This is a genomic window from Photobacterium sp. ABD4_091 (genome assembly GCF_056160145.1).
In genome coordinates this window covers 1-57671 of record NZ_JBSWWQ010000003.1, presented here as the reverse complement: position 1 = coordinate 57671, position 57671 = coordinate 1, and the positions used below count along the sequence as shown (strand labels likewise).

The window sequence follows — 57671 nt, the reverse complement described above, 5'->3', positions numbered from 1 at the left end:
CAGATGCTGACCAAGTAATCGGTGCCAGCGTACTGGTAGGTGCCCGGCGTACCCGCCAGAATCACCGGGGAGCCCATTTCAGAAGCGGTTTCTACGATAACCTGAACCGTTTCTAGGTTATGGATATTGAATGCAGGAACAGCATAGCCACCGACTTGTGCGCGCTTGAGCATTTCACGAGAAGAAATTAGATACATACAGCCTCCTGGCTACAAACATGGTCAGCGTCAAATACAAGGTTGCCGTTAACCCAGGTTTTAGAAATATTGTGGTTAGGGTGCAGCGCGACCATAGAGGCCTGCTTGCCGATCTCCAGACTGCCGTAGCGGCTATCGAGACCAAGAGATTTTGCGGGGGTGAGAGAAGCCCGCAGCCAAGCCTGCTCCAGTGGCAGGTTTAGCCATTGCATAAGTTTGAACACCGCGTTGGGCAGGGTCAGGGTGCTGCCTGCCAAGCCACCGCTGTCTGTGGTAGCAATACCGTCTTTGACATTGACCAGATACTCGCCCAATTGGTACTGGCCGTCTGGCATGTTGGTGGCGCGCATCGCATCGGTAATGAGTGTTAGGCGCTCGCCACAGCAGCGGTGGGCGATATCAATCGCGGTTGGGTGAACATGGTGACCGTCGGCGATCATCTCGACATAGCTGTGCGGATGACAAAGCCCCGCGCCGACCACTCCGGGATCACGATGGTGCAAGCCACGCATACCGTTGTAGCAATGAACTATGCCGTTGGCACCAGCATCCAAGGCTTGCTGTACCTGATCAAAGCTGGCATCGGAATGGCCCAGCATCACCTTAATCCCTTGGGAGTGCAGGTATTTAATGGCCTTGATAGCTCCGGCTTTTTCCGGTGCTAGAGCCACGGTCAGCAGTTGGTTGTCGGCATAGGAAATCCAGCTGTCTAGCTCGTCGATATCCAGCTCGCGGAACCACTCGGTAGGGTGGGCACCGCGATTTTTCTCGGTAAAGTACGGGCCTTCAAGGTAAGCACCGAGTAGCTCTGCGCCAGCGACACCTTGCTGGCGGCTTTTGCCTACTTGGGCCAGTGCTGCCTGAATCGCTTTGACCGGGCCGGTGACTGTGGTGGCGACAAAACCGGTTACGCCAAGGCTGGCGAAAAAGACCGACATGGCATTGAGGCTTTCATGGCTGGCGTCCATTACATCGCAGCCCACTGCGCCATGGACATGGCTGTCGATAAGGCCGGGTAGCAGGTAGTGCTCACCTAAATCGGTCACGTCGCGCTGAAATTCAGAGGCCAAAGAGGAGAAGGGCGCAATGGCGACGATAACCCCTTGGCTGTCGACACTGACCACCCCGCCTTCCAGCCACTGTGTACCAGCGAGGACTCGGGCGGCGCGGTAATGGCGGAGATCAGATCCCATCTTCAACGGCTTCCTGTTGCTGTTGTTCCTTGCTTGTCATTTCAGCAGCAAGGCTGGTGATCCCGCGGTGGCCACAAGCCAAGGCTTGATCACGAAATTCGATAAGGTTTAATTCGTCACGCTCTAGCAGCATTTCCGCTGCCATCTGCAAGTTGGTGCCAGTCACCACTTGGATATCGTCTCGCTCTTGGCTGATCAGCGAGGCGGTACGGAACGGTGTGCCACCCAGAAGGTCGGTCAGAAAGACAATGCCTTCGCCAGAATCGAGCTCTTGCACGGCTTCGCGCATGGCTTTGTCGAGTTGGGCGGTGGTGCATTCCACCGGGAAATCAATGGCCCGAAATTGGGTTTGTTGGCCAATGATTTGTTCAATGGCTTGCTCGATGCCAGAGGCAAAACCACCGTGGCCTGAAAGAATGACTGCGATCATGTTGTTGTTCCTGCGTTAGGGCCGGCCAGTCCCGGCCCTTAGGTTTGTTTCAGTTTTGTCTTGCTGTTGTTGTTTCTGTTCTGTACTTCAGCTTTATTGCTGATGACCCTATAGGATGCCCAGCATGCGGCCTGCGACACCGACGATAACGGTGATGCCGATAAGGCGTAGCGGGCTCCAGCCACGTTTCACCAAGGTGTACATCGCCAAGGTGTAAAGTAGTGGCAGGAAGGCGGGCATCAGCTTGTCGATCACATCAGCCTGCAACTTGACCACGGCATCACCAGCGGTGATTTCAGCGGTGGTTGAGAGGCGGACATAGGTTGCGACCAAGGCACCGATCACCGTCATACCCACCATGGAGGCAGCGTGGCCGACCTTCTTGGTGTTGGCCTTGATCATCGGGATAGCCGCGACACCCATCTTGTAGGCGTAGTGAGCCAAGCCGAAACGCAAGCCAAAGTGGACAGCGTTGAACATCACCATGAAGAAGATCGCACCCATGATGGAGCCTTGCAGCGCAAGGTCGGCACCGATACCGCCACAGATAGGCAGCAGGGTGAGCCAGAACATGGCATCGCCAATCCCGCCCATCGGCGCACCGACCGCGATCTTGGTACTCTGGATACTGCTGATGTTCTGCTTGGAGCGCTCCATCGCCAGAATGATCCCCATTACGAAGGTCACCAGGAACGGGTGGGTGTTGAAGAAGCCCATATGCCCCTGCATCGCCTTGGACAGGTCAGCCTTGTTGGTGTGGATCTTTTTCAGCGCGGGCAATAGGCCATACAGCCAGCCAGATGCCTGCATACGCTCGAAGTTGAACGAGGCTTGCAGTAACAGCGAGCGCCATGCCATGCGGTTGATGTCCGCTTTGGTCAGCTCTGCACCCACTTCCTTGTTTTCATACTCATCCGGGGCGACTCCCGGAGCCGGTTGCACGTCGGTGTTGGTAGGACGTACGTTCATTTCGTCGCTTACATTAGATGCCATCTTCGTAGTCCTCTGTCGGTGCTGGGGTCACAGGTGTTGGTTCTGACTTGCGCATGTAGTCGATGATTGCCATCGCGGTTGCGGCACTGGCGATTGCCAGAATGGGCAGCTCAATCCATGCGGCAGCAACAAAGCCAAGGATGAAGTAAGGGATGTAGGCGTTCTTCATCATGATTTTCATCAGCACGGCGAAACCAATCGCAGGCATGATGCCCCCGGCGACGCCCAACCCGTCAATCAGGGTTTTAGGCAAGGCTTCGACGATGTTCCCGGCGTGTTCTGCGCCAAGGAAAACCGGTAGGAAGGCGCAGAGGAAGTAGAAGGTGCCCAGTACCGCAAGGGCAAAGTAGTTAACGCGCTCGATACCGTCGGTGTCTGCATTCTGGGCATACTCATCACACTTGGACATCACGGCTGACATTGCCGAGAACAGCAAGGTGATACCCATCTGAACCGCGACCGCGAAAGGTACTGCGACCCCTACCGCGACGTTTGGCTCGACCCGGGTAGTAATGGCAAACGCCGTACCGACAATGGTGCCGATGATGACGTTAGGTGGCTGTGCGCCAGCAAGAGGGGCAAGGCCCATCCAAATCAATTCCAGCGTACCACCGACCAGAATACCGGTTTGCAGATCCCCGAGGATCAGGCCGACCAGCGGCCCGAGTACCACCGGGCGGTGGAAGTGGGTAAGACCATTGAACAAGTCTAACCCGGCTAGAAAGGCAAGGATGCCAAGCATCAATGCTTGTAAAAATCCTATTTCCATAACGGTTGTCCTTATGAATTAGAGTAGGGTAAAGAGGTCTGTTGCACTTTCGGTGGGCACTCCCTGTACGGTGCAGGTCACGCCCAGTGCTTTTAGTTTGTTGAATTCCTCGATGTCGTCGGCATCAACCGAGACAGTCTTGGCAATGTGGTTCTTTCCTTCCACGTAATGCATGTTGCCGACGTTGATGTTTTTCACGGGTACACCGCCTTCAACCAGCATGCGGAATTCTTTGGGGGTCTTGCAGACCAGCAGGATGCGCTGGCGGTCTGCGGCTTTGTGGATGGTGTCGATGGTCTTTTGCACGGTCCAGAAGCGGATGGCGATACCATCGGCCAGCACCATTTCCATCAGGTTCTGCTGGATGGTGTCGCTGGCGACTTCATCGTTGACCACCACAATGATATTGGCATCAGCAAATCCTACCCATTGCACTCCAACCTGGCCATGGACAAGACGCTCATCAATTCGGCTTAGTACGATATTCGGCATAATTCTTTCCTTTTTATAGTTGCTTATCGCTATTGGATTACAGTGAGTACGGGTGAATGGTGACGCCCTGTACGACTCGGTTTACCTCTCCGGTCGGGCATGGGTTATCTGGCCCAAGACCGAGTTGGAGAGACTTTTCAAAGGCCAACATCTGGCTGAACAGGATGTAGGGGAAGCAAAGCCAGCTGTCAGGAAGTTCAGGTTGCTCAAGTTCAAATACAAGCTCGCCATCTAAGCGACTGCCACTCAGGGCAATGTGGATCCCAACTTGGTTGTCGTTGTGGATTTCGTTGTAGAGATCCAGATCGTATTGGCGGGTGTACAGGTTATTCGACAGGTACTGGATCACCACTGCCTGATCGCTAATGGTGAATTTCGGCCCATGGCGGAAGCCCAGCGACGAGTCGAAGGCGGTCATCACTTTGCCTGCGCTTAGCTCCAAAGATTTGAGCGAGGCTTCACGGGCTACGCCTGCCAAGCCACCGCTGCCAAGGGTGATCAGGCGTTGATAAGGCTGGGCAGCCAGTGTTTTGACGGTGTCTTGCCACTCGGTGATTTTGCCTTCGCACAGGGTGGATACTTGGGCGATATGGCCATTGCGCTGCTCTGGGCTTTCGCTGCCGAAGATGGAGATGGCCGCCATCAGCATACAGCTGAAGCTGGAAGTCATGGCAAAGCTCTGGTCATTTGAGCCGTCTGGCATGTGCAGGCAGAAGGCATTGTCATGGCTGTTGGCGTGGCGCGACAGCTGGCCTTCTGGGTTGCAGGTCAGAAATAGGTGGTAGCTGTTTTCAACCAGTTGATCGACCAGCTCGACAGCAGCCACACTCTCTGGGCTGTTACCGGAGCGGGCAAATGACACCAGCAGGGTAGGGCTGATTGGATCGAGGTATTCCGCTGGGTTCGAGACCAGATCCGTGGTTGGAATTGAGGCAACGTTAAATCGGTTGTTGGCCTGGATAAATGGGGCTGCTGCATCACCAACAAAGGCTGATGTGCCTGCGCCGGTTAGGATAATACGCAGCTTGGGATCTGCCAGCAGCGGTTTGAGAAATGCCTGCCATTGACCGGCCTGAGTCTCTAGGATTTCGCTAAGATTGCGCCACAATGCAGGCTGGTGGCTGATTTCCTTGGCTGTGTGAATGCCGTTGTGCTCGGTCAGCCATTGGCTGTTGTAGCCCAAGAACGTAGTCATTAGATGTGCTCCTTAATTAAAGCGGAATTGGGGAAACAGGCACGCGCATAGATATCGGTGACTTCCATCACCTTGTGAATCGCTATATCCCTTGGCGAATTGCTCAGGAGCTGTTGTGAAATAGCTTTTGCTTGGTTCGGCAAGTACTGGCTGAGAATCGTCAGGGGGATAGGGTTTTGGGTCAGATTCTCAAACAGTTTCTGCTGTGCCTGTTGTACGTCGGCGTGGCTCCAGTAGTAGCGGATGCGGTCACTCAGGCTGTAGGTACAGTCGAGATACTGCTGGTGGCCGCGGCTGTGGTAATGCTGGCGCCAGTAATCGGGTTCTTCGTGCATCACTTGCTCGATGGTGCTGCGCAAGTGGGCGGCTTGTTGTGGGCCCAGCCACTCCTGCTCGGCTCGGTCGAGGGCAAACAAGGCTTCACGCAGGGCAAAGGTCAGGGCCGGGCCGACTTTGAGAATGGCAAAATGGTCTTCAACCAACTGTGCGAAGGTCTCCGGCGTCTGGTAGTCAGTCGAGTGGGCCTCGAAAACCAAATGTGGCTGGCTTTCGATCATCTTGCTCAGCGGCTTGGCTAGCCCACGCTGGTAGTGGTGCACCGAATGGTGGTCAAACTCGACACCCGGTTGTACCACCAAGCCGATCACCCGTGGCCAAACATAGCCCATGCCGATATCTGAAAAAGCCTGGTGGTGGGCGTTAAGGGTTTCCAGCGCTTGCTCAGGCTGGGTCACGGCTAAACCTTCAAGGGATTCCAGCGCGCCGCCCGGGGTCGGTACTTCGGTACCAATGACATAAACAGGGGCTTCGCCACCGCACTCATTCCAGCTTTTCTCCGCAATTTCGCACAGTTTGGCTGCACGTTTGGCCATAGTCAGTTCGCTTAGCGGCAGGCTGTCATCGGCACATGGCATCGAGCAATCAAGGTGGATTTTCTTGAAGCCGGCTTTGACATACTCGGCGATCAGCACTTCTGAACGTGCCATCGCCTCATCAGCGGCTAATGATTGCCAGCAGTTTGGGCCAAGGTGGTCACCGCCAAGCACGATGTTGTGGCGGGGGAAATCGATGCTGTCGGCTAGGGCAAACACCCGCTCGGCAAAATCACTCGGGGTCATTCCGGTATAGCCACCGTATTGGTTGACCTGGTTGGACGTTGCCTCAATCAGCACCAACTGGTTGTCTTGCTTGGCTTGGCACAGGGCTGCCTCAAGCACCAGTGGATGGGCTGAGCACACGGAGTAAACCCCGATGGTCTGTCCTTTTTTGTGTGCTGAGATAATGTCGAGTAGTGGTTTCATCTTGAGTCCTAGCAATCTGTTTTATCAGCAATAATGACGTCAACACCGAGTGCCTTGAGGGCGGATAGCGTCTCTTCGGGGATCTCGCTGTCGGTGATCAGGGTGTCTATCTGCGAGGCGGCGCGGATCATGCAAAAGCTCTTGCGGCCAAATTTGCTGGAATCGGTAACCGCAATGATTTGGCGCGATACATCGCACATCGCCCGGTTGATTTGCGCTTCGTGTTGGTCTGGGGTGGTGATCCCGGCTTCCAAATCGAAACCGTCCACGCCGAGAAAGAGTTTGTCGAACAGGTAGGCACGTACCTGGGTTTCACCTTGGTGGCCGGTCAGCGAGCAGGAAGAGCGGCGCAGGTTGCCGCCCACCACATGCAGGTCAATGTTGTCGTAACCGCTCAGCTGGTAGGCGGTGTTGAGTGCATTGGTCATCACCACCAGTTGTTGCTGCTGGGTCAAGTACTGCGGCATTTTGGCGATGGTGGTGCCAGAGTCGAGGATAATGGCCTCGCCATCTTTGACTAATGCGGCGGCCACTTTGGCGATGCAGTCTTTTTGATCGCGGTTGATCTGGCCTTTGCGGTGCAGGGGTTGGTCGAACGCAAAGTTGGGGTTCAACGTTGCGCCGCCGTAACAGCGGAACACGCAGCCTTCTTTCTCCAACAGGTTGAGATCGTGACGGATTGTGACAGCAGAGACGTTGAATTTTTCAACGAAATCATCCACTTTGCCCGCGCCGTTTTGGCGGATTTGCATCATGATTTTTTGTCTGCGTTCGGCACTTGTCATAACACCCTCAACAACCTTTCATTCTTTTTCGTTTTTCAGCAGAAAGTGTTTCACTTCCTTTTGGTTCTTATTCAAGCACTGGTTTGAAAGAAAAAAGCGAAGGGAGATCACAGTGGCAAAGTGAAGGGTTTTACGGCTAAAACCCTTTCGTTTTGACTGAAACGAAAGGTTGAGTTTTTCGGTATGGTGGGAATGTAATCAATACATCCCTTAATTCTTGCGGGTTATTCAGTGATGGAATGAAAGCAGGAAGAATATGCAGGTAGGTGATGGTATTTCGGAGTGAAGCCTGCTTGAGATCACAAAATTGATATTCCTATCAAAAACATGCGCCCGGGGAAGATGCGCTTTAGGCATTGCAATGGCAGGAAGAATACCGGCCAGATTAGTCGACAATAATGATCTCTACCCCAAGTTGGGTGAGCTGCTCGACATAGTCATCCGGGATGCCGCTGTCGGTCACCAGCACATCAATCTCATCCGCCTTGGCAATCAGGCAATAGCTTTGCCTGTCGAATTTGGAAGAGTCGGTCACGGCGATAACTTGCTGGGCGACTTTGATCATGTTGCGGTTGATGGCGGCTTCGCCAGAGTGTGGCGTGGTGATCCCCGCATGCTTGTCGAACCCGTCAACGCCAAGGAACAGTTTGCTGAAGCGGTAGTGGTTCAGCAGGCTTTCGCCACAGCCACCATGCAGGGAGTAAGAGTTCTCCCGCATCTGGCCGCCGGTGACCATTACCTCAATATCGGGTTGGTTAGCTAGTTGATAAGCGACGTTGATGCCATTTGTCATCACGATCAGGTTCTTTTTGCCCTGTAAATTGAGGGCTACCTGTTCTGTGGTCGAGCCGGAATCAATGATGATGGTATCGCCGTCTTCGATAAGCTGCGCAGCCCTTTTTCCTAATAGCGATTTGATTTCGCGGTTAAGCTGCTTCTTGTCATTGAGCGGCCGGTCGAAGGTGAACTGGTTGTTTAGGGGCGCACCACCGTAGCAGCGGGTCACACAACCTTTCTTCTCGAGGTAATTGAGATCATTGCGGATGGTAACGGCAGACACTTCGTAGCGCTCGGTGAAATAGGCTACTTCTCCCTTGCCATGCTGCTGGATAAATTCAAGGATTTCTGTTCGGCGCTGGGAAGTTGAAGGCATAGGCTGCTCGTTACCAAGGGGCAAGTCGAAGAAAGCGAAAGCAGTCCTTCGGACAGTTAAGTGCTTGTATGCCTGCTACTGTATACCAAAAATTAAGTGATTCAAAATCATAGTGTTAGTAGGTTAGGGCAAGGTCTTAAAATCAACAAAGCCGGCATAGTGCCGGCTTGGGTTACAGTCAGTTATCTATTGCTTCGTTCTGCCTAGGTAACTAGCTACGCACGTAGGCTTGGATAATCATGGTGTCTTCACCAGTTTCGTTACGGGTGACACGTACCTTGTAGCGTTTACAGCTTGCCGGGACGATGAAGGTCTCAGCAAAGTTGATAGTGAGTGGTTCAAAGTTGTTATCTAGGCTTTCAACGACGACTTCCTGACCCTGGATGAGGTTAAGCATATTCACACTGCCTTTGTTGTCCAGAATCACTTCGCCGTTGAAGGTGAAACGACGTGTTTCGATGGGTTCACGCTGGTGGAGACCGGTTTTCTCTTCTTTGTATTCAGGTTTTTCCTCAATAAGGGTGATGTCGTTGACTAGGTTTTCTTCGACCCACTTAGTATCACGATCGAACTGGACCACCTGTCGGCCATGCTCAAGGTGAACAGGGCGAGGAATACCATCCATACCAACACGGCCCCAGTCCCATAGTTTGAAGGTGAATATGTATGGTGTCGCACTGACCTCTAGTACCATGCTGTTGCGTCCAGAGCAGTGGATTGTACCGGCAGGGATCAGGAAGTGATCATGCTTTTTCGCCGGGAACTTATTGATGTATTTTTCATCTGGGAAGGTGATCTCCCCGGCTTGGGCACGCTCTAAATCATGGAACATCTCGTCGGGGTTAATTCCTTCCTTTGTGCCTAAGTACACACAGGCATCATCCCCAGCGTCTAGGATGTAATAGCTTTCGTCCTGAGTGTAGGCCATTCCGAATTTATCTTGGATGTACTCTGTTAGGGGGTGAACCTGTAAGCTCAGGTGACCACCTTCCATGGTATCGAGAAAGTCGAAGCGGATAGGGAATTCGGTGCCGAAGCGGGCATGGACGGTGTCGCCCAGCAGGTTGACTGGCTCGCGGAACACCACGTTAATCGACGGGATTTCAATGTGGTTATCACCAAATTGTAGGTAGATACTGTTCTCTTCCGGTACGCCGTCAAAACTCCACGCGTAGTTTTCTTTTTCTGGATCGAGGTTACAGACCTCTTTCATCCACTGGCCGCCCCACACACCTGGGTCGAAGTAAGGCACCAAGCGAAATGGCTTGTTGGCCGCTTGTGAGATACCAGCAAGGTAGGCGTCTGCTGGCACCATTTTCGGAGTATCCACCATGTTGGTGTCTAGTACGAAGTCCATTTGGTTGTATAGCTTGCGCTTCAAACGGTCGCACATACGCCATTCGATGAAGTAGCTCTTTTTGTACTTGCGCAGCATGTCCTCATCGTGATTGTCATCTTGCCAGTTTGCCATACCAGCACGGAAGCGTTGTTGGATTTCCCAACGCGCCATATCGCCGTATACCAGCATATCGCCACTGTGGATCAAGCTGGCACCGGTACCGAAAACAATCACTCGGCCCTCTGTTGCTTCAATCTGGGCACGAAGAGCTTGGATCTTTTCTTCGATGAAGAACTCTTCCAGCATGTGGTGAGACATCACGCCGAACACACGGTCGTCGGTAACATTGCGCTGCAGGCGCTGGCGGATCTCTTTGGCCTCAAGAAGTGCGCTGTCGGCATGGATGATCAGCGATGCGTCTAGGTGCGGGAAAAGCTCGGTTTTGAGTTTGTCTAGATCAACACCGTAATAGGTTTCGAGAGTGATGACTTTTTTGTCTTGCGCTGCACTCAATAGTTGGTCTGCAATGTTGCGGTAGCCCTCGGTAATGGCGGTGTCGAAACCGGCTACTGGGATCTTTGGAAAACGGTTGTATTTTGATTCGAAGTTTAGGTATTTCATAACAAGGCCATATGAAAGAATTCTGGAAATATGGCACTGTTGCCAGTGCCATATTGTGGTCGCTCAGCAGATAAACGCTGTGTTATAGCTTGATGCGCAGAGAGCGGATTTCACCGGCACGTAGCGGCGCGATCTCTTGGCTGGCGTCTTGGGTGAAGCGGTGGCGTAGGTCGACTTCAGATACTGATTTGATTTCTTGCTGAGACCTCAAGCGGCCACCTGCAACTTCGTGGTTTGCATTATTGAATAGGCGCAGGACGTATCCCTCGTCGTCGCTGACCACAGTGCTGTAACAACCTTCAAAGCCAACCACTTCAAACAGTGCGGCATTGCGTGCTGGTACGGTTAGCATCTTGTTGGTCTCGAAGTACTTCATTGGTGTGAAGATGCGGTTGAACTCCTGATCCTGGAAGTACACTTCTTCTGCGGCGTAGCGGGTGTATTCCTGACGAACGGTATTACCTTCAAAACCATCACTGAATACCAAGCCGAATTCGAAGTTGATTTCTTTTTCAACCATCTGGCTTAGCGGACATTCCATGATTTGTTCCGGAAGACCACTTGCGCGACCTGGTCGGCGATTAAGATCCGGTAGACCGAAATGACCCACAGAGCGGTATACTGTCAGTGCTAAATCAGAGAAGCTGTCGCCAACCACTTCATACTCTTTGATTGAGCGGGTGTGAACCGTGGTGGTGAACTCATCACCCTTCAAGCTGACGTGGTTGAGTAGCGGCTCGATTGGGTTAGGGCGCTCTAGCCAAGCATCGCGCTTCCAGATAGTTAATAGTTCAGGGTTGGTTTCGCGCTTAAGGTAACCGAACTGAGTACCCGCAATAGACACTTTGTGTTGTTCTTCAGTACGGAAGACGATGCGCATACGGTGGTTTAGTGCCTTGTTCTTGAAGTGACCTTTGAACTCAATGACTGGGCTGTCTGACTTAATGCGGATCTGCATGCTGAATGGCACTTGGGTATCGATATTGCCAAGCTCACGTGCTTCCAAATCGTAAGGCACGGTTACATAACCTTCAATGGTCATGGCTGAATAGTTGTCGGTGTTGACCGACTTGACGATCTTGGCATTCTTAAAGTCAGCCTTGATGGTCATGTCGTGATCAGGGTTGTCGTAATCGAATGTATCACCTTGATCACCCATGTTTTCGAAGTACAGGGCATCCATGTGAACTTTACCGGTGTGCTTCTCAACAATGTTCAACTTGTTCTGATACATTTCTACACGGTAGCGATCGTTCTCGATATAGGTGTCATTGCTAAAAGCAATGTCTAGCTTTGTTGGGCGCTCGCCATCTTGGATGAATAGGGTTTGGTAGCTAAGGCCGGCCATCTCTTCCATACGAACGGCAATTGTCGATAGGTAGTAATCACGACCTTCATCGAAATCCTTGCGGTGCTTACGGCGCCAGCCACCGTAGACTTTCTCTTGCTCAATCAGTGAGTACGGCATTTCGTTGCCATTTTGGTCCAGCTTGAACTGCTTGTTTTTGCTGTACACTTTCAATTTTGCCGTGAAGGTACGGGTAGTTGGCAGGGTATTGAATACCATGACCGGTGTTGTCCCATCAGGGCGATCAACCGAGATCACCAGCTTGCGACTCAAGTACACCTTGATGGCACGGGCATAGAGGTAGGCGCGTTCTGCACGAGCATAGATTTGTTCATTAGTGATATCTGAGTTGGTGGCTTCCGAGTGGGTCTGGGATCGGATCAGTAATTTCCATACTTCTTCAACCATCTGCGCTTCGTACTTGATGCCTTGTGAGTTGGCAATCGCCATCAGCGGCTGCACTTCAAGGATCAACAGGCGCTCGATGCGATCTTGTAGTGATTTGATATCAGGGCGAGCCGAGAAGATAGACTTGTGAACGCGGTGGTATTGGGTTGAGTAAAGCTCGCCTTCGAAGTCTTGGAAGTCAGCGTCTGATGCGCGTAGCTTGTCCATATAGTCTTCGAGTGTGGTTTCAACAAAGTTGAAGTCTTCACTTTCCTCCGAGTATTGAGCAAGCAGATCTTTGAAGTTACGCATCACAGGTGCGTTGTCTTTACCTGCTGGTAGGAGGAAGCCTTCTTCTTGGGTTGAGCGGTTACCCAAGTATTCTGTTAACTGCCACAGGATGTCTTTTTTATCCAGATCCAGACCTGCATTTTTGATCAAGCGCCCTTCCATGAAGGCAAGGCCAGCAAAGCTGTAGCCCGCCTGCATACAGTTGGTGAGTACTTCCGAACCATCATTAGATTTCCAGTTGAAGTCGTTTTTCAGGTTGTGGTGATCGCCTAAGCCGCGACGGAAAACAAAGTCTTTGATGCCAACGCCATTAAAGATTTTCGGATAGTCCTGAGGCTGCCCAAAGCTGTCTGGCATGTAGGCAACTTTACAGCAGTGGCCTAGCTCTTCACCCTGCTGGATACCGATTTGCAAGTTTTTAATCACTGACTCACCCGGGGCAATGAAGCCCGAAAGGTGGGAGTAGAATGGGCCAACGAACGCGCGCTTTTCGGCTACGTATTTTGCTAAGTGTTCTTTGTCTTGTGGTTTGAAACGAAGGTGATCTTCGATTTGGTCTGTTTTACCGTCTATTAGGTAGGTATTGATACGGTCGCTATCTAGGCTCTCTAAAAGCTCTTCCATGTGGTAGGCAAACTGGATCTGAGATTCTTGCTCAGTGTAGTACCATTCTGCGTCCCAGTGACAATGGTGGAAAGTATAAGCCGTCTTTTTCATGATATTTCCTAGATTTCAGATAGAGTTCACCCGTTCCCCTGCTGCTGCAGCAGGGGAAGAGAATATGTTGTGTTTGATTAAAAAGGGTTGTTTTGAGGCTGTGCCGGTTATGCGTTTTTCACCGTTTGCTCTTGATTATCTCTGTCTTGCTTTCCCGGCTTATGGGCCAGGCTTTTTAGGGCGATAGTGCCGAAGATGGCGATAGTACAACCGATGCTAAAGTAGGTTAGCCATAGGAATGGTTGGTCAATAAGCGGTAGCATGAAGACCGCGCCACCTGCTCCAGTGGAGATTTTGATGCCGCTGCTGAGGATAAGGCCACTTGCCACGCCACCTGCAATCATCTGCATTGGGATAATACGCATAGGGTCTTTTAGTGCGTAAGGAATGCAGCCTTCACCGATACCGCAGAAACCAAGGATAAATACTGATACTGCCGAGGTTTGGTCGTCTTTGTCGAAGAATTTAGGGAAGCATTTCGCCATGATGCCAAGGGTAATACCCGGAATACATTTCGCAGCAGTGAAGGCGGCATAGAATTCCCAGTGTCCTTCGGTCCACATTGCGATACAAAAGAGGTAAGCAATTTTGTTAATTGGGCCACCAAAGTCGAAGTTGGACATCATGCCAAGGATAAGACCTAAGATCAGCAAGTTAGCACCACTCATCGACAGAAGGCCTTCTGTCAGAACGGTGTTGAGGTAACTAAAGATGATGCCAGGGCCAATCAGCATGGCTAGGCCAGTGATTAAACCGCTGAATAATGGAGTAAGGATCAGGGTTTTCACACCATCAAGCTGTGCCGGTACTTTCAGTTTACGGATAGCCATGATAGACAATGCTGCGATTGCACCAGCTACCAGACCGCCCATGAAACCTGAGCCAACTATGGTTAAGGTACCGAAATTACCACCGTGGGCAACTAAGCCACCGACAAAGCCAGGAGCAAGGCCAGGCTTGCCAACCATTCCATACGCTGTATAAGCCGCAATAATTGGTACCATCAGCCCAAGGGTGTTAATACCTAGGTAGTAAAGGTGGTAAACTCCAGTATTGGCAGGATCATGGGTATAGTCATACCCGAATACTAGGTTAAGGATACCGATCGTCAGGCCGCCAAAAATGATGATTGGGATAATGTGGGATACACCAGCCATGGCGCCTGCATACCAAAGCTTCAGGAAAGCTTTGACCGGGTGCTGCTTCTCTTCTTCTAAAAACGCATTCGGTGTTGAAGGTGTTTCACCGGCCGTTTTTTCTTCTTGATGCGCTTTTTCACCGCCATTAGCTTTTACTTTTTGTTCGAGTGCATCAATCATCTGTGCAGCATTTCTGACACCGTCTGCGACTTTACCTTTGACGGAGACTAACCCATCGAATCGCTCTGGCTCGGCGATACCTACGTCTGAAGCGATAATAATGCCGTCAGCTTCATTGACATCCTGTTCGGTAATGCGGTCTTCAATACCATTAGCGCCCTGCTTTTCTACCTTGATGGTATAGCCACGCTTCTTGGCAATAATCTCGAGTTTTTTTGCTGCCATATAGGTATGCGCCACACCTGCAGTACAGGCGGTTATCGCGAGTATTTTCATGAGGGGTTCCTTCGGTTACGTTTCACGCTTTTTTATCGGTGTTATCTAACAGTGTGTTTCTATATCGATAACATACATATTCCATATGTACTTTGGGTCTGTTGCCACACTTGATGAATATATAATCCAACAAATACCATACATGTTCTGTGATCGATCTCACTCATCTATAAATTTGTTTGTTATTGGTATGTTCTTGTTGGTTGTTTTAATCAGACCAATTTCTCAATTTGTTGTGTGAGTTCTTGATTGAAAGGGGGCGGTTGGGTATTCTTTGGCTCAATATCACCTATCAAGGAACTAACTGTGGCGAGAAAAACAAGATATCAACAAATTGCCGACACTATTATGGAGAAAATCAGTAATGGTGAACTACAGCCAGGTGATGCGCTACCCAGTGAATTAGATTTGAAAGATCAATACGGTGTCTCCCGCGATACTATCCGACAAGCCATTAAGTCATTGGTTGAAGAGGATATTCTAGAAAGGATTCAAGGAAGTGGGACCTATGTCAAAAAGCCAAAGGTCGATTATCAGGTATACCAGCTGTTGAGTTTCAGTGAATCGGTTGCAGACAAATCCCTACCTTTACAAACCGATGTGTTGACGTTTGAACTCATAACGGCAGATGAAGTATTGGCGGAGATCTTCAAATTGGAAGAGGGTGCACGTCTATATCACATTGAGCGCCTGCGACATATTGAAGGTCGGCCTGCTGTATTTGAGGAGTCGTGGATGCCGGTTGACCTGTTTCCTGAGATGAATATGGAAATTCTGTCCCGTTCAAAGTACGAGTATGTCGAACATACGAAAGGGTGGCCAATTGATTTTGCTGATGAAGAGATTAGTGCCAAAAAGCCAACGGCCAAAATCGCTAAATTACTGAATGTAAACGAAAATAACCCCGTTATCTGCAAAGTAACGTCTACTATGCTCAAAGATGGAGTGACTTTTGACTACGGTGTGTGTTATTTCCACCCAAACGAGTATAAGTTTGTTTCCCGAGCATACCGATAGTAATAATCTCACTTTTCTCCCAAAGCGAGCCCCTGCCATTGCTGGGGCTTTTTGTTTGTCTTTTGGATATGAAACCCAACCACTTTTCAAACAATTTTGAGGTGGGTTTTAATTTGTTGAGGTCAGTCACAGATCTTCTGTCTGCAATTGGTATGCTTTATCTAAAGCTGATCTACAACGAAATGAGAATTACATCATGCAATTGACCGCTCTTACCCATCCATCATTAATCAATGTCCATACAACTTTCGAAAATAGCCATGATGCTATCCATGCGATGGCTGACCAGCTTGACCAGCATGGCAAATTGCATGACAAAGAAGCTTTCTTGGCGGCAGTGTTCGAACGTGAAGCCCATGGCCCGACGGCACTTGGGGAAGGTCTAGCCGTACCACATGGTAAAACGGACGCAGTAAAATCGGCATCTTTTGCAATGGCTACTCTAAAGCAAGATGTGATGTGGCAGGGTATTGATGAAGAAGAAGCAGTAAACATTATCTTTCTGCTAGCTATTCCAGACGGCGAGGCAGGTTCTACTCACATGCAATTGCTGACTGAGCTGACATCTTTGCTCGTCGATGACGATATCCGTGAGGCGATGGTCGCTGCAACCACGCTTGATGAGGTGATGACACTACTTGATAGTGAGTGTGTTTAAGGGGCGGGTCTGCCTTTTTGAAGCGATAAACAAAAAGCCCGGTAACCATCCGTACCGGGCTTTGTTTTATTGGTGAGTCGCTTTTTGTGGGAATAGTTACTTATGGGTGATAGTTACTTATGGGTGATAGTTATTTCGCCTTAGCCTCTATCGCATTGCGGTTCAGTGCCGCGAAGCGGTAGATAATATGGACAAACTTGCTAAATGGCATTGCGACAAACAAGGTGAACACCGTGCCGAGGTGGATAGCCAGGGTCATCCCCATCAAGGATGTATCTCTGACTGCCAATAATAACAAACCAGTGATACTGACCAGCATTAGCAACACCAAGAAGGCGACATCCATACCGAACATGCTTCTTACCGACGGTTGCTCAGCAAAGTTGATTTTGGTCCACAGCAATCCGGCAGGGCCAATGATCAAGCCGATCCCCCCTACTGTACCTAGTACAACCGGCAGGCTGAAGTAAGGGTAGGGGGCAGGCCAGCCAAACCCGTAGTCATAGACGGTGGCGACCGATGTAGCGGCAAAGCACAGCAGGAAACCGTACATCATGAAGTGGTGGAACACCCGTCGGGTATTGGAGAAGGACTCATTGCGGGTGTTACAGCCTTCGCCGTTACCGCCAAGGTGGCGCAAGGTCAGGGCATCTTTCAAAGCTGGGATCAGGTTCTCCCGCGAGAAAAATTGCTTAAAGCTATAGCCTGTTGTTCGCCAGAAACCGGTAAACGACATCACCAGTGCGGCAATGACAAATAGCATGGCGCTTCCCATCAGGGCGACCATCGCGTTGTGCGGCATGATGGCGTAGAAATCGCCTTGGTGTTCACCAAATAAGATCTCAGGTGACTGGATAGCAATAGCGATCAAAATAGCTAAAGACACACTGACCAGTGTCAGCATCGAAACAAACAAGCCGTTATGGGCAATGAGGCCCGATAGTTTACCCGGCCAAGCATATTTCTTGTAAGTCTCGTTCCTCAAGTCTCCCAATGCCTTGGGCACATTGAGGTTGAACGGGTGCGGTGCGGTGTACTGGCAGGCGTGGTAACAACCTGTACAGTTGTGGCAGAGGTTGGAGAGGTAATCCAAGTCCTCGTCGCTAAACTCACGGCGTTGCTGCATCGCTGGAAAAACCGCGCAGAAGCCTTCGCAATAGCGGCAGGCATTACACACTTCCATCACCCTGCGGGCTTCTTGGACCTTGTCCTTGTACTGGGTATTCCCCTTGTCGATGAAGATGATGTCTTCCTCAAGAATTTGCGCCATGGCTTGCCTCCTTGCCTGCAATGCGTCCAAATACGGTTCCGATAGTCATGCCTAGTCCGGCAAGGTAGCCTTTGCCCAATACGTTACCGGCCATCACCTCACCGGCTGCAAAGACATTTTTCGATGGTTGGCCGTCGGCCATCAGGGCCCTCGCATGTTCGTCAACTTTGACACCCAGGTAGGTGAAGGTAATGCCAGGGCGAAGCGGGTAGCCATAAAATGGCGGCTCGACGATTTTGCGTGCCCAGTGGGTTTTAGGAGGGGTTAGCCCCTCGGTACAGCAATCATCTAAGACCGTATTGTCGAATGTCCCTGGGGTGACGTGGGCGTTGAACTCGTCCACTGCCTGCTGCAGCTTGGCCGGGGCGAGCTTGAGCTTGGCTGCGAGTTCCTCGATGGAGTTGGCTTTGACCGGCGGGAATACCGAGGGCATGAAGTTGTTGATAGATTGGCTGTCGATGATGACATAGCCGATTTGATCCGGCTGGGCAGCAACAAGGCGACCCCAAATCGCGTAGCGCTTGGGCCAGAAGTCTTCCCCTTCATCATAAAAGCGTTCGCACTGGTTATTGACCACAATGCCGAAAGAGACACAGTCGAGCCGGGTGACAATGCCGCCATCAAACTTTGGCGAACGGGCATCGATAGCGACGGCATGGCATTGGTCGGGCTCGCCGACAGGCTGGAAGCCGTTATTGATAAGCTCTTTGAGCAATCGGCCTTTGTTGTAGGGGGTACCGCGGATAATGAAGTTCTCTGCCGCAGGTCCCCAGGCCTCTTTCAGCCAGTCGATGTTGGCCTGGAAACCACCTGCTGCCACCACTAAGCTGTTGGCGCGGATTTCATAGGGAAAGCCTTTGGCATTGACCACGGCTTTTTTGAACACACCGTCTTCTATAACCAGCTCTTCAACTTCGGTGTCGTATTCGATCTCCACCCCCATTTTTTCTGCCGACAGGTAGTAGGCGTTCACCAAGGCTTTGCCGCCGCCAAGGAAAAACGCGTTGGTACGCGATAGGCTTAGGGTACCGCTCAGCGATGGCTGGAAGCGGACGCCGTGGGATTTCATCCATTCGCGGACGCTTTCAGATTCACGGATAGCCATGCGGGCAAGCTTTTCATCGGTATTGCCACCGGTGACCCGCATGAGGTCTTCCCAGTATTCGCTTTCGGAATAGCTCTCGCTCAATACGTCCTGCGGCTCGCTGTGCATGCAGCGCAGGTTTCGGGTATGGCGGCTGTTGCCGCCGCGAAAGACTTTGGGGGCATGCTCGATCACCAGAACCGATGCTCCTTGCTCCCTGGCACTAATGGCAGCGCAGAGTGCAGCATTGCCTCCTCCCACAACCAATACATCCCAGTGTTTTGATAAATCAGCCATTGATTTGCTCCGTTACCAGCCCATAGAGTGCTGGACTAGTGTTAATAATTGTTCGCCTACCACGCCGCTCGGGTATTCCAGCACCATGACGTAAGACATGGTTTCCAATACCCCGAGCGTCAGCCCTGTCAGCACGGCAGTTCGTGTCCAGCTGGCGTTGGCTTCTTTGCGAAGGAAAGTGATATAGAAAAGGGTCACAGCGGGCAGGAAGCCGGCCAAGATCACCGTGCCGGCGAAACCACCAAACCACCACAGGTAGTAGTAGAACGAGCGTTGGTAGTGGTTGTCATTTTCCAGGTCTTGCAGTTCGACAGCCGCGGTTTGGGAACGCCCAAGCCGCCATAGGTGCCAGGCCATGGCAATGATCATGGCGAGGCTCACGATTCCGCCAAACACACCACCTAACAAGCTCAACTGAAGCGCTTCGTAGCCAGCCCAGATGAAGAAAGCCAAAATCACCGTGGTAAAGAGCTTTTGCTCGGTAGATATCTTTACCGGGGCTTGTGAAATTTCCGGCTTAGGTTGTTTTTTGAAACTAAACCAAAGCGATGCTGCCGTTAGCAGGGCAATAATGATAGTGCCGGGACGGAGTAACATTTCGGCGCCGTAAAACTGCATGGCTTGGTAAAGGTAGGTCTCGATGTTACCTGCCAAGACAAAGCCGATCAGGAATGCCGGGCGGGGCCATTCGAAACGCTTCATCGCCAAACCAAGGATACCGATGGCAAACAAGGTCAACAGATCGCTGATATCCCGCGTCGCCTGGAAGGCGGCAAAACTGATCACGACCAGCATAAACGGCGCCATCAGAGCATAGGGAATCGTGGTGAGCTTGGCGACCTGGCGTGAGAACAACAAGCATAGCCCGGCACCGAAAATGTTGGCGATGGCCAGTGACCAGACGATGGTGTAGGTTAGCCCGAGGTTGTCACTGACCATGGAAGGGCCGGGTTCGATGCCAATTAGCACCATGCCGCCGAGGAACACCGCCATGCTGCCAGATCCGGGGATACCGAATAGTAATGTCGGGATCAGGCCGCCGCCTTCTTTGGCATTGTTGGCCGACTCAGGAGCCAGTACGCCACGGACATCGCCTTTACCAAATTCGCTATTGTCTTTGGCGCTTTGTTTGACGTGGCCGTAGGCGATCCAGTCAACTACGTTGCCACCCAACCCCGGAATGGCGCCGATCATGGCACCGATAGAGGCACACCTGACACATAGCCAGCGATAGAGCCACATATCGCGGATCCCCTGTACCCAACCCGAGCGAAGTTCGCCTTGGGATATAGCACCGCCTTGGCGCAGCAGGTAAATGATTTCGGGAAAGGCAAAGATGCCCAGTGCCACGACGACCAACGGCAAGCCGTCATAGAGGTAGAACATGCCAAGTGTCATGCGCTCTTCACCGGTGGCGGGCGCACTCCCCACACTACCTAGCAGCAAGCCAAGGCCACAAGCCATGAGGCCCTTGCTAATACTGTTGCCAGCTAATACGCCAACCATACTGAGCCCTAAGATAGCTAGCATGAACAGTTCTGCCGAACCGAGGCTGAGGATCAGTGGCCTTGCGACCAAGACAAATACGGTTAAGATCAGAGCGCCGAATACCCCGCCGAATAGCGATGCGGAAAAGGCAGCGCCAAGCGCCCGTGCAGCCTGGCCTTTCTTGGCCATCGGAAAGCCATCGAGCACGGTGGCCTGGGAAGCACTGGAGCCCGGGATTCCCATCAAAACCGAGGTGAAGGTATCGGAGGTTGGGATCACCGCAACCAACCCGATCAGCATTGCCAATGCGGGCACGGTGTCCATACCGTAGAGAAACGGTAGCAATAGCGAAAGTCCCACGATGCCGCCCAGGCCGGGGAAAACCCCGACCGCAAGCCCCATCAGCACCCCAGCCAGCATATACAGCATGCTTTGGGGCTGGAACACTTCAGCTAGTGCCAAAAAGAGAGTATCGAACATGCATCACCTCTAGAATCGGGCGTTGAATCGTTCTTTTAACCAAGCTTGTACCCAAGCCTGATCGTCTTTGCTGATCGCTGTCGCCTGTTTGTAGAGCGTACCAATGTTGTCACCGGTCGCTGGAGTATAAGCGCCGAGGGCTAGCTTTGATGCTTGGATAAACTCTGGGTTGTTGGCGACTTTCTCAAAGGCCGCCTTATAGGTGGCAATCACGTCGGGATCGGCATTTTTCGGCAGCAAGACCAGCTTTTGCGCGGGGAAGCCGGGGATGAAAAAGGCTTTCCAGGCTTCAAAGGCTGGGCCTGCTGGTGCCTTGCCATGGATAGATTCGTAAACCTCGGCAAAGTGCGGCAGTTCTGGGAACGAAGGATCACGAATAAGGTTGCCTTGTGAGTCAAGTGCACCCCAACTCATCAAAGGAACGGCTTTGCCTTCTTTGACAAGAGGAGTGACTTTCGACAAGTAGGCTGACGATGTTTGGTAATCAAGGTTCACTTCACCGCGCTCAAAGGCCAGCCGCGCTGCACCTTTGCCTGTCATGCCAAACACTGGCTTAACGTCCATGCCGAGTAGCTCGAAAGCTAGAAGGGGGATGAGGTCGAGAGAAGTTGGGCCCTGGCTACCGTAGGTGAGTGCCGATTGGGTATTTACTAACTTTTCTGCAGTATCAATATTCAATTCTGGGTTTACGTAAACCACCCCGCCTGATGGCGAGGCAAAAACGGCTTCCCAGTCGAGGTAGTCATAACGAACACGCTTGTCATCCAATAGCCACGGCAGTTGGGTAGTCCCTGAGGTTCCTAATAGCATCAACCCGTCTTTACGGGCTCTTTTCTGAAAGAAATTAGCCCCCTTTATCGAGCTTCCTCCCGGCATATTTTTAATCACGATGGCAGGTTGGCCGGGAAGGGCTTCTGTCAGGTAAGGAGCGATAAAGCGCGCCCAGCGGTCAGTACCGCCACCTTCTTTAAATGGGATCACCCATTCGATACGTTTACCGCTGAAGTCTGTCTCAGCCACCGCAGGGGTAGAGATACTGATGGTGGAGATGGCGGCAATAAACACACCGGAAATAAGCCGTTTGAATTTGTTCATGTTCGCTTCCTGTATATCCGTTCGGGTAGGAGGTGTTGTTGTTTTTATTTTGTATTTAATTGTATACAATGAAATACAATAATTAACAATATATCAACATTGGTCAATAAGTGAGCGCCAAAGTATGAGCTGAATCGACTTTTTTATTTGGTATCTGTGGTGTCATCAGGTGTTGTAAATGATGTGTTAGTACATTTAAGTTTATTTAAAACAACACTTTAATCGTTGTTGTGAATAGAAGGGAGCAAGGGGAGACTGATGGAGCAGTTTTACGAGTGGTTCAAACCTTCAGTGTTAACAGAATTGCAATTCGCCATTCTGATCGCATTGAGTTTTGTAACATCGGCGATAACGGCAATTATGGGTGTCGGGGGCGGTGCTGCCCTGATTGCGGTGATGGCGAGTTTCATGCCGGCAGCGGCGATTATCCCCGTTCATGCTGTGGTACAGCTTGGCAGTAATGGCGGCCGGCTATTGCTGATGCGCAGGCACGTTGTCCGCCATTTCGTGTTGTGGTTTGTGGTCGGAACAACTAAAGGAGCCATGATTGGCGGCAATATCGCCGTGTCTTTGGAGCCAGCCTATATCCAATTGATACTGGGCGGCTTTATCTTATTCAGTTGCTGGGTACCCATTGCTTCTGCGCTAAATGGCAAGAAGAGCCTGACCATACTCGGATCGCTGACTTCTTTTTTGACCATGTTTGTTGGGGCAACAGGGCCGTTTGTCATGGCCTCGATGCGACATATTATTGGTGACAAGCAAAAACTGGTTGGCACCATGGCAGCGCTAATGACCGCGCAGCATTTGATCAAGGCGGTGGTCTTCGGTTTGCTAGGCTTTGCGTTTGCCGAATGGCTAGGCGTTATTTTGCTTATGATTTGTAGTGGTTTTTTTGGCACAATGGCTGGAAAGGCATTACTTGAGCGGGTTTCAAACGAAAGATTCCAGCTAGCGCTGCGTATTATGCTGACCTTGCTGGCACTGAGAATGCTTTGGCCTGCGTTCGGGCAGCTGTAGTTGTCAGGGCGTTGAGCGGCTCGCTTATTTGAAAAGGAAGATAGATGAATACGATGGCTGCGTTAACTGCTGAGGATTTTAGCTTCGAGCTTGAAGCAGAGGAGCAAAGTGCTATTGAAGGTACTTCGCGGTCGGAATTTGCTTATCACATGCTGCGAATGGCGCTGCAGCGAGGGGTGTTCAAGCCGGGACAGCGATTAAGGGAAGTTGAATTATCAACGGCACTGAATGTGAGCCGTACACCTATCCGCGAAGCGCTGCACCGCCTTGCCAATGATGGCCTGCTGACTATCAGTGCGAATAAAGGGGTAGCCGTGGCGCAGCTGGATATCCAGCAGGTGATGGAGCTTTATACCATGCGCGAAATCCTGGAAGGGGCTGCTGCAGGGCTGGCCGCGACGCGGGCGTCTGATATGGAAGTGATGTTGATGCAGCAGTTACTGGATGAAGATAGGCAGTCGGCGGCAGATGACTATGCCCGCCATGCGCTAATGAACCGCCGCTTCCACCGTACCATTTACCAAGCGGCCCATAACCCGTATTTGCTCCGTTCGCTTGATGGCCTGCGTGATGCAATGGCCCTGCTTGGCAAAACAACCTTGAGCGACCCAACCCGTTGGCACACCGCCCTTGAAGAGCATCAGGCGATGGTTGATGCAATTAAAAACCGCGATGCGGCTTTGGCAGAAAAGCTCGCTCGCTCCCATGTCCAAAATGCGCTTAAAGAACGTATGAAGCAGTTTATGCAGTAACTGTTTGCTGACAAGTAGAATAAAAACAGCGCCGCCTTCGATAAGAAAGCGGCGCTGTTGATTTTCAGGAACTGTTTATTTTCAGTCGTTGTTTACCGGCTCAACAAGATAGTTATGGATAGTGACATCCCCGGCATCATCTAGGCTCACTGACCATGTTTCATTGACCAGTAGGTTGACATTTTGGCCCTTGAGCACTGAATTTTCAAAACTTTCGGCTTGTAGGCGGACACGTAACTCGACATGGTACTTGTTACCTTCAGCGCCACCTTGCGATTTGATTTCCACCTGTTCTATTTGATGGTCGCAGCCCGGCTTGAAGGTGGTACGGGCAATAGCATACCAGTCGCGGAAACCTTCGTGGCCGATAAAGGTGCCTTCTGGCATTTCAATGTTCACATCCTCTGCCAGGAATTCGGTGAAGAAGGCATTTTCTTCAGGCAGTTTGTCGAACTCAGCAAACCAGTTTGCCACGAACTTCTGGATTTTGTTGTCGGCAGAGCCTGTGATGCTCTCAACCTGTGCTATTAACTGGTTGGCATGGGCGCGGGCACGGCCTTCCACTTCTTCTTGGGTGTTGTAGACACCTGGGATATAGACCATGCGGTGGCTATACACTGGTTTGTGGTACACCATGCCAGCAAGGTACGCAGTCTGCTGCAGCGGGTACATAAATTGCTCAACCGTAAAGTGGTTGTAGCCCAGAGGGTCATAAGACTCTTCAGGCCCGCCAATGGTGAAAGACAGGGTGAGGTCTTTGCCTTTGAGCTTGTCGCCTTTTGAGCCGTAGGCAAAGTTGTAAGAGAAAACATCGTCGAGATATTTCTTCAACAGTGCCGGCATCGAGTACCAGTAGAACGGGAATTGCAGCACCACCACATCAGCTTTTAGCAGTGCTTGTTGCTCTGCCTCTACATCAATTTGGTAGTCCGGGTATAGGCTGTCAAGGCGGCGCACTTCAACGCTGTCCAACCCTTGCTGTAGTGATTCTAGGATCACTGTGTTGGTGTATGACTCGTCTAGGTTTGGGTGGCCTGAAATTACCAGTACGTTGCTCATTGTCTTGCTCCCGCTCGTCTCGCTCTTGATTTGATGGGGTAAGTGTATCTAGCTAGATTGATAATTTTTAGATGATGTTTTCCTAATTCATTATTAGGATTAAGCTAATAATGTTAATTGAATCGATAAACCCGTGAGGTTAGTTTGAACGGTGCAACCTATAACCAGTTGATGATGTTCCACACCATTGTTAACGAGGGCAGTATTTCTAGTGCGGCGCGCAAGCTCGAGATCGCTCCGCCGTCGGTCAGCCAGGCGCTGAAAACCCTCGAGCAGCAAATGGGGCTGCCGCTATTTACCCGGACTACCCGGCGGATAGAGTTGACCGAGGCCGGGCAGCTTCTGTTTGAGCGTACCCAAGGGGCGATGTCGGATCTCAGCTTTGCGGTCGAGAGCGTCAAGGATTTAAGTGAAGATCCTTCCGGTAAGGTGCGGATCACCACTCCTCGTTTTGCCTACCAGTACCTGCTCAAGCCGATTTATGTCGAGTTCTGCCAGCGCTATCCCAATATCCAGCTGGAAATCTCTATCAATGACGCGGCGGTCAATATCATTAGCGAAGGCTTTGATATGGGGATACGTTTTGGTGACCGGGTTGAAGAAGGCATGGTCGCTCGCCAGTTGACTCCCCCTACCAAGGAAGCGCTGTTTGCCTCGCAGGAGTATATCGACAAGCATGGCATGCCTACATCACCGGACGATCTCAAACAGCACAAGCTGATCCAATACCGTTTTATCGCGTCCAATCAATTGGCGCCGCTTAGATTGGATAACAAAGGGCAGGACATAACGGTGGACATGCCGTTGGGGCTCATCGTCAACGATACTGATGTCATGGTAGACGCGGCGGTCAATGGCTTGGGTATTGGCCGGGTAATTGAGCCGATGATTGAGGACTTGCTGGCGGAGAATCAGCTTGTGCCCGTGTTGGAGCCTTACTGGTACCCCTATTCTGGCCTTTATGTGTATTTCCACCAGAACACACAGAAGGCCAAGCGGGTACGGGTGTTTATTGACTTCTTGGTCGAAAAGTTAGAGGCGGCTAAATAACAGCTCTTGATTATCGGTTATCGGCAGTCGTAGGCGGTGCCGAGCAAGGAAACCGAGGTCGTAAAGTTATGCGGGCTCATGATCACTACGGTATCGGCACCCATGCGGAGGGCATTGTTTTTCAGCTCGTTGACTGCGCCTTGGATCAGCGCGTCATTGCTGTAAAACAGGTAAGAATACCAGTGGCCTTCATTACCGGTAACTTCACCGACCCAGCTGCATTTTTCTAGGTTGAGTAAGCTGGTGGTTAGCACACGGACTTGGTCGGCTTGAGGAATTAGCTCTTCGCTTGGTGTGACACAGCCCAAAAGAAACAAGCTGATCAAACCTGCCGATAGTGTCTTTTTCATTTGTTTAAAATCGCCTACTGGTAATACCTGAAATCGGCGCTAGATTACCACCATAATCACTGTGTGCTAAGTGATTTTTATGTAAAGGTTTTTCTCAGTTTAATTTTTAGCAACCCAGTGCTAACAAGGGGATGTAGCAGCGAATGGCACCTAAAAAAGCCTAGTACTGTCCCTCATAATCAAAGAGGGACAGTGAACTCAAAACGCGTAGATACTAGTTGTTCATGGCTGGTTTTTTTTTCGATTTGAGCCAATTCATAACAACACCTTGTTTCCACATCAGCAGTCCCGTCAAGGTTACCATGGGTACCGCTACCCACATCACGATGCCTGCAAACAAAGGGTCAGAGCTCCAAGGTGAGTAAATAAAAGCACCTAAAAATGCCGCCATAACGAGGTGAATAATTCGCGTTGCTTTCCTGAATGTTGAGCCGTTCATTAATATCATTCCTTATGTTGACGCTGTCCACATTAAAGATGGTAGCGACTAAAGTTGACAGCGTCAACATGGGTTGGCACTATTGCTGTGTATTCATGTAACAAGGTGTAAACAAACGGTGAAAACCAGTAAATATCATCACGGTGACTTGAGAACTGAGTTAGTCAGAGTTGCGACGGAAAAGTTGAAAAGTGAAGGTCCTGATGCGCTAACGCTTCGCGGGTTATCATCTGATCTCAATGTGTCTCGAACTGCGCCATATCGGCACTTTAAAGACAAAAATGAGTTAATGTCCGCAATTGCGAAGGAAGGGTTTGCCCTTTTTAGTAACTATCTAGAGCAAGCTTGGGTACAGAATGCCGACTTACCTGCGGCTGAGCGCTTCATGGCTGTAGGGCAAGCCTACATTCGCTTCTCACTCGATCACCCTGAGTATTATCAGTTGATGTTTGGAATGTCTGAGCTGCTTCAAAACCCAAGTGCCTTATTGAAGGAAGAAGCTGACAGCGCATTTATTCAATTGCGGAATATACTTGGATATTGTCAAAGTGAAGGTGTTTTTGCTGTGGAAGATACGCTGTTGCAAGCGAGATTTGTTTGGTCTGTGATGCATGGCTATTGCAGTATTGTCACGGCTCAGGAAGAAAAAAAGTCGGCGTCGATGCTAAAAGAAACTGCCTATTTCTTAAATAAGGTCGTTGATGCAATTAGGGTTAAGCCCTCTTAACCCTATTCCGGGGATTTATTGCAAACTGATTCAATGCCTTGCCAACGGTTGTTCTATCTAGCCTTAGAAACCGGTCAATCCCTGATAAATTGCGGTCAAGCCACTGGTTAGGCATAGCAGCAAGGCAAATTTCCTCACTACACCTTGCGATAGGTTGCCTACCACCTTGTTTGCCAACCAGTAGCCCAAGATAGCCGCTGGCAGCAGTGGCAGGGTGATCTGAATGTGCTCTATGTTGAAGTGGCCGTAAAACGACAGTACAACCAGAGACATTATCGAAGTGATCACAAAGAATGCCGACAGGTTGCCACGAAGCTTGGCGGCTTCTTCGTGTTGCATCAAAAGGGCCATAGGCGGTCCGCCGATTGAAGAACTAGTACCCATCACGCCAGACATAAAGCCAGCGACCAGCATCCTGTTCGGTGTTGGCTTTAAGCGGTATGGCAAAGCACTGATCCCCACGGCGATGAGTACCATGGCACCCAGCCACAATGAAAGGGTTGCACCGGAGACCACGGTCAACAGGTAACCACCGATCAATGAACCCGGCACTCGGCCAATAATGGCTGATTTCAAGCCACCAATGGACACACTGCTTCGTAGCTTGAATGCATTGATCAATGAAATAACCAGTGCAACCAAACAGATAGGGGCAGGTACATATTGCGGTGAAAGCTGAAACAGTAATGGGGCCGCGACTATCGCTAACCCAAAGCCGATAGCGGTTTGAACAAAAGAGCCAAGAAAGATAAGGGTGGCGGCAAAAATGACTGTCGACTCATACATCAAGGGATACCTAAAAAGTCAATAATAACAGCGTCTTATTGCTATTATCCTAAAGAGGCGATAAGCATATCATGAGGAGCTTCATAGCTTGAAGAACTATTGTCAGGCGGTGAGAATTTCGCGGCTTTTTCAATTTGGTTAAAGGGCACCTATTGAGACTGTAAGCGAATCGCTGCAATTTCTTCGGCGTCGATATTGAGTGATTCCAAGAACTCCTGATGGGCGTCGGGCTCCATTTTTTCAAACTGCTTATGCCAGTTCATCATCTCCTCTTCATTGAATCCGGCGCTGCGCATGATCTCGACCCAACGCGCTTTGGTGAGTTGGTCTTTTTCAAATAATTCAGGCTCTTCCAATAGCAATAAGATGGCTTTTTGCTGCTGGCGCAGGGTCTGGATTTCTTGCTCCAATGCGTTGAATTGATTGCGTAGGGTTTGTTCTTGCTTGACGGTTTCATTGCGCTCAAGCATAGGGCCGATTTCTTGTACCGACAGGCCAAATGAGCGGTAGGACAGAATACTCTTGAGCCTGGCTATTTCTTTTTCGCCATACCAGCGGTAGCCGTTGTCCGAGCGGCTTGCTGGTTGCAGCAGACCTACACGCTCGTAGTAGAGCACGGTGGTACGAGAAATATTGCAGGCTTTGGCTAGTTGCGTCACGGTCAGCATGCGATACATTCCTTCTTAGCGCTGTTAAACAAGTGGTTGGTTTATTTTCTTTTTATAAAGCATAGGGAGGATTGCGCTAAAAATGATCACCAAGGTTCCTGCTATTGCCAGTCCGTTTGGTGCCTCGGCAAACAACCAATATCCAAAGATCAGCGAATAAATGATTTTGACATATTCCACATTGGCAATCACGTTGGCCTCGCCATATTTGTAGGCAGTAACGCCAACCCATTGGGCGATGGAGGAGAGCATACCTACGCAGATCAGCAGCAATAGTTGTTCACCTGTTGGCCATGTCCAATTCAGCAGGCTTGGCAGCAACGCCATTAGACCGACGAATATAGCTTGGTAGGCCAGCAAGGTAATTTTGGACTCAACCTGGGCGACCTTGCGAACACAAATCACCGCTACTGCCGCACCAAAAGCGGCCAATAAACCGAGCAAGGTATAGGTCATAGAGATTTGCTCAAAGCTTGGTTGTACCACCATCATCACGCCAATGAAGCCGGTAATGATAGTAAACAGACGTGAGGCGCTGACCGCTTCTGACAGGAATAGATAAGACACCGCAGCAACAAACAGCACTTGGGTAAAGCCCAGCGCGGTGGCATCCGCTAGCGGAATATTGCTAACGGTGACAAAGCCCAGAGACAACGCAGTAAATGCGCCCAAGATCCGAAAAGTATGTAATTTGAGATGTTTGGGTTTAAGCAATAAGTCGATATTTTTCACCATCGCAGGTGTCAGCAATGCCACGAATACTAACTGGCGGAAAAGTAGGATTTGGAAAACCCCAATATCATCACTCAGTACCCTGACCAGGACGCCTACTAAGGTAAACATTGCTGTCGACATCAGCGCCAGTAAAACGCCCTTCGCCACCGGTGGCAACCCAGCCAATTTGTCCCGCATGGATTGAGGTAATGTTGAGTGTAAAGAAAAAGAAGGCATAGGATTTAACCTCTGTTGTTTTACGAGAGGCGAAAGATAAAGCCTACACCTGTAGACGGGTCAAGCGGCTACTTGCCTGATAAATCCTCTTACATCACTTTCTGATAAATATCTTGTTGTAAGGATTGACTCTTGAACGGTTCGCGAGTTTAACCTTGCAACGCTTAGCAGGCACGCGCGCTGTACCTGCATTCTCTTCTCTCCACCACTCTTGAGGTCGGGTACAGCGCCACTTTTTGGTTTTCAATAGTCTATTTCCACCCATATTCTTGAGTAGATGAGGGGGCAAAGGCTACATCACATCAAGTTGGATATTCTCAATCCACTGGTTTTGATTTTCAGTTAGGTATTCCCAATCAATGTCCTGGACATTAAACAGCGTGGCGTATTGCTTGATAGTGTCATTGGAAAGGGCAATAGCGTCTGGGTGGGCTGGTGTTTGGCCGAATTTGTCAGCATAGGCGGCCATGAATTCTGCAGAGCCAAACCAGTCGATGAATTGCTTGGCCACTTCGGTGTTTTTGCTACCTTTGATAATACCAATGCCCTCGGCGACTACCGGTGTTCCCTCTGTTGGATTAATGTAGGCGATATTGATGCCATTGGCGACCTTACGCCAGTACTCCGTGCCTTCTGCCAGCGGTGCGGCGTTGTCATACATATCTCGCATGTGCTCCCATGCTTCGTCACGAAGTTTACTGTTGTCGCGGAACTGGCTAAGGATACCGGAAATGTACGTACGGGTTGTTTGTGAGGTCAGCCCGCCGATAGCAAACTTGTTTTTATATTCTTCATTGGTGAGGTCGAGCCATGAGCTTGGTGCCTTTTCGGCAGGTAGGGCATCTGCATTGTAGGCCATGACAATTGGTGTCTGCCAGAACATATGGAAAGTATCATCCTTGTCTTGGTATGCCTCTGGTAAGCCCTCTGCCCATGATGGTGCATAGCTTTCAAGCAGGTCGTGAGATTTCAGGCTATACATACCGGTTTGAGTCAAGCCCAGGACCACATCTGCCTGACGGTTATTGCGTTCTGCGATAAGGCGGTCATGTAGTTCCCCGCCGCCGCCGCCAAGAATGCGGACTTCAATACCTGTCGCTTGTTTGGCTTGATCAGCCTCGGTATCTTGCTGTTACTGACTTTGTCACGGTTGGCAGAGATACCGGATATTCAGCTATCAGAGCAACAGGCATTTGGCAAAGGCTTTGTTACTTTGTCCCGCTCAACCTTGTTTATTACGTCAATGCTGGTATTGGCGTTGTGTGTAGGGGTGGAAGTTGCTGTTGGAACTTACACTATCAACTATCTGATTGAATTAGGTATCAGTGATGCTAACGCGATTCGCTACCTAAGTGTTTATTGGGCATTGATGCTAGTAGGGCGGATTAGTATTACTGGTTTGGCTAACCGGATTCGTCTCGACCGTTGGCAATATATGTCCTCCTTAATTGCCGCAGGGTGTTGTGCGTTAGCTGCCTGGAGCCATAGCTTTGCAGGGGCGGCATTATTGCTGGCTATCGGTGGCCTCAATGCTGCTATGTACCCGATTATCTATTCTCGGGCTTTGGCATTGGCCGGTGATTATGCCAGCCAGGCTGCTGCCATGTTGATTATGGCGGCGATTGGTGGTGCTGTTGTTCCTTTTTTCCAGGCTAGCTTGATTGAAAATATTGGGATTGCAATGAGTTTTTACCTGTTGTCGGCAATATACCTGTTCATTACTTTTTCTTCACAAAAAGTTTTGCGTGAAACGCCTCTTTAACTAGCCTCATCGGCGTGACCGGCGAGCCATAAAAATCCACTGTTTTGCCTGTTACTTCCGCTCCGAACTGGTTAAGTATGGCTACTGTGGTATCCCTAGCATCGCTGACGATGGAATCGGTGATATTGGTGAAGATATCACTCAGTGAATCGGCCGCTAGTTTTTTGCCGATGCCAAAACCGCGGAAGTTGGCGTCGATAAAATAGCGCCCCCAATGCCATTCACCATCAATTTCCCAGCAGGCGACTGCGCCGATGACGTATTCGCCGCAGCGGGCGACCCACCATACATAAGGCTGGTCAGGATCAAGAGGGATTAGCTCCTCGGGGATACCTTGTTCGCCGTTGAAGACATGCTTGATGAGGATATCGACTTCGTGCTGGTAATTGGGGTTTAGCCTCTCTACGGTGACCCGAAAATTATTGGGTTGGAAATTACTCTTAAACGCGTTTAAGCGGAGCGTTCTCAGACCACCTTCTATGCTGTCGAGTTGGTCAGCTTCGAGCCCGTCAAGGAAAGTGGCGAATGCGGTATCAGCGGATTGGTTGGCATGCTGCAGGGCTGCTTGGCCATCAGGCAGAAGTCGGTAGATTTTCTGCCGCTTGTCAGCAGGATCGAGCTGAACGGAGAGATATTCTTTATCGATTAATGTTGTCAATGTCCGGCTCAGTGACGCCTTTTGGACATTGAGCTGGATGGCCAACTCATGAAAAGAGGTACTGCCGTTGCGATGCACATAGGTCAGGATGTGAGCCTGCGACAGGGAGAGGTTGGAGTTCAGGCAGTTTTTGTCGAGCAGTCCCAGTTCCCTGATGAGATAGCGCAGCTCACTGCGTATATTGCTGATAGCGGTCGGTGACTCAGACATTGGGCATTTCCTTATGCTTGAATATTTATTCACGCTAACGCTATTTGTTGATAGTGTCAACAAACTACCTGTGATGTTATTACCGCTATGCTTGCTGATTGCCATACAGCGCTTTAATGGTCTCTTTTAGCCACGCGACTTTGGGGTTTTGGCTGTTTCGCTTGTGCCAAATCATCGTAAATGGGATCAGCAAGGTATCTAGTTGCTGTTTCTCCATCGGGATAGGCAATGCGGTTAAATCAGGGTGCATTTGCTGGCAGTAGCGTTGGCAGTATTGCGGCGCGGTGGTGATCATCTGGTGTCCCGGCTGAGCCGCCATGAACAGGGATTGTTCGAAGCTTGCCATGGTAAGGGCAACATGGCGGGTGATTTTTTCGCAGGTAGATCTGAGGCAGATCGGAAAAAAGCACTTCAAAATCGATGAAATAAGGCAGCAAATTCAATGATTCTTTCGAGCGTTGATGGCTGATGGCTCTCCCTGCCCGCCAAGCCAAGAAGCAAAAATCAAGATGATGGTCCCTGCGATAGCAATTGGCTTGCGGCCAATGGTATCGGAGAGTCGACCGGCAAAAAACATGGTCGTCGCCATGCCGGCCAAATAGATAGAAAAAGCGATGTGGAGCTGTGATTCTGTTGCTCTTAGGTCACTGGCAATTTGTGGTAGGCCGACCAGATACAGGTCAATAGCGGTTGGATAGAGCAGAACGAGTGCAAAACTGCAGATAAGAAACCGGATCATACATACCTTTTTATAGTGTCGAGGTGAGTGTAGTGGGGATCCGGCGAGCTAACGAGTTGCCATTTTGACAACAGGTATTTCCATTAGCGATATAGATGTCACCATGTGCTGAGGAATGACAGCTGTCCGAGACTAGCCTTGACTGCTACTGGGCTTCTCAAGGCAGAGCTGGCGGGCAACGTTGCCTAGCTCATGTTTCGTCTCTTCAATATCTTCAATATGGTGGTGAACCGTTTTGGAGTTTAATGTCATAAAAGGGATGGTAATAACCGCCATTAGTTCACCCAAGGCACCAAAGATCGGAAAGCTGATATTGGTGACGCCTGAGATCTGTGGACTCGGCCCGACGTAGAAACCCTCTTTTTGGGTTTTGTCTACTTGCCCCAGAGCATGAGTGATTTCACTTTTGGTTGCGTTTGTTTTTTCAAGGATTTCTTGGCGTTTCTCTTCACTTGAGAAGGTCAGCAAAACAATTCCAGAACCGGAGGAGCAAATATCTAGACTAGCGCCTAGACGTAAGCCAAACCCCATTTTATATGGGCTTTCTTGCGCGCCGATAACCACTAGTTCGCCATGTTTATATTGACTTAGGTGGCATGATTGATTGACCTTCAAACACAATTCTTCCATCAACGGTATGGCGCGCTTAAGCATTTGGGCAATTGGAGGATGCTGGTTTGATAGGACAAACATCTTAAGGCTTAAAGAGTAGGTCAACTGCTCGCTGTCACATTCGATATATTTTCGTTCTACCAGCACTGACAGCATACGAAAAATCTCACTGACACTTCGTTCGAGCTTTTCGGTGATTTGTTTTTTGGTTAATGGTGTAGGGCTTGCAGCAAGCAGTTCAAGAATATCCAATCCTTTTTCAAGCGCTGGCGCTCTGTATTCTGTTTTTTTGTCGTTCGTCATGGTCATGTAATGCTGTCATACAGATTACGCCAGTATGACAGCATGCGTATAGCCTTAAAAGAAATAGCGGTAAAATTAGCGAATCAGCCCCATCCACTGGGGGATAGTCATTGATATTGCCGGAACGTAGGTTACCAGCATCAATACAGCAAAGATCATCAAGAAGAACGGTAACAGTGTGCGAATAACACTGTCGATGCTTATTCCACTGACTTTGCAACCCGTAAACAAAATAGGTCCTACCGGAGGCGTTATGGTGCCCAATGAAAGGTTAAAGACCAGCAAAATACCAAACTGGACAGGATCCATGCCTAGCGATGTACAGATCGGTAGGAAGATCGGGGTAAAGATAAGAACCGCTGGTGTCGGATCCATGAATGTGCCGACAAACAGCAGAACGAGGTTGATAATCAGCAGGATCAAAAATGGGTTATCAGTCAGTCCAAGGAGACCGTCGGCTATCATGCCTGGGATCTGGGTAAACGCCATAACCCAAGACATAATTGAAGACGTTGCCAGCATGAATATAACGATGGCTGACATTTTTGCTGTGTTTAAAAATATCTTGGGTAATTCCGATATTTTCAGTGATCGATAACAAAATGTTAGGAATAGGGCATAAACCACCGCAATGGCCGAGGCTTCGGTGGCAGTAAAGATACCACCGAGGATACCGCCGATAACGACCAAGACCAGGGTCAGGCTGGGGATGGCTTGCAGGGTAACGGTGATGCACTGCTTCAGCGTCATCGAGTGCTTGCCGACATAGCCCCTCTTTTTGGCCATGAAACCGGCAATGATCATGACGCTCAGGCCCCAGAGAATACCCGGTAGGTAGCCACCAACGAATAATGCTGAAACAGAGACACTACCTGCAACGGTGGCATAGACAATCAGAGTATTACTCGGTGGGATCAGCATTCCCGTTGGCGCCGAGGCAATGTTTACCGCCGTGCTGAATGCTGGATCATAGCCTTCCCTCTTTTGGATGGGAGACATAATGCCCCCAACAGCGGCGGCAGAAGCTACCCCCGAACCACTGATGGAGCCAAAAAGCATGTTGGATACCACGTTGGTTTGAGCCAGCGAACCAGGGAAAAAACCACTGATGATCTTGGAAAAGTTGATTAGCCTGATGGCGATGCCACCATTGTTCATGATGTTGCCGGCAAGGATGAAGAATGGGATAGCCAGCAGGGCGAAAGAATCTAACCCTACGAACATCCTCTGTGCCGATGTAGTCATGGCACCGGGGAAGGGCAGAATAACCGTCATTGCTGCAAAAGAGGCGGCGCCAACACTGATTGCAATAGGTGCCCCAAGGACAAGCAGGAAAATAGCACCAATAAACATGACCAAAGAGGCGGTGAGTGCAATATCCATATCAGACCTCACTGTGCGAAGATTGACGATTTAAGGCTCTTAGTTGGTTGATAAGGCTTAACTCGTTGTAAATAAAGTAGAAAAACATCAAACCACCGGCGATGGGAATGGCAGAGTAAATCACGCCCATGGGAATTTGCAGGGCTGAATCAAGTTGCCACATCTGCCGGACTGCACTGTTATATCCGCCTATGATCATAATGGTGTAGGCGAAGCTGACAGTGACCAGCTCGATGAACATCTCTGTGAGCAAGCGGAACTTCTTATTGAATTTATCTTTGATAAAGCTGATGGCCATGTGCTCCCTTAAGCCGAACACATAAGCACTACCGAATAGAATCAACCAGATGAAAAGGTATCGTGATAACACTTCACTGACGGCACTGGGGCTATTAAACAGGTACCTTGAAGCAACTTGATAGGTGACCAACACTGTCATTGTGCCTACTATCGTGATCAAAAACAGCGAAAGAATTTTGTCTATCCACTGTTTGAGAAATGTCATTCCTGACAATAGATGAGAAAGTATATTTTTTTGCATGGCTGTGACCCGAAAAGGGAGCCAGACAACTGGCTCCCAATATTAACTTATTGCAAGGCGGCTATTTTTTGGAACAGGGCTTTTTGAGCTGAAGAGTCAGTTAGCGCTTGTTGCAACGGCTGGCAGTTTTCTTGGAATGGTGTGATGTCAACTTCGTTAAATTTTGCGCCATGGGCTTTGGCTGTTTCCATTGCGGCGCTGATACGGTCGTTCCAAATTTTGAATTGCTCAGGAGTGCTCTCCTTGGCTAAGCGACGAAGTGTTTCTTGATCTTCTTTCGACATGGTGTTGATGAAGTAGCTACTTATCACCACCAAATCAGGTACCATCAAGTGGCGGGTTGATGAAAAGTAAGGAGCGACTTCGTACTGCTTCAGATCGGCATAGGTAATTTCGTTGTTTTCTGCACCATCAAGAACACCCTGTTGAATGGCGGTGTAAACCTCACCCTGGCTCATTGGTACCCCGGTTCCCCCCATGCATGAGAGCATTTTGATCATTGTTTCTGATTGCATGACCCGGATTTTATTACCTTGCATATCGCCGACTGTGTTGACCGGTGCATTTTTGGTGTACATGCTTCGTGCACCCGCCGTGTAAGCTGTCAAAACCTCAAATCCAAATCGGTTGGTGGAAGCAAAAAGCTCGTCCAGTGCGCCGGAGGTGAACACTTTTTCTTGGTGCTCTGGACCGGTATAGACATAAGGCATACCGATAACACGGTAGGTTGCGTCGTAGTTTTCGATAAGTGGGTTAGCAACCACCGCCATTTGGATCGCGCCATTTTGAACCAGTTCTAGTGCGGCGCGCTGATCACCCAGTAATTCATTTGGGTAAATTGAGAGTTTGTAGCGGCCATCAGTTTCCTCATTAAGCTTTTGGCCGAAGGCTTGCAAGGCCTCGTATTGAGGGTGGCTATCGGATTGGTTAAAAGCTGCTTTAATTTCGATAGCTGCATTGGCAAAAGTTGATAAACCCAGAGTAGCGCTAATCATTGCGGTAATAGCAGTGAGTTTCAGTGTTTTTTTCATAGCTAGAGTCCTTTTTTATAGGGTATGTATTTATCGATGGCAGTTATCGAATTGCAGACATTTCAATAAAATCCATGTCATCAAAGGTTTGGTTTTCACCTAGCATTCCCCATATAAAGCTATAGTTGCTGGTGCCGCAGCCTGAGTGAATCGACCAGCTAGGTGAGAGAACAAGTTGCTTGTTCCGAACAACAATGTGCCTTGTTTCCTGTGGTTCTCCCATGAAATGGAAAACAACGTTATCCGGCTTAATGTTGAAGTAGAGATAGGCTTCCATGCGGCGCTCGTGAGTATGAGCTGGCATGGTGTTCCAGACAGAACCAGGACAAAGGTGCGTGACTCCCATGCATAATTGACAAGTAGGTAGTACATCTGGATGAAGGTATTGATTGATGACGCGTTGGTTGGCACTTTCATTTGAACCGAGCTCAACAACTCGGGCTTCGTCACGAGCAATCCTTTTTGAAGGGTATGGGCAGTGAGCGGGGGCACTTAGGCTATATAGTGTTGCTTCATGTTCTTCGTCTAAGGAGCGAAAAGTAACATTTGTTTCCCCCATACCTAGATACAGTGCATCGAGGTGTTCCAGTATGTACGTATGACTGGATGTTTTCACTTCAATGTTTGATTTCCCAAGATTGACCATCCCCATTTCTCGACGTTCGAGAAAATGCTGAGTACCAAAAACGTCATTGTCGATAAAACTATTCAATGCAAGTGGTGTTGTATTTGGACATATACCCAGTGCCACAACCCTGTCTATATGGCTGTAAAGTAAGGTTACTTTTTCTTTGTTGAATAGTTCCTCGCTAAGAAACTCGCTTCTTAGTCTAGTGGTGTCGTAGTGCTTTGCATCCATGGGGTTGCTGTTGTAATTGGTAAACATCTATCGCTCCTTTGTTTGAAATTAGTGTAAGTTAAATTCATATTTGATCAATATCGTTTAAATATGAATTGTTGGGTGGTGAGATGTTTGCCTACTTGCAGTGACGAAAATCCGAATTTTTTGTGACTTTCATCGTTTTTTGTGGCAGAAATTGAGTGAAAAATTTGAACGGGGAACAGCGTTTCAATTTTGTGGTGTTGTCTGGTGTGTATGGCGTTGCGGGAAGGTAGATGTAGATCAAGAGGGGGGAAGCTTCTTGTCGAATAGTGTTGCTTGAGCTGTGCGCTTGTACTCACTCATAAAGTATGAAAGTGATTGTGATATAGAGGCTTTTTAGTGCTGTTCACTGTGCAGCCTCAATAGAAAGACTGTTATTAGCTTGGGCTGAATTAAAGCATATCAATGGTCATGCTTGCTGAGTCAATCAACTCAATCGCTTCTTCATTGCGGGTTTGAATCAAAGCCATAAATAGCAAGTCAGTAATGCAGTTTTGGGCTGTCCGGGAGTATATGGCCGAAGTGCGAGCTTGAGTTTCATCGGCAATGGTATCGAGCTGGATATCAGCCATACGCCGGATCGGGCTGTCATTGAGTCCTGTAATGGCGATGAGTGTTGCGCCCCGCTGTTTGGCAATCTCTGCGGCAATAACCACTTCTTTCCGGTTGCCAGTAAACGAGCACACCACCATGGCATCATTGGCATTGAGGGTTTGTGCAATGGTGATTTGAACATGGCTGTCTAATTCGCAAAGTGCTGTGATACCTATTTTCATCAGCTTGTATGACAGATCTTTCATCACAATGGCCGAGCCACCCAACCCGACAAGGTGCACTTTGTTGGCCTTGTTGAGTACTGACACCGCTTGGTCTAGGTTTTCGTAATCGAGTGCATTGGTGGTTTCAACAATGGCTGAGAGCTTACTTTGCGAGAGCTTCTGCGCCATGACTTTAGCGGTGTCATTTTGCTGGATATCACCGTGTAGGGTACCTGATACATCGAGCACCTTCTTACGGGTTAACTCTTCATTTAGGGCTTGCTTGAGCGCAGGGAACCCTTTGAATCCCAATTTTTGAGCCAGTTTAATGATACTGGATTGGCTGACTCCGGCTTTCTCGGCAAATGCCGAGGATGATAAGCCGACGACGCTCTCTGGGGCGTCAAGGATCATCTGGGCAATCTTCTGTTCGTTGTTGGATAAGCGGTCAAATTGATTGGAGATTTTTGCAATTATCGCCATCGTTGTTTCCTATCTGGTAGATCCGTGTCCGGTGTCATAAAGCGGTTTAATCACATTCTCCTCGATTGGAATAAATTATTCCAATCGGCTGACTTTGATATTATTCCAAAACACACATATCTATTCTTATCGTTATTTTATTTATATTCAATTAATTCAGTTATTTGTGATTTTTCTGGGTAATATTGCAGTATCTGTATTCTTAAATTAGTCAATGTTTGGAATAGATTATTCTGTGATGTTGATAACAAAACAGGAATAGTCTATTCACTATTATCAACCCATCGATTTTTGGAGAGAAACCATGACAATTAACCTAAACAGCCTCATTACGGAAAGCCGTAACCCAGCCAGTGCAAATATCGATGAGCTAAGCACACTCGATATGCTGGCGGTCATCAATGGGGAAGATAAAAAAGTCGCTGTTGCTGTCGAGCAGAGCATGCCACAGATTGCCGAACTGGTTGATGCCATTGTCTTGGCGTTCGAGAAAGGCGGGCGGTTGATTTACAGCGGTGCAGGGACATCCGGCCGATTGGGTATTTTGGATGCCAGTGAGTGCCCGCCAACCTATGGTACGCCTGCCGAACAAGTTGTTGGCCTGATTGCTGGTGGCCACAAGGCCATTTTGAAAGCGGTTGAAAACGCAGAAGATAATGTCGAGTTAGGTAAACAGGATCTGGTTGACCTCAACTTTGGCCCGAACGATGTACTGGTCGGGATCGCTGCCAGCGGCAGAACCCCATATGCCTTGGGGGCGATGCAGTACGCTAAATCAGTTGGTGCCACTGTCGGTTGTATTTGCTGCAACCCGGGAGCTCCGATGGTCGAGGTAGCCGATATTGCGATTACGCCGATTGTTGGGCCTGAAGTGGTGACCGGTTCATCGCGAATGAAGGCAGGCACGGCACAGAAGCTGGTGCTGAACATGCTGACGACCGGCGCCATGATCCGCTCAGGCAAGGTATATGGCAATTTGATGGTCGATGTCGAAGCGACCAATGCCAAGCTGGTGGAGCGCCAGAAAAAGATTGTGATGGAAGCGACAGACTGCAGCCGCGAAGAGGCAATACAGGCACTGGATGCGGCAGATGGACATTGTAAAACGGCCATTGTGATGATCCTCGCTGGCGTTTCTGCACCTGAGGCCCTTGAACTGCTTGGCGCCAACAATGGATTTACTCGCAGAGCAATTAATAACGCACAATAATGACAAGGAACGAATGATGGCAAAAATTACCTCTGGGATGATAGACAGCATCCTGTCTGCAATCGGCGGCCACAATAACGTTGCCCGATGCGGCAACTGTATGACTAGGCTGCGCTTGGCTCTGCACGACGAAATGCTTGCCGATCACGACCAAATCAAACGTATTGCGGGTGTGATGGGCGTAGTTGAAAGCGACAGCCAACTTCAAATTATCCTAGGTCCTGGTAAAGCGCAAACAGCGGCAGAGATGATGAATGCCTTACTGGGAAGCGCCGTTTCAGGCAGTGCCGATCCTGAGTCGTTAAAAGACATCGCTTCGGCAAACAAAAAGCAGCTGAAAGAGAAACAGACCAGCGGCATCCAGCGTTTTCTGTCTAAGTTTGCCACCATCTTCACGCCTTTGATCCCCGGCTTTATTGCTGTCGGCCTGTTGTTGGGTTTTGCCACCCTGCTGGAGCAGGTCTTCATTCTGGGTAACGAAGCACCTAATGCCCAGCTTGTTGAATTTATCAGCTATATGAAGGTGTTCAGTAAGGGCATGTTCGCCTTCTTGAGTATCTTGATTGGTTACAATGCCCAGCAGGCCTTTGGTGGCTCTGGCGTTAATGGTGCCATCATCGCTTCGCTGTTTGTCCTCGGTTATAATCCTGAGGCGGCAGCGGGTATTTATTCTGGCATGGATAACTTTTTCGGCATGCCGATTGACCCTCGCGGTAACATTATTGGGGTTTTGATAGCGGCTATTCTTGGCGCCAGCGTAGAGCGACAAGTCAGAAAATTCATGCCGGACAACTTGGATATGATCCTGACCTCGGCCGTGACACTGCTGATTATGGGCGCGGTAACATTCGTGATCATCATGCCATTGGGCGGAGTGCTGTTTAACGGTATGTCGTGGTTGTTTGTCAACCTCAACGGTAACCCAATCGGCAGTGCGATCCTCGCTGGTCTGTTCTTGCTCTCTGTGATGTTTGGTATCCACCAAGGATTTGTACCGGTTTACTTTGCCCTGATGGATGTCCAAGGCTTCAACTCATTGTTCCCGATCCTTGCCATGGCCGGTGGTGGTCAAGTTGGTGCGGCATTCGCCCTATACATGCGCGCCAAGAAAGATTCTATGCTACGCACCCAGGTCAAGGGCTCTATCGTCCCTGGCATTCTGGGTATCGGTGAGCCACTGATTTACGGTGTGACTTTGCCACGCGTTAAACCATTCGTGACCGCTTGTTTAGGTGGTGCTGTCGGTGGCTTCTTTGTCGGGTTGGTTGCTTATCTGGGCTTACCGGTTGGTCTGAATACCGTGTTTGGCCCATCGGGTGTGGTTGCCCTGCCATTGATGACATCGAATGTCGGGATTTTTGCCGGGATGGCGGTGTATGCGGCTGGCTTGGTGGTTTCTTACCTTGCTGGTTTTATCCTGACCTGGATGTTTGGCTCTAAAGATGTCGATTTGTCATAGTTCGGACTTTGCATGAAGAAAAGCCGACCCTTTTGAGGTCGGCTTTTTTATTTCCTGTTGATTCGATTACCCAAATAGGTAGGTGTACATGTAGCCTGCGCCTATCGCCATACCAAGGATCACTGCAAGGAAGGCGGCAATCATCTGGTTCTTGAAGATAGACTTGAGCAAGATAACTTCGGTCAAACTTGCACCTGCGCTACCGATGATCAAGGCCATTACTGAACCCATTGCCATGCCTTTCTTCACCAGGGCTGCGCTCAATGGGATCACTGCTTCAGCACGGATGTAGAGCGGAATACCAATCACTGCTGCCACTGGAATTGCATACCACATCCCTTCACCTGCATACTTGGCAATCAAATCAGTCGGAATGAAACCGTAGATGAAAGAGCCAATCAAAATACCTAGCATCAGGTAAGGAAGTACTTGCTTAAAGTCTTTCCACGTTGAGTGCCAGATACGTACCCAGCGGCTCTCTTCCTTCACTGTCATTACGGCTTCACCGCAGCCACTGATTTCTACATTCACTTCTTCTTTTGTTCCACAGCATGAGCTGGCAACCGGCTCTGGCTTAGGTGTCGCTGCACAGCATGAAGCCGCTACAGGCTCAGGTTTTGCACCACATGTTGATGCCGCTTTAGGCGCTGATTTAGCTGATGAATCACCACAAGAGGTACCACAGCTAGAGCTGCTATCAGCAACTTGGTATGCCTCTTCACGGACATAGCGTTCGAAACCCAGTTTTTCGAGCACGTATCCAGCAATGACTGAAACAGCTAGAGCGACTACAAAGTAGAACACTGCCACTTTGATCCCGAAGGTCACGACAAACAGGCCGATGATCACTGGGTTTAACAGTGGGCTGGCGAACAAAAATACCATCATCGGGCCAAAACCAGCTCGGGCACGAAGCAGACCTTTTAGGAAAGGAATGGTCGAGCACGAACAAAATGGCGTGATTGAACCAAGTAGCGCAGCAATAAAGTAGCCTTTGCCATTGCGTGAGCTCAAGATCGACTGGATCTTCTCCGGTGTCAGGAACTCCTGCAGGACACCGACTAGGTAGCTAATCACTAAAAATAGAACGGTAAGCTCTGCTGCTAGGAATAGGAACATACCGGCAGCTTCTTTGAACATGGTAACGAATTCAGGACTCATGGTTACGGCCTCATTTGCTCGTTTATTTCGATATGTGTCGAAATATATGCTCGAAGCAGATTGGTGTCAATTATTTATTTCTAATTTTATCGAAATAAATTTGGGTGAAAATTATCTTGTTGACTATGATGTGCTTAAGAGATTGGAATTAAAGGATTAATATTGGAAGGTGACAAGAGGCTAGGATCGCCTCTTGCTTTGTCTGTGGAGATGGTATTCAGTCGGAAGGGCGGATCGTTAACTCAGTCTTCTGCAACAAAGACGTACATGTCACCGCGACAGTGGTTGACGCTGTATTCGATGACCTTGCCCTTGGCATCATGGGCGATTTGCTTTATCAGTAATACCGGAACTGCTTCGTCGAGGCTGAGGTGGCCGAGGAATTCATCGGTAGGCAACTGGGCACTGACCCAGCTTTTGGTGCCGGTCAGCGTGATATTCTGGCTGCGGAAGTAATCGTACAGCGAGAGCTGGATTTCGTCTGCGTCGGTGATCAGGCCGACAGGGACATACGACTCTTCTACCGATACTGGCTTGTCATCGATGTAACGGATCCGCTTGAGCAGGAAGACATCCTCGCCTTCGGCCAAGCTGAGCTGCTTCGCAACATCATCGTTGCAGGGCACGACTTCTTTTTTGATCCACAAAGTATCGGGGCGTTTACCTTTCAGTACCACTTGTTGGGAAAAGCCCTTGGGCTCTTTGAGTGAGTACTCCAGGGTGTCGCTAATCATTGTGCCTGAGCCGCGAGAGCGAACAATGACGTTTTCTTTGTCCAGCACATCCAGCGCTTTGCGCACCGTAATGCGCGAAATGCCCAACAGCTCGCTCAGCTCCCGCTCGGTGGGCAGGTAGTCACCGCCAACCAACAGTTTTTTCTGGATGGCTTGTTTGACGGTTTCAGCGACTTTCACGTAAAGCGGTGACTTGTCCTTCTGTTCGATACGCTCTTTGATGAGACTGATCAAGCTATTGTAATTATTCATTTATTCATGCTTTGCCTTGAGTACTGGTTTGATTATACCCAAGCCGATAGGTTGTAGCCATAACGCCAGTCCAACTGTGACGGCCATCAACACGGCGCAAACCTGGTAGGCTATTTGGTAGCTTCCGGTGCTGTCGACAACCAGGGCGGCAAGCATAGGGCCGATAAAACCGCCCATACCCCAGGCGGTATAGAGAATACCGTAGTTGGTGCCGTAGTATTTCAGTCCGTAGAACTGGGCCATCAAAGAAGGGAAGACAGCCAGCAACGCGCCGTAGCCTACCCCTGCCAATCCTGCTCCGACTATCATCAACGTGCTGCTTTGGTAGTATGAGAACAACAGCATATTGAGACCCTGTAACACGAAGGCCAGAGTTAGTGTTGGTAAAGCGCCAATGCGATCGGACAGCACGCCCGTTGCCAACCTGCCACCGGAGTTGAAAAGGGCCAGAGCGACAACCAAATAAGCAGCGTCATGGATATCAGCTTGAACAGCTGCAATGGAGGTGATGTTGGCAATGATCATCAGGCCAGCTGTCGAGGAAAAGGCATACATCAGCCATAGCATGTAGAAACGAGGCTGGCGAACCATTGCCCGCCAAGGCGTATCTTGGTTTGGTGTGATGTTTTTAACGGATGCAGTATTGCCTTGGGGCGTTACTGATCTCGATGGACTTTTCGCCGATGGGGTCGTTTGGGTTGTTGGTACTGGTGGGTGATAGCCTGACGGTGGATTATCGATGGTACAAGCCAGCGGCAGGGCGATTAGCAGCAGGGCAGAGCCAAGTAGGTAAAAACTGGTGCTGATGCCGTATTGGGCAATCATGAAGCTCACCAACGGGGCCAAATAAACCGACGCAATACCAAAAGCGGTAGCGATAAGCCCATTAACCCAGCCTTTGCGTGACGGATGGAACCACTTCATGGCAACGGGGTTGAGGCAGGCATAGCCAAAGCCTATTCCGCATCCCGTCAACAGACCAAAAGTCAGGGTAAGCATCATAGGTGTTAGATGCAGCCCCGACAGCAACAAGCCAATACCAGCAAGGAAGATACCAGCGACCAGCACTTTGCGCGGGCCGATTTTGTCCTGGATGATGCCTGCGGCTAATACCGCCAGCGCTAAGACGCCGATTGACAAGGTGTAAGGGAGTGAGGCTTGGGTGTTGCTCCAGCCAAGTTCCACGATGAAGGCGTTTTTAAACACGCTCCAAGCGTAAAGGATACCGATACACAAGTTGATACCGCAGCAGGCGGCAAGCACTCGGGTTGCTTTTGTATTATTCATGGGCGTGTTTTCTTTTTATTCAATGCTGTTTTGCAGGTATAGGTCACCAGCCAAAGGCGCATAGCCTCCTTTGGCTGGTGGATATAGCTGTTGTTGGTTTATTCGATCAGTAGCGAGATAGGTAGTCTGCTAGTGCTTGGCGATCTGGCGCGCAGTCTCCGCCACGATGGCTGACCACAAAAGAAGCCACCGCGTTGCCGAGCAATACCGCATCACGTAATTCCCAGCCCGATGCGAGCCCGGCAAGTACCCCGCCTGCATGTGAGTCACCAGCCCCGATGGTATCGATAACGTTTGCCGGAAACGGTGAGACATTACCGGTTTGATTGGCATCGGCGAACAAGGCGCCGTCACTGTCAATACGCAAAATGAGTGGGCACTGGTATTGTTCGAACCACTGGCGAGTAAAGGTCTCGGCACAGCCCATACCCAGCACTTCTGCTTCTTGGCGGTTAAGCGAGACAATCGGCTTCAAAGCTAACAGGCGCTGGAAAAGCGTATCTGGAATATCGGCAATGCGTGGGCCGAAATCGACGAAAGCATCTACCGTATCTGGTAGCGATTCCAACCAAGTCACCAACTGTTCGCCACTTGGTGAGGCCAGCTGATAACCCGACAGGTAAATCAAGGCATCATCGGCAAGTGGAAGGCTATTGAGGATATCTTCATCCCAATGGTTTTCTACCCCACTGACTGAGATAAAGGTTCGTTCACCGTCTGGTTCAACCAATGCCATGCACCAGCCGTTATCGCCTTTGTCGGTTTGGATCTCGCTGGTAATGCCGTTTTGCTTCAGGCTTCGGCTGATAAGGCTAGCCCAGTTGCCCTGGCCGATCGGCAGAGCGTTGAGCGAGTCTATCTCTAGGCGCTTTAGGGCGATTGCAATGTTGAGGGCGCAGCCGCCAATATGCAGACCTTTCTCTGTCACTTCTAAGTCGCCGCCGCGCACAGGCAAGGTCGCCGCCTCAGTGACAATATCAATCACCGCCGCACCAATCAGGCACAACTGACGTTGGTTGTGCAGGCTCGGTAGTAGAGTTGTCAGGGCATTATGCGGCATAGGTTTTCTCCTTGTTTATCCGCATTTTAGTGAAGGCTGTGCTGTATCGGGTGAAGTCAAGCTGGTTGGCATCATCTAGCTGGCGCTTTAGCTCTGGGTCGATACCATCGATGCCGGACAGCGCACCACAAATGGCTGTTGCCATCGCACCGATCGTATCGGTATCACCGCCTAGGTTGGCACAGAGGATCGCACAGCGGTTTGGATCAGTACCAGCCAGCTCAACCATGGCAATCGCTGCTGGTACAGATTCAATCGTGCTGGTGCCGGCACCGACCAAATCATAGATTTGCTGCATCGCGCTCTCAATACCTAGGTTGTTGCGGGCGATAGACAGAGCAAGCTCAATACGTGCTCCCATCGAAGCGCTGAAGGTGGTGGTATTTTTCTCTTGGGCCGCTCTAGCAATGGCAGGCAGCTGATCACTGATGGTTGTCCAGCTGTCACCGTCGATTGCTTTAGATACTGCCCAAGCAATGGCTGTTGCACCGGCAATGGCAACATCAGATTTGTGGGTTGGGCTTGAAGCCAGCCAGACCTGACCGATAAAGCTATCTAGGTTGTGGGTTGGTAGTAGGCAACCCAGCGGTGAAACACGCATCGCCGCACCGTTGGTCACGCCGTTGTTTTCCAGTTCGCTGATAGGCGTTCCAGCTTTGATGGCGGTCATTGCAGCTTTTGATGACGGGCCAAAGACATTCTTGTTGAAAGCATCGAAACCTTCTGCCCAAGTCATTACGTTACGGGCAATAAGGTCTGGGTTGATTTCGCCATCGCACTCAATCAAGGCGTCAGCAAGCGCTAGTGCCATGGATGTATCATCGGTGAAGTGGCAGGCATCGAAATAGCATGCGGCATTGTTTTCTGCCGGGCCTGGAAGAAAGCGGTCAATCCAACCGAAATGGGCTTTAACTCGGCTGCGCGGCCATAGCTCAGAAGGCATCCCCATTGCATCACCCAGTGCTTGACCGTAAAACGCTCCAAGAATGCGACTTTCTGTATTGTTATTCATTGACTACACCTTATCAAAATATTGAGTCACGCCCGCCGCAAGCATGGCGGGCGAAAAAGTAAATTATGCGTTGGCCGGTTTACTGTCGGCCGGGTTTTCATCCTTGATGGTGATCTCTTTGATTTCACCGTCGGACTCGCGGAAGAAGAACATGAAGGCGATCAGGATGACGGCAATCATGATGGCTCCGAAGCCCCACATTCCAGACCAGTTGAAGGTCAAACCATTTTGTGGCTCGGGGTAAGCGAACATCTTCTCCATCATTACGCCACCGATGCGGTATCCCAGAAGGCTACCTAAGCCCTGGCAACATAGGGTGATCAAGCCTTGCGCGGCGGTACGCATGTGTTTCGGCGCTTTCTTGTCGACATAGATGTAAGCGGTGACGAAGTAGAAGTCGTAGCTCACACCGTGCAGCAGGATCCCGGCGAACAGTAGCGAGTACAGATACCATTGCTCGGCGCTGCCGTAGACGAAGAATCCATAGCGGACGGCTGCCGTGAACAGACCAAGTAGTAATACCTTTTTAATACCATAACGTTTGGTAAAGAAAGGAAGCGCCAACATGAAGAAGATTTCAGAGAATTGGCCCAGGGTCATCCAGCCGGTGGCATTGCTCATGCCTACTTCGGTTAAATAGCCGTTGGCAAAGATGTAATAGAAGGCCAGCGGCATGCTGAACATGAATGAGCAGACAAAGAAAGCCAGGAAGTTCTTGTCACGAAGGAGTACCAAAGCATCGAGACCCAGCATGACTTTCAAGTTTAGTTTGCCAGTACTTTTTGGTGGCGTATTCGGCAACGACAGGGCAAAGACACCCAGTAGGGCTGAACTTGCAGCTGTGACCATTAGCGGGATATTGGTTGCAGAGATATCGCCGTAGCCCAACCAACCCGGTAGGAAGCCACAAACAATACCAGAAGCGATCCAGCCAATGGTGCCCAGTACGCGGATACGCGGGAAGTCACGCTCAACATCATCGACATTCGAGAACGCGATACTGTTGGTCAGGGCGATAGTCGGCATATAAGTGAGCGAGTAAACCAGCAGCAGTGGGAAGAACCCGGCAAATGTGGTTTGCTGCGCGGCTAAGTACATCAGTCCTGCCCCAGCTAACAACATGACAGATAAAACTTTTTGGGCAGGGAAGAAACGGTCGGTAATAGAACCAACTAAGATCGGCGAAATGATCGCGGCGATAGCGGTACAGGCATAAGACCAGGCGATTTCAGTCGGGGTAAATCCATTGGTGTTAAGAAACTGCCATAAAGGGACGAACCACGCCCCCCAGATGAACCATTCAATGAACATCATGAATGACAGTTTTGTATTTGTTTTTGTCATCGTTTTTTTCCTTTAGTAGTAGGGTAATACCAAATCTATTACTAAAGTAATACCAAAGCAATACCAAAGGGTTTAAAAAGTGATCAGGTTAACTATTATTGATGAGATGGTAAATAGAATCAGCCACTTAGCCAAACCTTGAAACAGGCGTGAAAAAAGCCATATCTATAGCCTAGCGGAGACGGTGAATGTTCGAAGATATTCCTTTTTGAGGAAATACGAGGTGGGACGGTAGTGTTGTTTATTGTAAGGCTTGACGGAGTGGTGAGGCGTTGAAAGGGAACGAGGCTTAGATCTCGCGCTCTTCCTGTAAATCCTGCCTATCTTGCAAGGCGCCATGGGTTACCTTGGTACATTCAATGAGTTCGTTATGATTAAGTTGTCGCTGGGCAAGCTCCAAGGGTATCGCATCAAACCCACCGTCATAACTATCACTGAGCTCAGCGGGAGTTTGGAACCCCACATCGTAGCAAAGGGTGTGGGTAGAAATGGTATCTGGCTCTTGCTGCTCGGTATTCAGGCTGGCAAACAAGATGAGTCCTGCGATGGCTGAAGCTGATGTGTATTGGATAATCACGAAGCGCCCTAATGCTTATTGTTAAAATTGAGCGCGAAGCATACAAAAGTGGAAAGGCGTGGACTTACCATTTTGTGCCAGCAGGGAAGGCTGACTGACACAATATGGTTTGCTTTGCTGATTGTATATCAGTGATTATTGGCAGGATGCTGGACCTTTTTCTTCCCATACTCCCCATTGGCCAGTCGTTCCAGGTTCTTCACCCTTAGTCCACCACTTGGCCCGCCATAGTTTGCCATTGTGGGTGACTTCGTCATTGGAGTTATACGTTGCCGCACTGTCCCACGCATTTGGACACACAGGTTGGCTATCATCGAAAACTGTCACTGTCCGTGGTTGGTTGGCACTGTTGCCCGCATTGTCACTCACCGAGTAGGTCAACGCGTAATTACCGGCTACGTTAGTGTTTACACTCCCGGAGACTTGGATGCTGGCTGAAATATCATTGCCGTTATAGTCGGCCGCAGTGATCCCCGCCAGAGGGTCAAATGCAGCTCCTAGGGCAACCTGGGTATCAGTGATGCCAGTCAGTACCGGCGATTTGTCTGGCTCTGGTGGCTGTTGGTTATGGATGTAGTTGCCGTAGTCTTTGATGAATTTTTCATTGTAAGGCTGTCCGGCACTGTTAGTGCCCATATCCCAGTTTACAGACCAGGTCATTACACCGCGCAAAGGTTGGCCCTGCGCTTTCAGGCGATCGAACGCAGCATACAGGGCCTTGGGATCTTCAACAAAACCGTTGTTGGCCCCATCAATGTTGGCGGGAATACCGAACACCAGCTTGTCATGGGTAATTGTGGTGTAACCTCGGGTGCCGTTAATCAGCGAGTCTGAAATGTAGTAGATAAACTCTTCTTTTCTCGCATCATTTTGTGAAAGCCAGCCAACACTACCATCGACGTAAACACCGTCGCCACCCTGGTTGTAGAATTGTGGGTTGATGAAGTCATAGTCGCCTGCCAGCCCCTGGAGGTAAGGCAGGTATTTACCGTTGGCGATGGTGAGGTATGGGAACTCCGGTGCCATGGTGATCATGAAGCTCTTACCTTGGGCACGGTAATGATCTTTCACTAACTTTAGGGCGGCGGGAATAACTGTTTGGTTATCCGCAGCGGTAATGGCATTTTGCTCAAGGTCGATATCCAGCCCGTCGAAGCCGAATTTTTCAGTTAGGCGGATCACCTCATCGGCAAAGGCTTGCTCGTCTCCGGCCTTGAGCTCAACGTGGGCATCGGCGCCACCCAGTGCCAGCAATACGCTTCGGCCTTGGCTGTTCAGGGTGTTGATCTGGTCAATGAAAGCGGATTCGGTGAGGCCAATTTTTGGGTCTAGCTCGAAGGTGGGGATGCGGCCAGCATTGAGGTCATAGACTTTCATGAAAGAAACATTGACGACGTTGTAGTCGGGGTGCACTTCCGTTAAGTCTATGCAGGGGGCATTACCGCCACGGTAGCCTGCACCGTCACACCAGTTATGCCAGTAACCGACTACAACATTTCCAGTCTGCGCCACCATTTCATTGGCTTGTGCAGAAATAGAGACCGAGGTTACTCCCATGAACATAGCGGAGGTGAGGAGGGTCAGAGGTAATAGTTTCATGTTCACTCCTTTGATTGTTATTGGATTTGTATATACCCAAGCATCCTTCAAGAGGCTGGATGCCTGCACCTTGAAGTACCTTGAAGTACCTTGAGGCACCTTGAGGTAATTTGGGGATAATTTGTAGGTGTGAATGTAAGCTAGCGCATCCACATTTTCGGTGAAATAATTTTGGGCGCAAAAAAAGATCTAGATTCAAAAGATTAAATGCAACTTGTTGCTTTCTTGATTAAATGCCAATGAGTGTCTAAAGAAGCGTATATCTCCAACAGATTACAAGCTGCTGATTCAGGAATTTAACTTGTATTGTCTGCTTTTTTGTACACTTGCTACTCCTGCTCATGTACATCGTCCTTTTTCTTTGGTTGGCACTATTTTGCCTATATTGAATATGTTTATGGCGATTTTTTATCCTGTCTTATTCTCTAACCTCCTGCTGTGCCAGCTTTTTCTCACGAGTCAGAAACAAGATATTTTCTGGCTAATAACCTTGAAGTAAATGATGAGATGGATACCCATTCATCACGAATAACAGGCAGCAGAAAATAACAGACTGCCCATAAAAATGTTTATTTTGGCTAGGTTGGAGTGTTTGAATGAATACCTCCCGTTTTTTACTGGCTGTCGCATTGGTTGCGACAGTCACAGCTTGTCGTGAAGACTCTGATGATCCCATTGCTTCGGTAGATAATGCATCTGGGACAGAAGGAACTGAAGTCGTGCAGGAGCCGGCCAGCGAGCGGCCGGCTGAATCTCCACCAGAAGAGGCACCTCCAGCAAATGAGGCCCCACCTGAAGACAGTGGTGGCGATGAAACGCCGCCTCCTCCTCCTCCGCCAGAGGCTAAATTAGATATCGATGGCTTGCCATTGCCCGAACTGTCGGCCAGCCATGACTACGAGGCGTACTTGGCGGCTCAACCTCAGTATTACACCCGTATCTCGTCGCCATTCGGTAATGTGGAGTCACAGGACAATACTCCGTTTGGCAATCGGGTAACCAATGCAGGGGCAAATCTGGGGCGGGTGATTTTTTACGATGTCCGCCTATCAGCCAACAACACGGTCTCTTGTGCTTCCTGCCATATTCAAAAGCACGGGTTTACTGATCCCAAGGTTTTCAGTGATGGTTTTGATGGCGGTAAGACCGGACGCCACTCTATGAGCTTGAGCAATGCGGCTTACTACCGTAATGGCAAGTTTTTTTGGGATGAACGGGCCGATACCCTGGAAGACCAAGTATTGATGCCTATCCAAGACGAGGTGGAAATGGGAATGAACCTGTTTGACCTTGAAGTGAAGATGGGTGAAACGAGCTATTACGCCGGGCTGTTCAATGAGGCTTTCGGCGATGAAGCGATCACCAGCGAGCGTATCTCGCGCGCATTGGCCCAGTTCATTCGTACCATGGTGACCTATGAGTCTAAGTACGATCAGGCTTTCACTGCCGGTGAGTGGGATGCCCCCAACTTTGAAGCGGTATTTAGCGAGCAGGAAATGCTCGGCCTGAAGTTGTTTTCGGGGTTCCCTGGCAGCGAACGAGACTCTTTAGGTTGTATTACCTGCCACCAGACAACGGCCCACTCTATGGATCAGGCCCATGTCAATGGTTTGGATGCCGATACCAGCAGTGATCAGGGGGCGGGTAATGGGTTCTTCAAGTCCCCGTCATTGCGAAATATCGGGGTTGGGGCGCCTTATATGCATGACGGCCGTTTTGAAACCTTGATGGATGTCGTTGAGTTCTACAATAGCGGTGTTGAGAGACACCGTAACCTAAGCCCAGATCTCACCAGTAACGGGCAAGTGGGTGGGCGCCCGATAAGAATGGACTTGAGCCAGGAGGAAAAAGAAGCCTTGGTTGCCTTTATGGAGGCGCTGACTGACGATAACTTCCTCGCCAACCCGATATATCACGATCCTTTCTTTGCCAATACGGTTGAAGGGCAGTTGCAAGCGCAGCAGGCTGAAGGACAAGCCAGCGAAAGTGGCACAGAAGGCGGTGAGACAGAAAGCGGCGAGTAATCTGGCTGGCAAATCGGCTGCAAGCGAATAACAGAGACAAAAAAAACCTGCAACAAGGATGTGCAGGCTGTTATGAAAGGAACAAAAATGACGAGATATGAACTTGTCACTGTTAATAACGCTGGCGGCGGGCCGCGGGATCACATTCGGGGGGCATGGTAACGTTTAGCCACCCCATCCCTTGCTTCCACCAGATGAACGGCTGCTGCTCCAGCTTGATTTTGCCGAAACCGTTGAGCCAAACCCGCCGCGAGAAATCGTACGGCTGACGGTAGGCTTTGGCTTCATATGATCTTTGCTGACCCGCACCTTGGTTTTTTTATAGCTGCTGCGACCGTAGTCATAGCCGTCGGCCGTGGTCCAGCGGTCATAAAAAATACTGCCGGGGTAATAGGAGCGGAACATTGGCTGTGAATAATACCCTCCGCGATCCCTGTCGATCATTCGGGCAAACATGAACCCAGCCATCGCAGGCATGAACCAATTATTACCTTGTGGCTGCATACAGGCATTGGTGCCAAACTCCGCTTCGCAATCGTAGCGAGAGTTGTACTTTGGCGCAGTGCGGGAGGCTTCCTGCAAGGCAAACTGGTAAGCCGCTTGGCATTCTTCGGTATAGTTTGGGTTGTCATCGACGCAATCGTTGAGGGTCTCGTATATGACGGCATCATCGCCGCTATCGCTGCACCCTGAAAGCACGGCTGTAGCAAAGACCGCTGTTATAGGCGCTGCCATGGTGCCGATTGATGCAGGTCGCCAGTTTTTCTTCATACTGGCGAGCACGACATGTTTACTACGTTTCATGGCGTCCCCCTTAATACGTCATACAGGCGGCGTTGAGTAGGCCAACGGATACAGAGGTAGCCGCCATGACGATACCGGCAGGGATTTCGCCTGCTTCAATACGCTCGACAATCCTTGGCATAAAGCCAAAACGTAAAATGGCAAAGGCAATCAGCTGGGCAAACAGGGCCACAACGCCCCAAATAGCGAAATCAACCAGGTTGACCGAGTTGCTGGCTGCTCCTGCGATAGCCAGGCAATAGCCAATGATCGAACCCGACAGGCCGATCGCTGCGGCGATATTTTGGTCTTCTTTTACCAGCTTCCACTCGTCATGCGGAGTAAAGCGGACGTAGACGAACTTGAATACCAGCAGGAATGCCAGTGAAAGGGCAAAGTAGAGAAGAAATGCGCCGAGGCCGGCAAGAGAGTTGGTTAGTACTTCCATGTTAATCCTATTCGTTCTGTAATGTATTGAATATTAGCCAATCAGTTTGAAATCCGTGGGAGATAAATCGAAGCCGGTACTGATTGCCAAACATCGCTCGGCCTGGTTGCGGTAGATTTTCTCTTCGCCAGCCACGAGCAGAGATTCGAACTGCCCATTGCCAGTATCTCGTTCGTAAATCATGACAAACTGGTCGGTCTCGCTGATCGTGCCGTTCTCGAGCCAAGTTTTCTCTGTCATCGCGACGGGGCGGGCGTTGTCCCACACTTTGTCGAACTGAAAACCTTCAAGCTCCCAACTCAGTTTGACTATTTCATTATCCAGCAGGTGCTGCCACTGGCTCTGGCTATCGATGGGGCGCGACTCGTAGAAGTAATAAAGCTTCACTTCACTGATATCGGCTTCGGTCATTCCGTGGGTTAATATTTGGATAAAACCATCATCGTCGGTGTAATAGCGCAGTATCCGGGTTTGCTCGTCGAGATGGACCTCGCCCACAGCCTTGATTAATTGCGTACGGGATGCCCCCTCGATAATTAGCTCCGGCTCAATTAACCTCAGTTTTAGATCATCAAGCTCGAAAGCGCCACCGAGCCTTAGCCCGATAATCTCTGGGCTGCTGGGCACCTCGGCCTGCGGTTGCTTTTTCTTGAACCAGTCAAACATAAACACTCCCGTGTCGTCTGGTGTTGTCAATAACGGCTAGCTGCATTTGGACCAATTGATCTGCTCGATGCGCTCGTCGGCGATATAGAAAATCTTGGCTCCAGGCGGAACTTCCCTATCCAATGGCGGGTTGAGCTCGACGCCTTGGCCTGCGTCTATGGCAATAAGGATAGCTTCATATTGCTGCTTGAAGCCGTTGAACAATGGGGCAATTGTGCTAGGCGCGGCATTGCCCGGGAACGTCACCGCATACTGGGTCATCCCCTTGTGGGTACTGAGCAGTTCATGGTGCAGTTCGCTCGAGCCCGGATCAATGGCCGCTTTTGCCAGCATCTCGACAGCCACTGAAGGAATGCATTCCACATTGGGGCAGTGGTGCTTGAGCAAGCCACTTAGCGATTCATCATTGAAGTAAGCCAGGATATGGGCGTTGGGGTTCTGGTTCGCGCAGAATAAAGCGGCAGAGAGTGTGACATCATCTTCGCTGTTGTCGATCACGATACAGTTTGCCGTTTCAACGCCAGCTTTTGCCATAGCTTGGCTATCGGTAAAGCTGGGGGTGCGGACGAATTCAATTTCGCCAGGCAGCGGGTTTTCTATCTCAGGCCGAACACAGAGCACAATCGCGCGGCGGCCTTTCTCTTCGTATTGCAGCATTTTTATCAGGTGCAGGGTGCGCTGCTCGTTCCACCCAAGCACAAGAATGTGGTTATCCACCGATACTTTCCTCCGGCCTAACAGCCCCTGTTTCCAGTAATCAATAAAGACGCTAGCAACCCGCCCTACGGCCAAGGCAAAAAGCCCTAGCCCACCGGGGATCACAAACAGCATCACAACCCATTTTCCAGCCACGGTTGTTGGCGACATATCGCCATAGCCTACCGTGGAAGCGCTAACGACCAAGTAATACAAGAAGTCGGTCGGGCTCTGGATCAGGGCTGATTCACCAACGGCAAACAGCAGGGCATAGCTGACAACCGTGTAGCCAATTACCAATAAAAGGAGGTTTCTGCCACTTAGCGCATGGAAATTCTGAGCCGCCCAGCGGCGGAATAACAGCCATATTGACATACTACCTCCTTATCAAACGGCACTTACTGGCCCAAAATACGCTTAAGCTCATCTTCTGCTGAGGATTGTTTTCCTGGGGTGATCCCGGCTTCGGCCAGTTTTTTATCCAAGCTACTGCCGGACTGCTCATCGGCCATTTCGGCGGCGGCTTCGAGTTGGGCTGATTTTTCTGCCTGGCGTTGCTTGATACGCTCTAGGGATTCAACTGCGGTATGCATTTTTGCATTGGCGCCGACATTGGTGGCCGAGACTGCTGTCTGTGCTTTCTGTACCGCTTCGTTGGCCTTGACCACGTCGACTTGCTGCTCCAGTTGGCGCAGCTTGTCTTTGGCCTGGCTGATGTTGGTACGCATCTTCTGCTCTGAAGCAACGAACTGGTCAAGGTAAGTTTGCTCGGCTTGTTGTTCATTGCGAAGTTCCGCGACTTTTTGTGCGCATTCAAGTGCTAGATCTTGTTGGCCTTTTTCCATCGCACCACGGGCATGGCCTTCATATTCTCCGATGCCTTGCTCGAATCCATCCACTTTTTGTTGAGACATTTTACGCTTGGCAACGATGCTGACTAATGCCTCATCTGAACGGCGAAGCTCTTGTTTGGCATCGCGGATTTCTTGGTCGAGGATACGCAGCGCTTGGTTATCGGCAACCGCTTCGGCAGTTTCATTGACACCGCCCTTGATAGCGGTAAACAGTTTTTTCCAGACACTCATTACGCAACCTCCTTGAGGTGATCTTGGTATAGCTCGATAAATGCTTCGACATTGCGAAACAGTGTCGCCACCTCAATGACAATGCTTTCAGCCTTGGACTGGGAAGACAGCGAGCCGAAAGCCACATAGTAGTCGTTGCCGGCAATCTCATTGATGCCGATGGTCGACAACGGGAACATTTTGTGGGTACGCAAGATGTCGTTGTTGAGCGAGTCCGTGTCGTTAACTTGCTCTGCCGGGAACAGTAGAACCTCTACCAGAATTTGCTCACCAGATACGGCCAGGAAGGCTTCGATATTGTCTTCATTGCGAACAACCAGTGTCTGGTCATTTTGTTCTACTTCCCAGCCATCGTGCTCACTGAGAAGTGGGATTAGTTCTGAAACTTGCCACGTCATAGTTGCTACCTTTTGGTTTAGGTGTTAGTGAATAGAATGAAAAATCTACTCTTATTATGAGGTTAAATTGTTCAATTACCATGAAATGCTGTCTTTACATCGTTTTTTTGTGAGCTGTTTTGTGCCGTGGTGTTGAGTATTTCAGCCAAAGCATAGCCGGCAGGTAAAAGCAGAGTGGGAGGCAAAGCCCCGGTTGGTGCCCACGCTAGAGTGAACACAACCGGCGTTTCATTGTGCGCAATGATGGCTGAATTGACATCGAATATGTCGCGGATCAATTGTTGGTCGATGATGTGTTGTGGTTCACCGTAGGTAAACAGCTTTCATCCGGGCTAAAGAGAAAAATGCAATAAGTTGATGGTTTTTTAATGAAGAATGTATGAAGCTGGTGGATATGTAAGCACTTGGTTCTTGGGTGGGTTTACAAGGTGGAACGTTACGATTAATATACGCCGCACTTACGGAGAGATGGCTGAGTGGTTGAAAGCACCGGTCTTGAAAACCGGCATACGTTAA

Annotated in this window: 53 protein-coding genes and 4 pseudogenes (1 of these 57 running past the window's edge); 10 read left to right on the top strand and 47 right to left on the bottom strand. The window is 49.9% G+C overall.

Annotation, left to right across the window (positions count from 1 at the left end; all coding sequences use genetic code 11):
• From ACXAGQ_RS21750 to ACXAGQ_RS21690, 13 genes are all read right to left on the bottom strand, one after another.
• Positions 1-197, bottom strand: partial view of a tagatose bisphosphate family class II aldolase gene (locus ACXAGQ_RS21750; protein ID WP_475256724.1) — the 5' end (the start) only. 658 nt of this gene lie to the left of the window's left edge; only the first 197 of its 855 coding nucleotides appear in the window; its start codon is at positions 195-197; its stop codon lies off the left edge, out of view.
• Positions 188-1390 carry an N-acetylglucosamine-6-phosphate deacetylase gene (gene nagA / locus ACXAGQ_RS21745; RefSeq protein WP_475256723.1) on the bottom strand — a complete coding sequence of 401 codons (1203 nt, stop codon included), beginning with the start codon at positions 1388-1390 and terminating at the stop codon, positions 188-190. The genes ACXAGQ_RS21750 and nagA overlap by 10 nt, the downstream gene beginning before the upstream one ends.
• Positions 1380-1820 (bottom strand): PTS galactosamine/N-acetylgalactosamine transporter subunit IIA, encoded by a 441-nt coding sequence (gene agaF / locus ACXAGQ_RS21740; RefSeq protein ID WP_475256722.1) that lies wholly within the window; start codon positions 1818-1820, stop codon positions 1380-1382. Before agaF ends, nagA begins: the two co-directional genes overlap by 11 nt.
• A gap of 108 nt (positions 1821-1928) precedes the next feature.
• Positions 1929-2813 carry a PTS N-acetylgalactosamine transporter subunit IID gene (agaE, locus tag ACXAGQ_RS21735; RefSeq protein WP_475244065.1) on the bottom strand — a complete coding sequence of 295 codons (885 nt, stop codon included), beginning with the start codon at positions 2811-2813 and terminating at the stop codon, positions 1929-1931.
• Positions 2803-3582 (bottom strand): PTS N-acetylgalactosamine transporter subunit IIC, encoded by a 780-nt coding sequence (agaW, locus tag ACXAGQ_RS21730; RefSeq protein WP_475256721.1) that lies wholly within the window; start codon positions 3580-3582, stop codon positions 2803-2805. The genes agaE and agaW overlap by 11 nt, the downstream gene beginning before the upstream one ends.
• A gap of 18 nt (positions 3583-3600) precedes the next feature.
• On the bottom strand, positions 3601-4074 hold the full coding sequence (agaV, locus tag ACXAGQ_RS21725) for a PTS N-acetylgalactosamine transporter subunit IIB (protein ID WP_255044798.1): 474 nt from the start codon (positions 4072-4074) through the stop codon (positions 3601-3603).
• 37 nt (positions 4075-4111) lie between these two features.
• Positions 4112-5269 (bottom strand): SIS domain-containing protein, encoded by a 1158-nt coding sequence (locus tag ACXAGQ_RS21720; protein WP_475256720.1) that lies wholly within the window; start codon positions 5267-5269, stop codon positions 4112-4114.
• Complete coding sequence (locus ACXAGQ_RS21715; RefSeq protein ID WP_475256718.1) at positions 5269-6570, bottom strand: D-tagatose-bisphosphate aldolase, class II, non-catalytic subunit; 1302 nt, start codon at positions 6568-6570, stop codon at positions 5269-5271. The genes ACXAGQ_RS21720 and ACXAGQ_RS21715 overlap by 1 nt, the downstream gene beginning before the upstream one ends.
• 8 nt (positions 6571-6578) lie before the next feature.
• The gene (agaR, locus tag ACXAGQ_RS21710; protein ID WP_475256717.1) at positions 6579-7355 is read right to left on the bottom strand and encodes a transcriptional repressor AgaR; all 777 of its coding nucleotides are present in this window, start codon (positions 7353-7355) and stop codon (positions 6579-6581) included.
• Between the two features lie 385 nt (positions 7356-7740).
• A complete protein-coding gene (gene agaR, locus ACXAGQ_RS21705; protein ID WP_475256715.1) occupies positions 7741-8508 on the bottom strand; it encodes a transcriptional repressor AgaR in 768 nt (255 codons plus the stop codon).
• A gap of 211 nt (positions 8509-8719) precedes the next feature.
• Positions 8720-10468: a class I mannose-6-phosphate isomerase gene (locus tag ACXAGQ_RS21700; RefSeq protein ID WP_475256714.1), complete on the bottom strand. Its 1749-nt coding sequence runs from the start codon at positions 10466-10468 to the stop codon at positions 8720-8722.
• Between the two features lie 82 nt (positions 10469-10550).
• On the bottom strand, positions 10551-13211 hold the full coding sequence (locus ACXAGQ_RS21695) for a glycoside hydrolase family 38 N-terminal domain-containing protein (protein WP_475256713.1): 2661 nt from the start codon (positions 13209-13211) through the stop codon (positions 10551-10553).
• Positions 13212-13318: 107 nt separating this feature from the next.
• On the bottom strand, positions 13319-14806 hold the full coding sequence (locus ACXAGQ_RS21690) for a PTS fructose transporter subunit IIC (protein ID WP_475256712.1): 1488 nt from the start codon (positions 14804-14806) through the stop codon (positions 13319-13321).
• Positions 14807-15112: 306 nt separating this feature from the next.
• Between ACXAGQ_RS21690 and ACXAGQ_RS21685 the strand changes: the two genes are divergently transcribed.
• A complete protein-coding gene (locus ACXAGQ_RS21685) occupies positions 15113-15823 on the top strand; it encodes a UTRA domain-containing protein (RefSeq protein WP_475256711.1) in 711 nt (236 codons plus the stop codon).
• A gap of 196 nt (positions 15824-16019) precedes the next feature.
• A pseudogene (locus ACXAGQ_RS21680) lies at positions 16020-16472 on the top strand (fructose PTS transporter subunit IIA); the annotation flags it as partial.
• Between the two features lie 139 nt (positions 16473-16611).
• On the opposite strand, the gene tcuB reads toward ACXAGQ_RS21680, so the two are convergent.
• From tcuB to ACXAGQ_RS21660, 4 genes are read right to left on the bottom strand one after another with little or no spacing between them, the layout of a single operon-like run.
• Positions 16612-17751 carry a tricarballylate utilization 4Fe-4S protein TcuB gene (tcuB, locus tag ACXAGQ_RS21675; protein ID WP_475256710.1) on the bottom strand — a complete coding sequence of 380 codons (1140 nt, stop codon included), beginning with the start codon at positions 17749-17751 and terminating at the stop codon, positions 16612-16614.
• Positions 17735-19132: an FAD-dependent tricarballylate dehydrogenase TcuA gene (gene tcuA / locus ACXAGQ_RS21670; protein WP_475256708.1), complete on the bottom strand. Its 1398-nt coding sequence runs from the start codon at positions 19130-19132 to the stop codon at positions 17735-17737. The genes tcuB and tcuA overlap by 17 nt, the downstream gene beginning before the upstream one ends.
• Positions 19133-19144: 12 nt before the next feature.
• Positions 19145-21100: a tripartite tricarboxylate transporter permease gene (locus tag ACXAGQ_RS21665; RefSeq protein WP_475256707.1), complete on the bottom strand. Its 1956-nt coding sequence runs from the start codon at positions 21098-21100 to the stop codon at positions 19145-19147.
• 9 nt (positions 21101-21109) lie between these two features.
• A complete protein-coding gene (locus ACXAGQ_RS21660; RefSeq protein WP_475256706.1) occupies positions 21110-22195 on the bottom strand; it encodes a Bug family tripartite tricarboxylate transporter substrate binding protein in 1086 nt (361 codons plus the stop codon).
• Positions 22196-22453: 258 nt separating this feature from the next.
• On the opposite strand from ACXAGQ_RS21660, the gene ACXAGQ_RS21655 reads away from it, so the two are divergent.
• Together ACXAGQ_RS21655 and ACXAGQ_RS21650 are read left to right on the top strand one after the other, a co-directional pair.
• A complete protein-coding gene (locus ACXAGQ_RS21655) occupies positions 22454-23215 on the top strand; it encodes a sulfite exporter TauE/SafE family protein (protein WP_475256704.1) in 762 nt (253 codons plus the stop codon).
• Between the two features lie 44 nt (positions 23216-23259).
• Positions 23260-23967, top strand: a complete 708-nt coding sequence (locus ACXAGQ_RS21650; protein WP_475256702.1) for a GntR family transcriptional regulator — start codon at positions 23260-23262, stop codon at positions 23965-23967.
• 81 nt (positions 23968-24048) lie between these two features.
• On the opposite strand, the gene ACXAGQ_RS21645 is transcribed toward ACXAGQ_RS21650, so the two are convergent.
• Positions 24049-25026 (bottom strand): NAD(P)H-dependent oxidoreductase, encoded by a 978-nt coding sequence (locus ACXAGQ_RS21645; protein WP_475256700.1) that lies wholly within the window; start codon positions 25024-25026, stop codon positions 24049-24051.
• Positions 25027-25170: 144 nt separating this feature from the next.
• Between ACXAGQ_RS21645 and ACXAGQ_RS21640 the strand changes: the two genes are divergently transcribed.
• On the top strand, positions 25171-26076 hold the full coding sequence (locus ACXAGQ_RS21640) for a LysR substrate-binding domain-containing protein (RefSeq protein WP_475256699.1): 906 nt from the start codon (positions 25171-25173) through the stop codon (positions 26074-26076).
• A 17-nt stretch (positions 26077-26093) separates the two neighbouring features.
• Here the strand turns inward: ACXAGQ_RS21640 and ACXAGQ_RS21635 are convergent, their stop codons facing one another.
• Entirely contained in the window at positions 26094-26426 is a 333-nt protein-coding gene (locus ACXAGQ_RS21635; RefSeq protein WP_475256697.1) for a DUF4156 domain-containing protein, read from the bottom strand.
• Between the two features lie 214 nt (positions 26427-26640).
• Positions 26641-26865 carry a hypothetical protein gene (locus ACXAGQ_RS21630; protein WP_475256696.1) on the bottom strand — a complete coding sequence of 75 codons (225 nt, stop codon included), beginning with the start codon at positions 26863-26865 and terminating at the stop codon, positions 26641-26643.
• Positions 26866-26983: 118 nt separating this feature from the next.
• On the opposite strand from ACXAGQ_RS21630, the gene ACXAGQ_RS21625 reads away from it, so the two are divergent.
• Entirely contained in the window at positions 26984-27592 is a 609-nt protein-coding gene (locus ACXAGQ_RS21625; protein ID WP_475256695.1) for a TetR/AcrR family transcriptional regulator, read from the top strand.
• A gap of 63 nt (positions 27593-27655) precedes the next feature.
• On the opposite strand, the gene ACXAGQ_RS21620 is transcribed toward ACXAGQ_RS21625, so the two are convergent.
• The 4 genes from ACXAGQ_RS21620 to ACXAGQ_RS21605 form a co-directional block, all read right to left on the bottom strand.
• Positions 27656-28378, bottom strand: coding sequence for a sulfite exporter TauE/SafE family protein (locus ACXAGQ_RS21620; protein WP_475256694.1), 723 nt, complete (start codon positions 28376-28378; stop codon positions 27656-27658).
• A 149-nt stretch (positions 28379-28527) separates the two neighbouring features.
• A complete protein-coding gene (locus ACXAGQ_RS21615; protein ID WP_475256693.1) occupies positions 28528-29046 on the bottom strand; it encodes a MerR family transcriptional regulator in 519 nt (172 codons plus the stop codon).
• A 24-nt stretch (positions 29047-29070) separates the two neighbouring features.
• Positions 29071-29997 (bottom strand): DMT family transporter, encoded by a 927-nt coding sequence (locus tag ACXAGQ_RS21610; protein ID WP_475256691.1) that lies wholly within the window; start codon positions 29995-29997, stop codon positions 29071-29073.
• A 292-nt stretch (positions 29998-30289) separates the two neighbouring features.
• Positions 30290-31075: an extracellular solute-binding protein gene (locus ACXAGQ_RS21605; RefSeq protein ID WP_475257429.1), complete on the bottom strand. Its 786-nt coding sequence runs from the start codon at positions 31073-31075 to the stop codon at positions 30290-30292.
• A gap of 21 nt (positions 31076-31096) precedes the next feature.
• On the opposite strand from ACXAGQ_RS21605, the gene ACXAGQ_RS21600 reads away from it, so the two are divergent.
• The gene (locus tag ACXAGQ_RS21600; RefSeq protein ID WP_475256690.1) at positions 31097-31759 is read left to right on the top strand and encodes an MFS transporter; all 663 of its coding nucleotides are present in this window, start codon (positions 31097-31099) and stop codon (positions 31757-31759) included.
• On the opposite strand, the gene ACXAGQ_RS21595 is transcribed toward ACXAGQ_RS21600, so the two are convergent.
• The 9 genes and pseudogenes from ACXAGQ_RS21595 to ACXAGQ_RS21555 form a co-directional block, all read right to left on the bottom strand.
• Positions 31716-32627: a GNAT family N-acetyltransferase gene (locus ACXAGQ_RS21595; RefSeq protein WP_475256689.1), complete on the bottom strand. Its 912-nt coding sequence runs from the start codon at positions 32625-32627 to the stop codon at positions 31716-31718. The genes ACXAGQ_RS21600 and ACXAGQ_RS21595 overlap by 44 nt on opposite strands.
• Positions 32628-32712: 85 nt before the next feature.
• Positions 32713-33094: pseudogene (locus ACXAGQ_RS21590) on the bottom strand (HTH-type transcriptional regulator YidZ); the annotation flags it as partial.
• Positions 33094-33366 (bottom strand): annotated as a pseudogene (locus ACXAGQ_RS21585) (MFS transporter); the annotation flags it as partial. The pseudogenes ACXAGQ_RS21590 and ACXAGQ_RS21585, both read right to left, overlap by 1 nt.
• Positions 33367-33498: 132 nt before the next feature.
• Complete coding sequence (locus ACXAGQ_RS21580; protein ID WP_475257428.1) at positions 33499-34281, bottom strand: IclR family transcriptional regulator; 783 nt, start codon at positions 34279-34281, stop codon at positions 33499-33501.
• Between the two features lie 75 nt (positions 34282-34356).
• Positions 34357-35664 carry a TRAP transporter large permease gene (locus ACXAGQ_RS21575; protein WP_475256688.1) on the bottom strand — a complete coding sequence of 436 codons (1308 nt, stop codon included), beginning with the start codon at positions 35662-35664 and terminating at the stop codon, positions 34357-34359.
• 1 nt (position 35665) lies between these two features.
• Positions 35666-36205: a TRAP transporter small permease gene (locus ACXAGQ_RS21570; protein WP_475256686.1), complete on the bottom strand. Its 540-nt coding sequence runs from the start codon at positions 36203-36205 to the stop codon at positions 35666-35668.
• Between the two features lie 47 nt (positions 36206-36252).
• A complete protein-coding gene (locus ACXAGQ_RS21565) occupies positions 36253-37236 on the bottom strand; it encodes a TRAP transporter substrate-binding protein (protein WP_475256685.1) in 984 nt (327 codons plus the stop codon).
• A 43-nt stretch (positions 37237-37279) separates the two neighbouring features.
• Positions 37280-38122 (bottom strand): 5-dehydro-4-deoxy-D-glucuronate isomerase, encoded by an 843-nt coding sequence (kduI, locus tag ACXAGQ_RS21560; RefSeq protein ID WP_475256683.1) that lies wholly within the window; start codon positions 38120-38122, stop codon positions 37280-37282.
• Positions 38123-38511: 389 nt separating this feature from the next.
• A complete protein-coding gene (locus ACXAGQ_RS21555; RefSeq protein ID WP_475256681.1) occupies positions 38512-39360 on the bottom strand; it encodes an SIS domain-containing protein in 849 nt (282 codons plus the stop codon).
• 304 nt (positions 39361-39664) lie between these two features.
• Between ACXAGQ_RS21555 and murQ the strand changes: the two genes are divergently transcribed.
• Entirely contained in the window at positions 39665-40570 is a 906-nt protein-coding gene (gene murQ, locus ACXAGQ_RS21550) for an N-acetylmuramic acid 6-phosphate etherase (protein WP_475256680.1), read from the top strand.
• 16 nt (positions 40571-40586) lie between these two features.
• On the top strand, positions 40587-42029 hold the full coding sequence (murP, locus tag ACXAGQ_RS21545; protein ID WP_475257427.1) for a PTS N-acetylmuramic acid transporter subunit IIBC: 1443 nt from the start codon (positions 40587-40589) through the stop codon (positions 42027-42029).
• Between the two features lie 66 nt (positions 42030-42095).
• Here murP and ACXAGQ_RS21540 read toward each other — a convergent pair whose 3' ends face one another.
• The 8 genes and pseudogenes from ACXAGQ_RS21540 to ACXAGQ_RS21505 all read right to left on the bottom strand — a co-directional run.
• Complete coding sequence (locus ACXAGQ_RS21540; RefSeq protein ID WP_475256679.1) at positions 42096-43190, bottom strand: permease; 1095 nt, start codon at positions 43188-43190, stop codon at positions 42096-42098.
• Between the two features lie 242 nt (positions 43191-43432).
• A complete protein-coding gene (locus ACXAGQ_RS21535) occupies positions 43433-44176 on the bottom strand; it encodes a GntR family transcriptional regulator (RefSeq protein WP_475256678.1) in 744 nt (247 codons plus the stop codon).
• The gene (locus tag ACXAGQ_RS21530; protein WP_475256676.1) at positions 44177-45463 is read right to left on the bottom strand and encodes an L-lactate MFS transporter; all 1287 of its coding nucleotides are present in this window, start codon (positions 45461-45463) and stop codon (positions 44177-44179) included.
• Positions 45464-45569: 106 nt separating this feature from the next.
• The gene (locus ACXAGQ_RS21525) at positions 45570-46523 is read right to left on the bottom strand and encodes a PfkB family carbohydrate kinase (RefSeq protein ID WP_475256675.1); all 954 of its coding nucleotides are present in this window, start codon (positions 46521-46523) and stop codon (positions 45570-45572) included.
• Positions 46513-47535 carry an ADP-ribosylglycohydrolase family protein gene (locus ACXAGQ_RS21520; protein ID WP_475256674.1) on the bottom strand — a complete coding sequence of 341 codons (1023 nt, stop codon included), beginning with the start codon at positions 47533-47535 and terminating at the stop codon, positions 46513-46515. Before ACXAGQ_RS21520 ends, ACXAGQ_RS21525 begins: the two co-directional genes overlap by 11 nt.
• A 63-nt stretch (positions 47536-47598) precedes the next feature.
• Entirely contained in the window at positions 47599-48879 is a 1281-nt protein-coding gene (locus ACXAGQ_RS21515) for a nucleoside permease (protein ID WP_475256673.1), read from the bottom strand.
• A 289-nt stretch (positions 48880-49168) separates the two neighbouring features.
• Positions 49169-49456, bottom strand: coding sequence for a hypothetical protein (locus ACXAGQ_RS21510; protein ID WP_475256672.1), 288 nt, complete (start codon positions 49454-49456; stop codon positions 49169-49171).
• Between the two features lie 141 nt (positions 49457-49597).
• A pseudogene (locus tag ACXAGQ_RS21505) lies at positions 49598-51019 on the bottom strand (immunoglobulin-like domain-containing protein); the annotation flags it as partial.
• Positions 51020-51651: 632 nt separating this feature from the next.
• Here ACXAGQ_RS21505 and ACXAGQ_RS21500 point away from each other — a divergent pair.
• On the top strand, positions 51652-53079 hold the full coding sequence (locus ACXAGQ_RS21500; RefSeq protein WP_475256671.1) for a cytochrome-c peroxidase: 1428 nt from the start codon (positions 51652-51654) through the stop codon (positions 53077-53079).
• A 165-nt stretch (positions 53080-53244) separates the two neighbouring features.
• On the opposite strand, the gene ACXAGQ_RS21495 is transcribed toward ACXAGQ_RS21500, so the two are convergent.
• Genes ACXAGQ_RS21495 through ACXAGQ_RS21470 form a run of 6 tightly spaced genes read right to left on the bottom strand, consistent with a single transcriptional unit; the run spans position 53245 to position 57155 of the window.
• The gene (locus ACXAGQ_RS21495; RefSeq protein ID WP_475256669.1) at positions 53245-53883 is read right to left on the bottom strand and encodes a DUF1190 family protein; all 639 of its coding nucleotides are present in this window, start codon (positions 53881-53883) and stop codon (positions 53245-53247) included.
• Positions 53884-53893: 10 nt separating this feature from the next.
• Complete coding sequence (locus ACXAGQ_RS21490) at positions 53894-54310, bottom strand: DUF350 domain-containing protein (protein ID WP_475256668.1); 417 nt, start codon at positions 54308-54310, stop codon at positions 53894-53896.
• A gap of 33 nt (positions 54311-54343) precedes the next feature.
• Positions 54344-54976, bottom strand: a complete 633-nt coding sequence (locus ACXAGQ_RS21485; RefSeq protein WP_475256667.1) for a YjfK family protein — start codon at positions 54974-54976, stop codon at positions 54344-54346.
• Between the two features lie 36 nt (positions 54977-55012).
• On the bottom strand, positions 55013-56047 hold the full coding sequence (locus ACXAGQ_RS21480; RefSeq protein ID WP_475256666.1) for a potassium channel family protein: 1035 nt from the start codon (positions 56045-56047) through the stop codon (positions 55013-55015).
• A gap of 23 nt (positions 56048-56070) precedes the next feature.
• Positions 56071-56757 carry a PspA/IM30 family protein gene (locus tag ACXAGQ_RS21475; protein ID WP_475256665.1) on the bottom strand — a complete coding sequence of 229 codons (687 nt, stop codon included), beginning with the start codon at positions 56755-56757 and terminating at the stop codon, positions 56071-56073.
• Complete coding sequence (locus tag ACXAGQ_RS21470) at positions 56757-57155, bottom strand: DUF2170 family protein (protein WP_475256664.1); 399 nt, start codon at positions 57153-57155, stop codon at positions 56757-56759. The genes ACXAGQ_RS21475 and ACXAGQ_RS21470 overlap by 1 nt, the downstream gene beginning before the upstream one ends.
• Positions 57156-57671: the final 516 nt, after the last annotated feature.

Excerpts from the sequence above, each read along its gene's own strand:
- nagA (WP_475256723.1), bottom strand. The coding sequence starts at position 1,390 with ATGGGATCTGATCTCCGCCATTACCGCGCCGCCCGAGTCCTCGCTGGT.
- agaF (WP_475256722.1), bottom strand. The coding sequence starts at position 1,820 with ATGATCGCAGTCATTCTTTCAGGCCACGGTGGTTTTGCCTCTGGCATC.
- agaE (WP_475244065.1), bottom strand. The coding sequence starts at position 2,813 with ATGGCATCTAATGTAAGCGACGAAATGAACGTACGTCCTACCAACACC.
- agaW (WP_475256721.1), bottom strand. The coding sequence starts at position 3,582 with ATGGAAATAGGATTTTTACAAGCATTGATGCTTGGCATCCTTGCCTTT.
- agaV (WP_255044798.1), bottom strand. The coding sequence starts at position 4,074 with ATGCCGAATATCGTACTAAGCCGAATTGATGAGCGTCTTGTCCATGGC.
- ACXAGQ_RS21720 (WP_475256720.1), bottom strand. The coding sequence starts at position 5,269 with ATGACTACGTTCTTGGGCTACAACAGCCAATGGCTGACCGAGCACAAC.
- ACXAGQ_RS21715 (WP_475256718.1), bottom strand. The coding sequence starts at position 6,570 with ATGAAACCACTACTCGACATTATCTCAGCACACAAAAAAGGACAGACC.
- agaR (WP_475256717.1), bottom strand. The coding sequence starts at position 7,355 with ATGACAAGTGCCGAACGCAGACAAAAAATCATGATGCAAATCCGCCAA.
- agaR (WP_475256715.1), bottom strand. The coding sequence starts at position 8,508 with ATGCCTTCAACTTCCCAGCGCCGAACAGAAATCCTTGAATTTATCCAG.
- ACXAGQ_RS21700 (WP_475256714.1), bottom strand. The coding sequence starts at position 10,468 with ATGAAATACCTAAACTTCGAATCAAAATACAACCGTTTTCCAAAGATC.
- ACXAGQ_RS21695 (WP_475256713.1), bottom strand. The coding sequence starts at position 13,211 with ATGAAAAAGACGGCTTATACTTTCCACCATTGTCACTGGGACGCAGAA.
- ACXAGQ_RS21690 (WP_475256712.1), bottom strand. The coding sequence starts at position 14,806 with ATGAAAATACTCGCGATAACCGCCTGTACTGCAGGTGTGGCGCATACC.
- tcuB (WP_475256710.1), bottom strand. The coding sequence starts at position 17,751 with ATGGCGCAAATTCTTGAGGAAGACATCATCTTCATCGACAAGGGGAAT.
- tcuA (WP_475256708.1), bottom strand. The coding sequence starts at position 19,132 with ATGGCTGATTTATCAAAACACTGGGATGTATTGGTTGTGGGAGGAGGC.
- ACXAGQ_RS21665 (WP_475256707.1), bottom strand. The coding sequence starts at position 21,100 with ATGTTCGATACTCTCTTTTTGGCACTAGCTGAAGTGTTCCAGCCCCAA.
- ACXAGQ_RS21660 (WP_475256706.1), bottom strand. The coding sequence starts at position 22,195 with ATGAACAAATTCAAACGGCTTATTTCCGGTGTGTTTATTGCCGCCATC.
- ACXAGQ_RS21655 (WP_475256704.1), top strand. The coding sequence starts at position 22,454 with ATGGAGCAGTTTTACGAGTGGTTCAAACCTTCAGTGTTAACAGAATTG.
- ACXAGQ_RS21650 (WP_475256702.1), top strand. The coding sequence starts at position 23,260 with ATGAATACGATGGCTGCGTTAACTGCTGAGGATTTTAGCTTCGAGCTT.
- ACXAGQ_RS21645 (WP_475256700.1), bottom strand. The coding sequence starts at position 25,026 with ATGAGCAACGTACTGGTAATTTCAGGCCACCCAAACCTAGACGAGTCA.
- ACXAGQ_RS21635 (WP_475256697.1), bottom strand. The coding sequence starts at position 26,426 with ATGAAAAAGACACTATCGGCAGGTTTGATCAGCTTGTTTCTTTTGGGC.
- ACXAGQ_RS21630 (WP_475256696.1), bottom strand. The coding sequence starts at position 26,865 with ATGAACGGCTCAACATTCAGGAAAGCAACGCGAATTATTCACCTCGTT.
- ACXAGQ_RS21620 (WP_475256694.1), bottom strand. The coding sequence starts at position 28,378 with ATGTATGAGTCGACAGTCATTTTTGCCGCCACCCTTATCTTTCTTGGC.
- ACXAGQ_RS21615 (WP_475256693.1), bottom strand. The coding sequence starts at position 29,046 with ATGCTGACCGTGACGCAACTAGCCAAAGCCTGCAATATTTCTCGTACC.
- ACXAGQ_RS21610 (WP_475256691.1), bottom strand. The coding sequence starts at position 29,997 with ATGCCTTCTTTTTCTTTACACTCAACATTACCTCAATCCATGCGGGAC.
- ACXAGQ_RS21595 (WP_475256689.1), bottom strand. The coding sequence starts at position 32,627 with ATGTCTGAGTCACCGACCGCTATCAGCAATATACGCAGTGAGCTGCGC.
- ACXAGQ_RS21580 (WP_475257428.1), bottom strand. The coding sequence starts at position 34,281 with ATGACGAACGACAAAAAAACAGAATACAGAGCGCCAGCGCTTGAAAAA.
- ACXAGQ_RS21575 (WP_475256688.1), bottom strand. The coding sequence starts at position 35,664 with ATGGATATTGCACTCACCGCCTCTTTGGTCATGTTTATTGGTGCTATT.
- ACXAGQ_RS21570 (WP_475256686.1), bottom strand. The coding sequence starts at position 36,205 with ATGCAAAAAAATATACTTTCTCATCTATTGTCAGGAATGACATTTCTC.
- ACXAGQ_RS21565 (WP_475256685.1), bottom strand. The coding sequence starts at position 37,236 with ATGAAAAAAACACTGAAACTCACTGCTATTACCGCAATGATTAGCGCT.
- kduI (WP_475256683.1), bottom strand. The coding sequence starts at position 38,122 with ATGTTTACCAATTACAACAGCAACCCCATGGATGCAAAGCACTACGAC.
- ACXAGQ_RS21555 (WP_475256681.1), bottom strand. The coding sequence starts at position 39,360 with ATGGCGATAATTGCAAAAATCTCCAATCAATTTGACCGCTTATCCAAC.
- murQ (WP_475256680.1), top strand. The coding sequence starts at position 39,665 with ATGACAATTAACCTAAACAGCCTCATTACGGAAAGCCGTAACCCAGCC.
- murP (WP_475257427.1), top strand. The coding sequence starts at position 40,587 with ATGGCAAAAATTACCTCTGGGATGATAGACAGCATCCTGTCTGCAATC.
- ACXAGQ_RS21540 (WP_475256679.1), bottom strand. The coding sequence starts at position 43,190 with ATGAGTCCTGAATTCGTTACCATGTTCAAAGAAGCTGCCGGTATGTTC.
- ACXAGQ_RS21535 (WP_475256678.1), bottom strand. The coding sequence starts at position 44,176 with ATGAATAATTACAATAGCTTGATCAGTCTCATCAAAGAGCGTATCGAA.
- ACXAGQ_RS21530 (WP_475256676.1), bottom strand. The coding sequence starts at position 45,463 with ATGAATAATACAAAAGCAACCCGAGTGCTTGCCGCCTGCTGCGGTATC.
- ACXAGQ_RS21525 (WP_475256675.1), bottom strand. The coding sequence starts at position 46,523 with ATGCCGCATAATGCCCTGACAACTCTACTACCGAGCCTGCACAACCAA.
- ACXAGQ_RS21520 (WP_475256674.1), bottom strand. The coding sequence starts at position 47,535 with ATGAATAACAATACAGAAAGTCGCATTCTTGGAGCGTTTTACGGTCAA.
- ACXAGQ_RS21515 (WP_475256673.1), bottom strand. The coding sequence starts at position 48,879 with ATGACAAAAACAAATACAAAACTGTCATTCATGATGTTCATTGAATGG.
- ACXAGQ_RS21500 (WP_475256671.1), top strand. The coding sequence starts at position 51,652 with ATGAATACCTCCCGTTTTTTACTGGCTGTCGCATTGGTTGCGACAGTC.
- ACXAGQ_RS21495 (WP_475256669.1), bottom strand. The coding sequence starts at position 53,883 with ATGAAACGTAGTAAACATGTCGTGCTCGCCAGTATGAAGAAAAACTGG.
- ACXAGQ_RS21490 (WP_475256668.1), bottom strand. The coding sequence starts at position 54,310 with ATGGAAGTACTAACCAACTCTCTTGCCGGCCTCGGCGCATTTCTTCTC.
- ACXAGQ_RS21485 (WP_475256667.1), bottom strand. The coding sequence starts at position 54,976 with ATGTTTGACTGGTTCAAGAAAAAGCAACCGCAGGCCGAGGTGCCCAGC.
- ACXAGQ_RS21480 (WP_475256666.1), bottom strand. The coding sequence starts at position 56,047 with ATGTCAATATGGCTGTTATTCCGCCGCTGGGCGGCTCAGAATTTCCAT.
- ACXAGQ_RS21475 (WP_475256665.1), bottom strand. The coding sequence starts at position 56,757 with ATGAGTGTCTGGAAAAAACTGTTTACCGCTATCAAGGGCGGTGTCAAT.
- ACXAGQ_RS21470 (WP_475256664.1), bottom strand. The coding sequence starts at position 57,155 with ATGACGTGGCAAGTTTCAGAACTAATCCCACTTCTCAGTGAGCACGAT.